Origin of the sequence: Frankia sp. CpI1-P, from assembly GCF_001421075.1 — a bacterium.
Taxonomy (GTDB): domain Bacteria; phylum Actinomycetota; class Actinomycetes; order Frankiales; family Frankiaceae; genus Frankia; species Frankia torreyi.
Map to the genome: position 1 here is coordinate 1 of NZ_LJJX01000014.1, position 57671 is coordinate 57671.

Below are 57671 nucleotides of genomic sequence, written 5' to 3' on the forward strand. Positions count from 1 at the left end.
GGCTTCTCCTTCACCTGACCGCGTCTCGGCACCCCTCGAACCTACACGATCAGAACCTAAGTTCCTGGTATTGGGGCGCGGGGCCGCCGAGTGCGGGGCCCCGGATCTTCTGACATCTGTACCTCGATTCTTGTGCGGGGGCTTGCTGCAGACTTGCGCTAACACCTTGCCTGGCCCCGAGGCGTGTGATCCCCGCGGCTCTGACCCGTCTCTGCCCAGAGGTTCTTAGTTCTTGCGGAGCCAGCCGGACGCGGNCCCTTCATTCCCGGTCTCGATGGGAACGTTGCAACAGGCGATCCGTACCGGCATGGGCCTACTGTACCGGTCCTTCGGAGACGTGTGTTTCATCCCGTCCGCGCCGGGGAAGTCTGGCTTTGCACTACGACGGTGGTCGGGTTTCGGTCCCGATGAATCGGATCGCAGGGTTCGGGTCGTACAGAAAAATCTGTACGCGCGAATTCAAAAAAACCAAGACGCTAGCAGAAGGTCGGATCGGATGCAAGAACCGCTGTCGGCGTGTCGTTGGGTCGAATCGTGCGGACGTCTAACGATGGGTTGCAGGAATTTGCGTCAACCTCATCGACTTCATGTGATAGGTGTGCGTGTTCCGGTGAGGGTTGGCCGGAAGTTTCGGTGAGATCTCGGTCTGCTGTTGCTATCGTGGCGAGCGGAAGATGCATCTCGATCATCTTCTGGGGCTTCTTGCGACCTCTGCCCAGAGGGTGAAGCCAATCGCTGCGGCCCTCAGTTGCAACCTGGGGGCCGCAGCTCCTGCCGGTGTCGATGCAGCCATCTTGCGCCGAGCCCGATGCGACACACTCTGCCGACTTCTGGCGGCGGGAGTCGCACCTCCTTGGTCGGATCCCTCGTGGCACCGACTGCTAATTTCCATAACCCATCGTAGTCGAGTGTTGGGCTCTTAGGTAACTAATTTTACGGGTCTACCTATTAATGCGGATCTTTGCCTTGCCTGTCCGCTCCGGTCTTTACTCGGTGTCGTAGGTGGTATGGGGTGGCCGGTCGGTGTTGCGTGCGGTGTTCTCGGGGCGTCCCCGTTCGGTGTGCCTGGTGGCCTGGATCACGCATCGTCATCGTCCTTCGCCGCCGCCTCTGCCGTCGACGGCGTAAGTCGAATCGGGAGGGGAGGTGCCTGAACGAGATCGGCCCGGCCATGGAGGTGTTTGTTCCGCGATCGGATCAACTGGTGGTGCTCTCGATCGTCATGGTGCTGTCTTCTTGTGCGGTAAATTCCGGCATTCGAGATCCCCGGTGTATTACCTGCAAAATTTCGGCATCCGCGCGGCATGCGTGCCGGTCCGGCCGGACCGGCGACTCTGAACGGCGGGATATGCCGGCCGCACGGATCATCCGATCCATGTGCGGCCCCGCGATCCTGATGGTCGTCGCCGATGTGCGCCACGGGAATATTTCTGATGCGGGCGGGCGGGCAGGTGTGCCGGGTACCTCGGCACGGTCCGGTGCCTGGTGACGGCCGGGCCGCCTGCGAGACTGGGGGCGATGGGTAGCGTCAGCCAGGTTCCCGGCGAGGCCGTGGACGCCGACAGTGACAGTGACAGCCCCGGTCTGCCGTCCGTCCACTCCGGACAGCTCGCCCCGCCGGCGCCAGTGCCAGCTCAGCCCTTGTCGACACGGCCGAGGTCGCGCCGCGCGCCCGGCGCGACCTTCGCGAAGCCCGGCTCTGGGATGCGGGCGGCTCTCGGTCGAGGCCGGCGGGGCGTGCGGAGACACGCGGTGTTCGCCGTACTGTTCGCCCTCGCGGTCGCCGCCCGGGTGCTGGTGCTGGTCGCCTACCCGCCGGCGCTGATGTATCTCGGGGACTCCGCCGCCTACCTGGACCAGNCCTGGCGCGATCTGTGGCCGGGGGACTGGCGGCCGTCCGGCTATCCGATCTTCCTGCGGATTCTCGACGGCCCCAGCCACGTGACCCGGATCGTGGTCGTGCAGCACCTGCTGACTCTGGTCGTCGCGATGGCGCTGTACGCGGTGGCGGTGCGGGCGGTCCGCCGGCCCTGGCTGGCCGCACTCGCCGCGGCCCCCGCGCTGCTCGCGCCGTGGGTGCTGGACCTGGGTCAGTTCGTGCTGGCGGACAGCCTGTTCGGGGTGCTCGTCTCGGCGGGCGTCGCGGTGCTGGCGGGCTGGCGGCGGCCGCGGGCCGCCGCCGCCGCGGGCGCAGGGCTGCTGCTGGGCGCGGCGCTGTGCGTGCGGACGGTGGGCTACGGGCCGCTGGCGGTCGCCGTTGTCGTGCTGGTGGCCGACGCGGTCGCCGTCGCGGTCGCCGGCCGCGGCCGGCGGGCGCCGGTGCGGGCGGTCGCCCCCGTCGTCGCGTTCGTGGTGGCGGCCGCCGTGCCGGTGGGCGCCTACGCGGGCTGGAGCGCGGCCGAGGGCAAGGGCTTCACGGTGTCCGCGCATTCCGGCTTCTTCCTGTACGGGCGGGTGGCCCCGTTCGCCGACTGTTCGACGATTTCCCGCGCCGACCTGCGTACTCTGTGTGACCCGCGGCCCACCGACCAGCGCGGCGCGCCGGTCCGCTACCTGTGGCCCGCCGACTCGCCGTTGCGCCAGGGCCACCGGCAGATCCCGCCGGGGCGGGAGGACCTCGCGGGGACGTTCGCGCACGTGGTGGTGCGCGAGCAGCCGTGGGCGCTCGTCACGTCCTCCGCCCGCTACCTCGCCGGCTACCTGGACCCGGTCCCGTACGAGACCCCGTTGACGTCCCGGGCGGACACCTGGGAGCTGCCGACCCGCGTCACCAACGTGCTGCCCCCGGACGACGCCCACGCCGACGACGGCTACTTCGTCGCCACGGCGGTGCGCTCGCCGCCGGCCAGCCTGCTCGCGGCCTGGTCCCGGATTTCCTACGCCCCGCTGCCGCTGGTCGGCCTGGGCCTGCTGGCGGGAATGGCAGCGTCGCTGCTCACGGCCGGCCGGACGATCCGGGCCCGGCGGGCGCTGCGGCGGGCCAAGCGGCCCCCGCAACGGTCAGCGGCTGCGCCGGCTCCCGATCGTGCCGCCCCTGCCGGGATCGGTCGGGTGTTCTGGCTGGCAGCCGGATCCGGGGTGTCGACCCTCGTGCTGTCCGCGGTCACCGCCGGCTTCGACTACCGCTACCTCGGCGCCGTCATCGGGCCGGTCGCCCTGGCCGCGGTCATCGGCGCGGGCGCGTTCGTCGCCGCGCTGCGGGGGCGAACCGCTGGATAGCCGGCGCGGCCCGGGCGTTACCGTCATATCGGCGGGGACGGACGGGGGCTCGCGCGCCGCCGGTTGATCGGCGGGGGGTGCGGGATGGGACGGCACCGCTCGACCGGCCCGGACGACGATGACTTCGCCGCCGGCCGCACGGCCGCCAAAGCAGCCGAGGTCCATGGTGGTGCCGCCCAGCAGGCGGCCGAGATCCACGGTGGTGCCTCACGGGAGGCCGCGGGTGGTCCTGCGGGCGATGCGCCGCCGGGGGCTGCCGGCCGCGGTCCGGCGATGCGACGGTGGTTCGTGACCGGGGTGGCTGCGGCCGGTCTGATCTTCAGCTCGCTGGGGCTGCTCGTCGCCGCGGTGGTCCCGCCGTTCACCGGGGCCGACGAGGCGCAGCACACGGCGTACGCCCTCGAGCTCGCCCACGGTTCGCTGCCGCAGCTCGACACCCCGGTGCGCGCGCGGGTGCCCGGCATGCCGGGACTGCCGGCGAGCTGCCGGGCCTCGCCCGCACAGGCCCGGGCCGCGGTCGACGCGCATGCCGACGGGCTGTGCGGGGTGCGCCTCGGCCGGGGGCTGTCCAACTTCGATCTGGTCTACACCGCCAACCATCCGCCGTTGTTCTACGCCGTGGAGGCGGTGCCGCTGCGGACCGGCGAGGCGTCGGGCCATCCGTTGGCCGGATTCCGCGCCGCGCGCGTCGTCAACGTGCTGCTCGGCGTGGGCGTCGTCGTCGCGACGGCGGCGTTGTGCCGCGGGCTGCTGCCGCGACGGCCGGGCGTCGCGGTCGGGGNGGCGGCGGTCATCGGGACCGTCGGGCTCGTCGTCGTCACCTCCGGGCAGATCTACAACGACACCCTGGCGATGGCGACCGTGACCGGGCTGCTCGCGGTGACCGTCGCCCTTGCCCGCCGCGGCCCGAGCCCGCGGATCCTCGCGGGACTCGCGGTGCTCGGGCCGGCCGCGGCGGCCAGCCGGGCGAGCGGCGCGGTGGCTCTCGCCGCCGTGGTGCCCGCCGTCGCCGCCGCCGTCGCGCTGCACACCAGGGGAAGCCGGGCCCGCCGGGCCGGCCGGGGCCTGGCCGCCGCCGGTGGGCTGCTTGCCCTCACCGTCGCCGCCGTCGGCTGGTTCTACCTGCGCAATCAGCGCCGCTACGGCGATCCCACGGCCTCCGAGCGGATCGCGGACATGTTCCCGCTCGGCGGGGCACACCCCTCGATCTGGCAGGTGCTGCGCAACGGTGATCTGTGGTGGTACGTCTACCGCGGGTTTTTCGGCCGGCCCACGCTCGTCACCGGTCACGCCGAGCAGGTCGCCGTCGGCATCGCGGTGGTCACCGGCGCCGGTCTGGCCGCAGCGGCCCTGCGCGCGTGTGCCCGACGCCGGTCCACAGGGGGTGCCCCCAGTCCGTCCGCGGCCGATCCGAGCGGTGGCAGTGGCGGTGGCGGCGGCAGCAGCAACAGCGGTGGCGGTGGTGGTGGCGCGGTCGTCGGCTGGCTCCTGGTGGCCGGGCACTGCCTGCTCGTCGTCGCCACCCTGGTGGGATACGTGGCCGCCGGTGGGGCGTCGTTCACCCGCTATCTGCTGCCGATGGCACCGGTGCTCGCGATCGGCGTCGCCGCGTCCTGCCGAGCCCTGCCGCTGGGCCGGCACGGGTTGCCGACCCTGGCCGTCGTCGCGGCGATGGCCGCCTGCACGCTGGTGCTCATCGGGCGGGAACTGGCCTGGAAGCGGCCCGCCCTCGCGCCGCTCGCCCTGCCCGACCGGCTGCGCGCCGCCTGGGCGCTGGGCGGGCCCGGCTCGCCGCGCGTCGGCCTGGCGGTCCTGGCGGCCGCCGCGATCGTCGCCGCGGCGCTGCTCGCCGCCGCCCTAGGAAAGCTCGGCGACCCGGCGGTAGACGGCCGCGGTCAGCTCCGCGGTGCGCCGCCAGGTGAAGGTGCGGGCGTGGGCGCGGCCCGCCTCGGCGTCGCCGGGGGAGGCGAGCAGGGCGAGGATCGCCTCGGCGAGGTCGTCGGCGAACGAGTCCCGGTCGGCCTGCCGGACCAGCCGCACCGGGCTGGCGACGGAGTCGACCAGGGCTCCGGTGACCTCCCGGACGGTCGGGATGTCNGCGGCGACGACCGGGGTGCCGGCGGCGAGCGCTTCCAGGGGCGGTAGGCCGAAACCCTCGTAGCGGGAGGGGAAGCACAGCACGCTGGCGCCCGCGACCGTGGCCCGCAACTGGTCGGCGTCGAGGTAGCCGGCGGTGATGACGCTGCCGGCGGGCAGCCCGGCGAGGTCGAGGGTCGGCCCCCACCCCGGCGGTCCGACGAGGACCAGCGGGGGGGCGCCGAGTTGCGCCGCCTGCAGCCGGCGCACCGCCTCCAGCAGGACCGGCAGGTTCTTGCGGGGTTCGACCGAGCCGACGAAGAGCAGGTACCGCTCGGGCAGGCCGTGCGCCTGCAGCCAGGCGGCCGTCGGCGCCGGGGTGGTGAACCAGGTGTCGTCGACGCCGAGCGGGGTGGGGGTGACCAGCGCNGGGTCGAGCCGGTAGGCGGTGATCACCTCCTCGGCGACGGCCCGGCTCGGGGTGAGCACGGCGCAGGCGCGCCGCAGCCCGCGGGGGACGAGATCGCTGTAGCGGGCGGAGGCGGCCGTGACCGTGTCCGGGGTCCGCAGGTAGGACAGGTCGTGGATGGTGAGCACGCCGCGGGCGTGGCGCAGCGGCGGGAGGACGAAGTTGGTCCCGTGCACGATGTCCGCAGCGCCGGTGAGCCATTCCACGGGCGGCTGCTCGCCGCGGATCCAGGCGTCCTGGAGCAGTCGCGCCGGGGCTCGGCGGGCGGCCGGGCGCACCCCCGCCGGCAGGCTCCCGGCGAGCTCGTCGAGCCCGCGCCACGTGAACGCCGTCGCCGCCAGCTCCCAGGAGGTGTCGAGCCGGGCGAGGCCGGCCAGCAGGTGCTCGGTGTAGCGGCCGACGCCGGTGCGCCGCCCGAGCAGCGGCGTGCCGTCGAGCACGATCCTCATCCGGTGCCTCNCGCCGCTGTCGTGTCGCTCCCGCGCTGCCCCGTCCCGGCCAGCCCACGTCCCGGTCAGTCCTGGTGCCGGTCAGTCCTGGTAGAGCCGGCGGCGGTCGGCGATGTCGCGCCACTGGTGGGCGAACGCGTCGTCCGAGAAGGTCTGGGCCCGTTCGACCGCCGCGGCCGCGAGCCGGCCGCGCAGGTCGTCCTCGGCGGCGAGCCGGCGGGTGAACGAGGCGACCTGCTCCGGTCCGGTCCACCGGTAGCCGTCGACGCCGTGCCGGACGATCTCCCGCTGCCCGGCGCGGTCGATGACGACCGGCACGCAGCCGCCGGCCATCGCCTCGACGGTGGTCATCCCGAAGTGCTCCGCCGTCCAGGGACGGCGTCGGTCGTCCTCGCCGTAACCGGTCGCCGACCAGAACACCGAGCTGGTCGACAGCAGGTGCTCGACCTGCGCCCGCGGGGCGTTCGGGTGAACCTGCACCGGCAGGCCGGCCCCGGCGGCGCGGACCTGCTCCAGGTAGGGCCGTTGGGAGTCCTCGCAGCCGCCGACGACGTGCATCGTCCAGCCCGGCAGGTCGCCGGCGCGGTACAGCTCGCCGAACCACTGCACCATCTCAAGCTGCCGCTTGGCGTGCCCGAGGCCCGGCATGAAGAACCGTCCGACGGTGACGACGGCCTTCTCCCGGACCGGTGCCGGGTGCAGCCGCTGCACCTGGATCGGGGGGAACAGCACGTCGGCGTCGCGCTTCCACAACCGCCGGATCCAGCCCCGGGTGAACTGCGAGTTGGCCATGACCACGTCGTAGCCGTCGAGGTAGGCCAGGTCCGCCGGGTCCCGCAGCAGCCAGGGGAAGCGCAGCGGCAGGCGGGCGATCGGTCCCTCGTCGCCGTCGGTGACCCGCGGCCGGCTCACCGCGACGCCGAGTTCGCGCACGTCCGCGGCGCCCGGCGAGAACGCGTCGCTGACCAGGGTGAGCTCGGTGCCGTCGGTGGTCGGCGGCAGCGGCACCTCGAACGGGGCGAAGTCGGCGCCGATCTCCAGCTTGGCCAGCACCCCGCCGCCCGCGTCGAGGACCCGCAGCGACGTGCCGGCCGGTGCGCCCGGACGGCCGATGTCGGCGCGCAGGGTGCGCCGCTCACCCGGGCTGACGGCGAGGATGCCCGACCCGTTCGTCCAGGTCCACTGCCGGCGGCGGCCGCCCTCCGGTGGGTACCAGCCCTGGCCGAAGCTGACCGCCGGGCGCACCCCGCGCAGCAGCGGGCCGGCGGTGCGCACCGCGGCCTTGCGCCAGGCCGCCATGTCGTGGTCGAAGGGCGTCGGGAAGAAGCACAGGTACGCCGAGCGGCGGGACTGCGGCGCGATGCGGCTCATGTACGAGCCGTTGACGAACAGGTCGTAACCCGCGGACACCGCCGCGATGGCCTCCTCACCGCGGTCCGGCAGCCGGACATAGCGGCAGCCGGCGAGATCCAGGCCGAGATGGCTGCCGAGCTGGTCGAGGTCGACCTCGGAATGCCCGAGGATGTCGACGCTCGCGCCCTCGGCCGCCAGCACCTGGGCGATCATGCCGTTGTGGCGTTCCCCGCCGCCCATCGAATGCCAGAACCGGTTGTAGACGGCGGCCCGCACCCCCCGCGCCGGCCGTTCGTCGGCGCTGGCGGCCGCGCTGGCCGTGGCGGCCGCGGTGGCCGTGGCGGCCGCGGTGGCCGCAGCGGTCGCGGTGGTCGGCGCGGCGGGATCCGTGGCGCCACTCGCGAGCTCGCTCATCGGGAGACCAGCCAGCTCTGCAGGCTCGAGCGCCGCTCGGCGGCGGTGCGGCCGATCTCGCGCCGGGCCCGCAGCATCGCGGGCAGCAGCCGCAGGTACGAGCCGTACACCCGCAGCCGCAGCAGCGTCGGGCGCAGCGCCGGCCGGCTGCGGCCGCGCCACGCCTGGCGCAGGGTGCGCACCGCGATGGAGGCGGTCGTCGCCGGGTAGCGCAGCACCGCGGACAGCGCCAGCGTCGCCGTCGCGTCCTTGGTGAGCATCAGCAGCCGGTTGCGGTCGGTGTGGAAGACGAACAGCGGCGACCACTCGACGCTCGACGCCGAGTGGATGTGCCGCAGCACCGCGCCTGGGACGTAGCGGATCGTGTACCCCCGCGCCCGGATCCGCCATGACAGGTCGGTGTCCTCGTAGTAGAGGAAGAACGCGTCGTCGAACCAGCCGAGCTCGTGACCCAGCGACGACCGGATGNCCATCCCGTTGCCGCAGGCGGTGAACACGTCCTCCGGCTGGTCGAACTGGCCGGCGTCGACCTGCTGGTAGCCGCGGTCCGCGCCATAGCCGTCGGTGAGCACGATCCCGCCGACGTTGTTGATCACATCGACGCGCGGGGCCTCCCCGACGACGGTGAGCGTCACCGTCGTCGACTCGCGGCCGACGGCCANTTCGGCCCGGCCGCCGTCGGCGGCACCGGTCGGGCCGTCCCAGCTCAGGACGACCTGCTTACCCGACTCCGCCGCCCAGGTGAATCCGAGGGTGACCGGCCCACCGTCCGGGATCGGGACGCACAGCTCGCCGTCGCCGCGGGTCCAGAAGTACGGNGCCTTCGCCGGCCCCTCGGCGCCATAGGTCAGCTTCTCCCAGAGCACCTCGCGCAGCGCCTCGCGCCCGTTCACCGTCACCGACGACACCCGGACGCCCAGCTCCCGGGAGTCGTGCGGGCCGGGCACGAAGGTGGGCGTGCTCAGCCGCATCCGCAGGAAGCGGGGCAGGAACACGACCTTGCCGGTGGCGGCGCCGAGGTGCTGGCCACCGGGCTCGCCGAACGGCCCCAGCAGGGCCGCGAGCCACGTCGGTTCGGGAACGGCGTCGTTGTTCACCAGCACCGCGTACGGCGTGGTGACCTGGCGCAGGGCGAGGTTGTTGCCGCCGGCGAAGCCGAGGTTGCGGTCCGAGGGCACGACCCGCACCCAGGGGTAACGCTCGGCGAGCAGCTCCCGGGAGCCGTCCGCGGAGGCGTTGTCGACGACCCAGGTCTGGAAGGCGAAGCCCGCGTCCTGCTTGGCGATGCCGTCGAGGCAGGCCGGCAGCAGGTGCGCCCCGTTCCAGTTGACGATCACGATGGTCGCCAGCGGCTCGGTCCCCGCGCCGCCGCCCGGCCCGGCGGTGGTTCCCGTCTGCTTCCGCTCCGTCATCCGCGCAGCCTCGCCTCGTAGTCGACCTTGAGAAGCCCGTCCGCCTGCGGGCCGCTGACGCCGAACANCTCCTCGAACCGGCGGGTCGTCACCGGGGCGCCGGTGGTGGCGTCCGAGACGTGCACCTTGACCGCGAACGCCCCGAGTAGTTCGGGTAGGTGCGGGATGGAGAAGTCCACGATGTGCCGCCCGGGGCCGACGGCGAGCCCACCGGGGGGCGTCTCCATCATCCAGATGGGCACCTCGCTCTGCCCGACGATGTAGGTGTGCAGATAGATCTGCTCCGGGGCGCCCTCGGTGACGTCGAGCTCGACGCTGACCGTGAGCCGCTCGCCCGGGTCGTACTGCACCATCGGCAGCCCGCCGGGATCCAGGCTGAAGGCCACCGACTGGGGGCGGACGGTGGCGTACTCCCACGACACCGGACCCTCGGCCGGCAGGCTGCCCAGCTTCTGCCGCAGCAGCTTCGTGCCCACNGCGGGGTTGCCGTCGTAGATCAGCGAGCCGGACTCCAGGACCAGGATCCGGTCACACATGCTCTCGATGAGGTCGAGGGAGTGGGTGACGAACAGGATCGTGCGCCCCTGCGCCCGGAACTCGGCGATCTTGGCCAGGCACTTGCGCTGGAACGCCTCGTCGCCGACGGCGAGCACCTCGTCGACGAGCAGCACGTCCGGATCGACGTGCACGGCCACGGCGAAGCCGAGGCGCACGTACTGGCCGGACGAGTAGTGCTTCACGTCGTCGTCGATCTTGTGCCGCAGCTCGGAGAAGTCGACGATCGAGTCGAACAGTCGGTCGATCTCCCGCTTGGACAGCCCGAGCAGCGAGGCGTTGAGGTAGACGTTGTCCCGCCCGGACAGCTCGCCGTTGAACCCGGCGCCGAGTTCCAGCAGCGACGCGATCCGGCCCTGCACCGAGACCTGTCCGCTGGTCGGGCGCAGGATGCCGGCGAGCACCTTGAGCAGGGTCGACTTCCCTGAACCGTTCGCCCCGGCGAGCCCGACCGTCTGGCCGCGCCCGATCGTCACGTCGACGTCGCGCAGCGCCCAGAAGTCGTCCCCGGCGGGGCCACCGCGGCGGACGAACCGTTCCTTCAGGCTCGTCGCGCGGTTGTGGTACGAGACGAACCGCTTGCTCACCCCGGTCCCCTGGATCACCACCGCCGAGTCGGGGACGGCCTCGCCGGGGCCGACCTGCTCGGGGGCACCGAGGGGATCGACCGCTGCGGGCCCGCCGGCCGGCGCCGCACCGTTCGCGCCGGGGACGCCCCAGGGATCCGACCGACCCGGCGGCGTCGCGGCGACCTCCGGGTAGGACGGCGGGGCGAGGTCGAGCGGTGTGGGGTCGAGCGCGGTGGGGTCGCGCGGTGCGGGGTCGAGCGCGGCGGGGCCGGCCGGCGCGGCGCCGTCGACCGGGCCACGCGGGGCCGCGGGACGCCGCCCCCACGGCGGGGAGGCCGCACCGCGCTGGTACGCGGACGAGTGTCGGGCCACTACAACTCCTTGCTGGCCGCCGGCGGACGTCTCACCATGATCGCACCGCGGTCGGCGTGCTGGCTCCAGGGCTCGCGGCGGCGGACGACGACGTCGCCGGGCCGCCGGGAGCCCACCTACAGATCCTCGGCGAAGTCCGCCTGCATGGTGCGGAACACGTGGAACCCCACCCAGAGCAGGACGACCGAGATCGCCCCTGCGACGGCGAGATGTTCCAGGTAGAACGTGTATCCCGGGTCCGCCTGGACGGGGGTCGAGCCGGTGGAGCCACCCCCAGGATCGTAGATCGCGCGTTGGAACGTGATGACCACCACTGCCATCGGGTTGAGCAGGTACACCCAGGTCCACTCGTGCAGCCGGTTCTGGATCAGGCCGAAGGCGTAGACCATCGGGTTCAGCCAGAACCAGGCGAGNAGGGCGACGTCGAGCAGGTGGGAGGTGTCGCGGTAGCGCACGTTGAGGGCGCTGACCAGCAGCGACAGTGCGACCGTGAACGTGATGGCGACGGCGCCCGCNGGCACGAGCAGCAGCAGGTCGGCGCCGATCAGGTTGTAGCCGAGGATCAGGATCACCACGAAAAGCACGAGCAACTGGAGCAGGAAGTGCACGGNGGCGAACCCGACCGCCGACAGCGGGAGTACGGCGAGCGGGAACCGCACCTTCTTGACCAGGTTCGCGTTCGCGACGACGCTGCCGCACGCCGAGGACACGCTGCCCGAGAAGGCGTTCCAGATCAGCAGCCCGGACATCAGGTAAATGCCGAACCGCGGAATTCCGGACTTGAGGACGATCTGGAAGACGAACGTGTACACCACGAGCAGGAGCATCGGGTTCGCCAGCGACCAGGCGAAGCCCAGCGTGGAACCCTTGTACTTGACCTTCAGATCCTTGCGGATGAGATTGCGTAGCAGTTCCCAACGCACCCTCGTCTGCGCCCGGCTGCGGCGGGCCAGCCGGCTCGGGTCCATCGCGTGCTGCCCCGGGCCGGGGCCCGCCGGATGCGGGGACGGGGCCGTCGGCGTACCCGCCGGCAGCGGAGCGTCAGCCAGATGTGACATGACCGGCCCTCCCCGTCCCCCGGAGGTCGGGCCGCCGGTCCCCGGCACGGCGTGGCTGGAGCTGCACCTGTCCGCTCCTCACTCGACACGACAGAGATCTGACAGTACCGAGAACCGTCTCCGGCCCGGCACGCCCCCGGCCGGGGCAGCGCCGGGACACGCCCGCCGGACGCTGCGCCCCCCGAAGGGTGATGCGCCCCACGGAGGGTGTTGTCCCGATCGCGGGTGAATGGCCGATGGAGCGCGATGGCGAACCGGCCCGCTTCTCGGCGGAATCGTGACGGTACCGTGCCCGGACCGAGCCGGCGCCNCCACCCGGTCCGCTACCCGGTCCGGTGACCGGTGCCCGGAACGGGGTTCATAGTATCGACCCGTCCATCTGGCTTCGGCCGGCCGATGCCGCGTGGGGGATTCCCGACGTTTGGCGGCCGTCGGGGCCGACCCGGCGGAGGCGGCCGTACCGGTCGCATGGAGCGGCCGTTCCGGTCGCATGGAGAGGACGGCCGTGTTCACCGACGTCCGACTACGCGAAGTGTGGTCGCATCTGGAGTCGGGCGGGGCACAGGCCCTGACTCTCGATGTCTTCGACACCTTGTTGTGGCGCATGGTGCCCGAACCCACCCACGCGTTTGTACTGCTGGGCCACCGGCTCGCCGACGCCGGCCACCTGCCGCCCAGCGTCTCGCCGGGAGAGTTCGCCCGGCTGCGCGTGCACGCCGAGCATGTGGCGCGGNTGCACGCCCATGACGCCCGCGGCACCCACGAGGTGCGCCTGGACGAGATCTGGCAGGTGCTGGCGCCCGCGCTGCCGGGGACCGCCGGGGTGCAGGACCTGATCGACGCCGAGGTCGCGGTCGAACGCGAACTGTGCCGGGCCGACCTCGCCGTGGTCGAGCTCGCCGAGCTCGCCATGACCAAACTCGGCCTGCCGGTGTACCTGCTGTCGGACACCTACTTCTCCGCCAGCCAGCTCGAACGGCTGCTGAACCGGCCGGAGCTCTCGGGGGTGCAGTTCACCCGGATCTTCACCTCCTCCGATGCCGGGACCTCGAAGAGTGACGGGCTGTTCCAGCACATGCTGGCCGCGTCCAGTCTCCAGCCGTCCCGGGTGGTTCACCTCGGCGACCATCCCGTCGCCGACGTCGAGGGCGCCCGTGAGCACGGGCTCGTCGCCATCCACTACCCCAAGTACGCCGGATCGCTGCGGCAGACCCTCGACCTGGAGGGACTTCGTAACCAGCCCAGCGACGACGTCCCCATCGACCCGGTCGACGGCGACTTCGGGATGACCGCCCTGCGCGCCCGGACGCTGCACCGCGCGGACGCCCTCGCCGTGCCCGCCGGACTGCGCCGCTACTGGGAGACCGGGGCCACCGTGTTCGGCCCGGTCTTCGCCGGTTTCGCCGAATGGGCGGTGGAGCGGGCACGGGACTTCGGCGCCGACCACATCCACTGCCTGATGCGGGAGGGGGACTTCCTGTCCCGCCTGCTCGTCGACCCGGGCGAGGACGTCGGCATCTCCGTGTCGACGATGTGGGCGTCCCGGCAGGTGTGTGCGCTGTCCAACGTGTTCGAGGGCAGCCCGGAGGAGCTGAAGAGCTTCCTGGTCCGCCGGCACGCGCCGAGCGTCGGCCAGCTGCTGCGCCAGCTCGGTGTCCGGCTGGAGCACGTCGCCGGCATCTCCGCGCTGGCCGACCGGCGCCTCGACGTGCCGGGCCTGCTCGACGACACCCTCGAAGAGCTCTGCTCGGACGAGCGGATCCGCAGCGAGATCGTGCTGACCGCCACCCGGCTGCGCGAGCGCTACGTGCGCTACCTCGACAGCCAGCTCCCGGAGACCGGCCGGGTCGTCTTCCTCGACCTGGGCTGGGGCGGCACCATTCAGGCGCTGCTCACCCGCCTGCTGGCCTCCACCGGCCGCAAGCTGGACATCCTCGGCCTGTACCTGGCGACGAACCAGGCGGNGATGAGCCACCGGCTCGCCGGTATGGAGCTGGAGGGCTACGTGGCCTCCGGTGGCCAGCCGGAGACGATGGCCAACCAGCTCATGCGCAGCCCCGAGGTGCTCGAGCAGCTCTGCATGCCCGACGTCGGGTCGCTGGTCTCGTTCGACGAGATGAGCAACCCGGTCCTCAGCATCGACCGGACCTCACGCACCCAGGTCGCCCAGCGTGCCGCGGTGCAGGACGGCATCCTCGCCTTCCAGCGGGAATGGCTGCGTTACCGGCGCTCGGAGACCCCGATGCCGTCGCTGGCCTCCGCCGGGGCGCGCCGCGCCGGGCTGCGCACGCTGACCCGGTTCGTCGCCCGCCCCACCGCCACCGAGGCCGCCGCGTTCGGCTCCTGGGCCCACGACGACAACTTCGGCTCCGACGCCACCGAGGGTCTGCTGCCGCCGGAGCTCGTGCGCCGGATGCCCTATCTCACCCCGGCCGACATCGACCGCATCTCCATGCGGGAGCTGTACTGGCCCGCGGGCGTCGCCGGCGTCGCGAACCGGCCGCTCGCCATCATCAGCGGGCTGGCCGCGGCTGCCGGCGTCCCGCCGGAGGAGGTCTCGCCGGAGGCCGCCGCCGGCCCCGTCGAGGTCTACGTCGACACCGGGGCCGACTTCGTCAACGGGGTGAAGGAGACGGCGCTGACCCGGTCGGCCCGCGACGGGCTGTCGCTCGTCCGGCTCAGCCTGGAGGCCGTCGGCGCCCGCCGCATCCGCATCGACCCGGCCGGCCGGCGCGGGCTGCTGCGGCTGGACTGGCTGACGCTGTCGTTCCACATCAACAACATCGCCGAGCCCTACAAGGTGACCATCACCTCGCTGGACGACCCCGCCCAGCAGCTCGCGCTCATCGGCCTGCGGCTGCTCCAGTCGAACCTGGTGGAGATCCTCGGCGACGACCCCCAGTTCGTCTACACGATCGACCTCGCCTCCCAGCCGCATCTCGCCGGGGTCTACGCCCTCGACGTCGAGATGGCCTTCGGCTGGATGGGCATCCGGGGCGACTCGCTGATCCTGCCCGCCGCCGGCCCGGCCCGGGACGGGCTCCCCGTCCGGGCGGCCCGCAAGATCCGGCGCGAGCTCGGAGGACTGCGGTGACCGACCAGCGGGACCCCGAACCCGCCGCCATCGGACCGCTCGACGGTGCCGACGCCCCGGGCGCCCCGGGCGAGGGCGCAGAGCCGGGCGAGCCCGCGGTCCGGGGCCCGTTCGAGGTTCGCGGCGGCCCGTCCCGCCAGCCCGGCCCATCCCCGTCCGCGGTGGCGGTCTCCTCGGTGGCGTCGGCGACCGACGTGGCGACGCACGCCGTCGCCGAGACCGGTCCCACGGCCGGGACCGGGTCGGTTGATCCGGAGGAGCACGGTGCCGTCCGGGACAGCTTCGCCGAGCTCGCGGCCATCGCCGCCGCCAGCGACCGCGCTGGCGGCGACCCCGTCGGGACCGATCTGGCCGGTAGCGGCCTCACCGGTAGCGGTCCCGCCGGGACCGACCTCACTGGGGCCGATCTCGGCGGGGCCGATCGTGGCGGGACGGGCCCCGGGTTCGGCCTCGCCCGCCAGGGCGACCACGCCCTCGACGTGGGCGACGCCGCCGAGCCGACGCTGGCGCCGTTGCTGCTGCACTCCCTGTCCGACCTGCGGGAGATCTGGGTGCCGCTGATCGAGGCGTCCGGCGCGCGCAGCGTGGCGGAGATCGGCTCGGAGAGCGGGGTCACCACCTCCCTGCTCGTCGACCTGCTGCGCCGCGGGGGCGGTGGTCGGCTCGTCGTCGTCGACCCGAACCCGGGGGTGGCGCCGGCTGCCGGCGGCGGGCTCGACGTGCAGGTCATCCGCGGTTACAGCCCGCAGGCCCTCGACGACCACGCGCCGACCGACGCCTACCTCATCGACGGGGATCACAACTACGCCACCGTGCGCGGCGAGCTCACGGCGATCGCCGACGCGGTCGCCCGGTTCAGCCGCTCGTACTTCCCGCTGGTGGTCCTGCACGACGTCGGCTGGCCGGCGGGGCGGCGCGACCAGTACTACAACCCGGACCGGGTGCCCGCGGACGCCCGCCAGCCACACTCGTGGGACGTCGGCGTCGAGATCGACGATCCCGGCGTGGTCCGCGGCGGCTTTCGCGGGATGGGGGCGTTTGCCTGGGCGCTGACCGAGGGGGGCCCGGGCAACGGGGTGCGCACNGCGATCGAGGACTTCGTCGCCGAACACGCCGACCTGCGGTTCTTCACAGTCGCGCCGATCTTCGGCCTGGGCGTGATCGTCGACCGTCGGGCGNCGTGGGCACGCCAGATCGCCGACCTGCTGACGCCCTGGGTNTCCAACCGCCTGCTGTCCCGGATGGAGCGCAATCGCGTNGACCTGTACCTGCACGTGCTGCGGTTGCAGGACGCGGCGGCGGCGGTGGCCCGTGCGCGGCAGCGGGAGTGGGCCCGGCTCGACGACGAGCGCAGTCGGCTTGCCGCGGTCGAACTGGAGCACCTGCACCGCATCGGCCAGTTGGAGCACGAGCTCGCCGAGCTGCGCCGGCGCGAGGCCGAGGACGCCGAGCGCGCCGTCCACGGCCACCGGGCGGCCGCCGACGCCGACGAACCGAAGCTCATGCAGGTCGCCCGGATCGCCGGCTCGGCGCTGCGGTCCCGGCTGAGCCCGACCGGGCAGGAACGGCTGGCGCGGGTGCAGACCCGGATCGCCGACACCGGCACCGGCCGCACCGCCCTGCCCGCCCTGCGTCGCCGGCCGAGTGCCTCGCCGCGGGGTGGCCCGAACGATCCGGACGGCCCCCCGCGCGGGTAGGCCCATGGCCTCCCCGATCCTGGACGGCCCCGATCCTGGACGGGTGATTGCAGGAGGTTGGTGACGATCCAGGTCGGGTCGACGGCCATCAACCTCCAGCAATGCGCCAGGAACGACCGGCGGATGGTTGAAAGTCGATGGACGCCGCCCGGCTGGCGCGGACCTGACGGTCTTCGCCAAAGCCGCGCCACGGTGCGGCTGCCATCATGAGGTCGCCCCTGTCGCTGTCCTCCCCCGAGGTGGATCATGGCTGTGCTCCGGATCGTCGCCGACCTGCCGTCCCGGTCCCTGCCGGCCTCCCGGCGCTTCTACGCGGCCGTCCTCGGGCTTGAGCCGGTTATGGACCATGGGTGGGTCGTGACGCTGAGCGATCCCGATCGACCGGGACCGCAGCTCAGCCTGCTGACTCACGATCTGACCGCGCCGGCCGTCCCGGCCGTCTCGGTCGAGGTCGACGACGTCGACGCCGCCCATGCCGCGGCTCTCGCCGCCGGTGCCGACATCATCTACCCGCTCACCGACGAGCCTTGGGGGGTGCGCCGGTTCTTCGTCCGGGATCCGGACGGCAACGTCGTGAACGTCCTCGGCCACTCCCGGCCCTGAGGATCGGGCCCGTCGTCAGCAGACCGGCTGTCAGCAGACCGGCTGGTAGGGGACGTCCGCGATGTGCCGCTGCCATTNGGCATCGTCGATCTGTTTCGACGGGTCGGCGCAGGCGGCGGCGATGAGGCTGGCATCGTCGATGCGGCTGATCCGCACGGTGTAGTCGTCGCTGGCGGTGGCGATGCCATTGCCATCCGGTGTCCACGCCAGGGCCTGGATCCAGTCGCCGTGCCCGCTGATCGTGCCGACCGACGCCGGGCGGCCGGTGCCGGAGACGTCCCACAGGTGCACGGTGGTGTCCCAGCCCGCGGTGGCCAGCGTCCTGCCGTCCGGGCTGAAGGCCAGGTCGAACACCCACTTCTCGTCGGCGGGGAAGGACGCGGTGGCCGCCGGGCGCGACGGGTCGGTGATGTCCCAGATGCGGGCCGTGCCGTCGTAGGCGCCGGTGGCCAACCGCCGCCCGTCTGGACTGAACGCCACCGCCCACACGTAGTCGGTGTGCGCGGTGATCGCCGCCAGCGGCCGCGGCCGGCGCGGATCGGTGATGTCCCACAGCCGGGCGGTCCGGTCGGCGCTCGCGGTGGCCAGCAGGTGGCCGTCGGGGCTGAAGGCGACTTCGTTGACCCAGCTCGTGTGCCGGTCGAGCACGGACAGCGCGGTGGGATGGCGCCGATCCGTCACGTCCCACAGCCGGGCGGTGTTGTCGTAGCCGGAGGTCGCCAGCGTCCGTCCGTCCGGGCTGAACGNGGCGTCGAGGACCCAGCCGTTGTGCCCGAGGATCACGGCGAGCTCGGCGGGATGGCGGGGGTCGCTGATGTCCCACAGGATCGCCGACCGGTCGTAGCTGACCGTGGCCAGCGTCCGCCCGTCCGGGCTGAACGCCGCGTCCAGGACCCAGGACGTGTGCCGGTTCAGGGTCGACAGCTTCACCGGATGCGTCCGGTCGGAGATGTCCCACAACTGGACGAGGTTGTCCGCGCCGGCCGAGGCGAGCAGCCGCCCGTTCGGGCTGATGCCGACGCCCAGCGCGGACGCCGTGTGCCCCGTGAGGACGCTGGCGGTCGCCGCGGCGAAGGATGTGCGCAGCGCGGCGCGGGCCTCGCGCACCGGGCTGATGCGGTAGGCGGCCAACGACAGCCGGGCGGCGAGGTCCGCATCGGAGTTGCGCACGGCTTCGGCGGCCAGCGCCACCCGGGCCGCCGTCTCCTCCCGGCTCGGCCGCTGGCCGCCGCCCGTGGTCAGCGCCAGCGGCATCAACGCCGTGATCAGCAGTACCGCGAGGATGGGTGCGGCGAGCAGCGCGATGCGCCGCCGGTCCCACCGGCCGCGGCGCCGGCTCGGCGCGGCGAGGTCGCCCGCCGCGCCCACGCCCGCCGGGCCGGCGTCGGGACCGCCCCGTTCCGGGTCGCCGACGGCCCGGGCATGGTGGCCGGGGCCGGCGGCGGGCGGCGTCTGGTCCCGATCGGCCGGCGGCGGCCACGCTCCTGCGGCGCCGAGGTCGGCGCGTGCGGCGGGGCCGCCACGCCCCCCCTGCGCCGCCTCGCCGGCGGCATGGTCAGCGGCATGGTCGGGGGAGGTCCCGGGCCGGGCCGGATCGGCAGGCCGGGGCCGCACCCCCGGCTCGGCACCCGGCGGCGATCCGTTGCCCTCCGCCCCGACACGCTGGGGTGGGGCCAGCATCGGCGCCCCGGACCGGATGACGCGGGTCACGTCCGGATCAGGATGGGTCGAAGGCCCCATCCCCACCAGACGCAGGAACAGCTCCTGCGCGGTCGGCCGGGCGGCCGGATCCTTGCGCATCGCCTCCTCGACGATCGGGCGAAGCGCCGGGTCGAGGCCGTCGAGCAGCGGCTCGCGGTGCACGACCCGATAGAGCTGGACCGGTGTCGGGCCGTCGCCGAAGGGAAACGACCCGGTCCCCGCGTAGGTGACCAGCCCGCCCCAGGCGAACACGTCCGCCGCGGCCGAGACGGGTTCGCCGTTGGCCTGCTCGGGTGNCATGAACGCCGGGGTGCCGACCCGCTGGATCTCCTGGCTCAGCATCGTCTGGGCGTCCAGCGCCCGCGCGATCCCGAAGTCGATCACCCGCGGGCCGAGGGAGGACAGCAGCACGTTGGACGGCTTGAGGTCGCGGTGCACGAGACCCGCGCCGTGGATGGACGTCAGCGCCGCCGCGACGCTCACCGCGAGGCGTTCCAGATCGGCCGAGCGCAGCGGGCCCTCCGCGGCCACGCTCTGGGCGAGGGTCAGCCCGTCGATGTACTCGGTGACGAGGTAGGGCAGCCCGCCCGGAGGGTCGACGACGTCGAGCACCTCCGCGGTGCAGAACCGGGCCACCCGGCGGGCGATGTCCGCCTCGCGCCGGAACCGGGCCCGGAACTCGGGCACCCGAGCCAGGTCCGGCCGGATCACCTTGACCGCGACGAGTCGGCCCGCGTACCCGGTCACTCCGGGGCGGCCCCGCCCGAGGTAGACGGTGCCCATCCCACCCTCGCCGAGCCGGCCCAGCAGCTCGACGTGGATGAGTTCCCGCGGGTCGTCGCGGTCGAGCGGCGCGACCGGGCCGCCCGGTCCCGACCCACCCGCCGCAGCCCCGCCGGCCGCAGACGGGTGGCTCACCGGGCCATGCGGCTCGGCCTGCGTGCCGCTCGGTGGCGGGGATGGCGCGCCGGGCGCGCCAGCGGATCCCGCGCTGGCGGCGCTCGCGAGCCCGGTCGCGGCGGCCAGGGCGGCGTGCCGCAGCGGGTCCTGAGGCAGCGACTGGTCCTGGGGCAGGAGCGGGTCCTGGGGCAGGAGCGAGTCGTGGGACAGCAGCGAGTCGTGGGGCAGCGAGTCGTGGGGCGCCGGCCTGGGGGCTGCCGGCGTGGCGGGCGCCGCGGACTGAGGCGATGTTCCCCCGGCGGGTGTGGGCGGGAACAGTACCGCGGCGGGTCCAGGCTCGACGGCCGGGCCCTGGTCGGGCGGCGGTGCGGGCTGGGGTGTCGTCCCCCGCGCCCTGCCCGTCTCCCGCTTGCGGCGCAAGGTCCCCCCCGAACTGAGATGGTCGACACCGCGGACCTCATGTGCACGATCATCATCTCATGGTCCGTTGAGCCCGGCCGGTGCCGTCTCGGTCGGTCCGGGCTCCGTGCCAGTGTGCCGCTGCGCGCGTGAGCGTGCACGCTGTGCAGTGCATAACGAAGCCTATGCCGGCATCGTCCCGGATTCGGCGGGTCAGCGTGGTTGCGGGNGGCGAGCGCCGTCGGCCTCGTTGGCCTCGTTGGCCTCGTTGGTCTCGTCGGCCTCGGTACTCGGCGCCGGTGGGCCGCCGGGTGCCGGTAGGGAAGTCGGCTTCGCGCCCTCGGGCCCGTCGGGCCGGGGCTGCCCGCTCGCCAGGGTGTCCCGGTGCAGCCGGGCCGCGCGGTTGCGGGCAGCCTCCCGCAGCCCCTGGGTCCGGGAGTCCGTCAGGACGACCCCGCGGCCGGGCCGGGACGGGCGGGCGTCGCGCTCGCCGATGACCAGCACCCACAGGCAGCCGACCAGGGTCGCCACCGCGAGCGCGCACACCGCGACGGCGATGAGGACCAGCGTCCCCTCCGACCACGGCGACCAGGCCGTCATGTCGTCCCACGCGTCGCCGAGATCGCCGTCCTCCGGCCGCCAGAAGTGCGGGAACACCATGCTGATCGACCAGACCTGCAGGGTGACCGCGCCCGCGAGGAACAGCAGCGGCATGACCCGCGACAGGTACCGGCCGGTGGCCGCCGCCCCCAGACCGATGCCGATCGCCAGCGACACCAGCCCGNCGTACAGGTATCGGCCGGAGATGCCGCTGACGTGGAACTGCTTGTCGAAGTTCTTGGCGGACTGCACCGCCATCAGCCCGAACAGGCCCCACGTGACCCACAGCAGGAGCAGCAGGTCGACCCGGATACGCCAGTTGCGGGCCCGGATCAGCGCGAGTGCGAAGAAGAAGATGACCAGGGCGGTGCCGGTGNGGACCGGGACGGTCGTGAGGTTGACCTCGAACCAACCGAACGATCCCCACCAGCGCAGGATCGTCCCGTTGATCAGGATCTCCCGGTAGGCGCCCCAGTCGTCGCCGAGGTACTGGCCCAGCGGGAAGCCGGGCGTCTCCGGCTGGAAGGCCCCCCAGCGCACGACGTTGACGATCCACCACCAGCCGCCCAGGGCAACCATGATCGCCCCGCCGAGCAGGATCTGCCGCCAGGGCGGTCGCTGCGCGGCGGCCGAGGGCCCGGCGGGTCCCGCGTCGGCGAGCCGGAACGGCCGGATGTCGGCCCGACCGCCGCCGGTGCTCGCCGCGCAGCCGCGGCCGGTGCTCGCCCTGGGTGGGGGCGTGCCGGCCGGGTCCGCCGCGGGCGCGCGCGCCCGCAGCGCGCGGGCGTCCCGCCGGGCCCGGGACCAGGCCAGCACGTAGGCCAGCGCGGCCATCGGGACCAGCACGATCGCCAGCGATTTCGTCATCAGGGCGAGGCCGACGAAGCCACCCGTCCAGGCCGCCGTGCGCAGTGAGGTGTCCCCGCGCAGCACGTAGACGATGCTCACGGTCGCCAGCCCGGCGGTCAGGACCAGCAGGTTGTCGTTGTTGACGCTGGAGCCGATGTGGGCCANCTCCGGGATGGCCAGCGGGACCAGTGCCGCGCAGGTCCCCGCCACCCGGCTGCCGTCGGACAGCCGGTGCGCCCCCGCCCAGGCCAGCAGCGGCAGCGGGGCCACCATCGCCGCGCTGACCAGGCGCAGGATGCCGATGATCTCGTCCCAGCGCAGGTTGTCGCCGCCGCCCGGGATCGCCTTGAGGATCACCGCGTTGACCCAGTAGTACAGCGGCGGGTGCTGGACGATCTGCTGGATGCCGCCCCTGGGCGCAGGCGTCCGCTCCAGTTCCTCCCAGCTCGGCCGCTCGTCGCGGGGCGTCGCCCGCGCGGCGGTGAAGGGCCCCGCGGAGAGGTCACGCGGCCGCTTGTCGGAGCCGTAGGGCGCCGCCATGATCGCGCCGACCCCGCCGCGAGTCACGATCACGTGCCCCGGATGGGGCCAGCCTTTGCCCTCCACCAGGCGCATCACGGCGTCGACGTGATTGGGCTCGTCGGGCGCGTGGTACTGCGGCATCATCACCGACCAGCCCGCCAGCACCGCCGTGAACAGCAGGGTGATCGCCCAGACGGTGGGGGGCGCGGTGCGCAGGATGCGCCACGGCCGAAAGCGGGTCCCGTCGGGGATCANGGCCGGGGCGGGCGCGGTGGCGGCGCGGGCCGCTGCGGTCGAATCCACGGAGTCACCCAAGCTCTGCACGGTCCCATCGGACGAAGGTGCTGTCATGCTACGGACACCCCCGCTCGGTTGACTGCCCGGGTATCCGCACATCGGCCCTGGTCGCGGACGGTGGCAAAGTGCCTTCTGGCGTGCCGCAGGTCACCGTCCGCAGTGTTCCCCCGAGACTCGAGTCACAGTCCGGCGGTGTCCGTGGTAGGCCCGCCTCAGGCCGCACGCCTCAGGCCGGGCGCCCACCGCTCGGCACCGCGAGCCCACGTCTCAGCCCGCGAGCCCACGTCCCAGCCCGCGAGTTCGTGCCTCGGCCCGCGAGCTCGTGCCTCAGCGCCAGGAGTCGATGTGGCCGACGACCTTTGCCGGTGACCCGGCGACGACGGCCTTCGGTGGGACGTCGCGGGTGACCACCGAGCCCGCCGCCACCACCGCGCTCTCGCCGACGGTGACACCCTTGAGGACGATCGCGCCGGTCCCGATCCAGGCCCGGTCCTCCAGCACGATCGGTCCGCTCACCGGCTGCTCGACACCGTCGACGACCATGGGATGGAAGTCGTTGTCGAGAAGCTGGGTGTTCCACGAGACGTTGCAGTAGGCCCCGATGGAGATCCGTTCCCGGACGAGGATCTTGGCGAACCCGTTGACGTTCGCGCCGGGGCCCAGTTCCAGCACGCCGGAGTCGACGACGACCCGCACGCCTCGCTGCAGCGAGACGACCCCCTCGCAGCGCAGCCGGCCCTCCGGATGCACCCGGATGATCGAGGTGTCGCGCTTGGTCGACAGGCCGAACCCGCCGAGGCCGACCCGCAGCGCCGCGCCCTCGGCGAACTCGATGCGCTCCCGACCCTCGATGACGGTCGGCGAGCCGAGCCAGATCGGCTGCTTGTGGGCGAGCGGGTACCGCAGTCCTGCGACGAACGAACGGGCCGAGGTCTCCCGGGCGGCCCGCAGCGTCCGCACGTGCCGCACGTATTCGCGTAGATCACTTCTGAACGCAGCCACGGCTCAAACAGTAGGCGCCGACGTGGCCCGGTCGTCGGCCCGGTCGTCGGACCTCGGGACGGGACGTGCCACTCTAGAACGGCGCGTCCGAATGGACGGACCGCGCATCACCGCCACGGACCGGCGATCGGAGTGGGGACGACGTCGGGCCGCGCCATGCACCGGCCCGCCGCCCCGCAGCGGCGATCACCGCCGGGAACGACGACCGGGAGCCACACCGACGTGAGTGTCAGCGCCATCCACAAGCCCGACCATCCGGAGGGCAGCACGCCGACGCAGCCTGCGGCCGGCGACGACCTCGTCGCGCTCGGACCCGACGTCCCTTACGTCACCATCGTTCTGCCCTGCTACAACGAGCAGGACCATGTGGTGCGCGAACTGGAGCGCATCACGGCGGCGATGGACGCCAGCGGGTACGCCTACGAGATCCTCGCGATCGACGACAAGTCGACCGACAACACCCTCGCCGTCCTGCGCGACGCGGCCCCCCGCTTCCCCCGGATGCGGATCATGCCGTTCCGCCGCAACGGTGGCTCGGGCACGGCCCGGCGCATCGNCACCCAGGAGGCCCGGGGGAAGATCGTCGTCTGGACCGACGCCGACATGACCTACCCGAACGAGCGCATCCCGGAGTTCGTCCGCTACCTGGACGACAACCTCGACGTCGACCAGGTCGTCGGGGCCCGGCTCACCGAGGAGGGGACCCACAAGTGGGCCCGGGTGCCGGCCAAGTGGCTCATCCGGATGATCGCCCAGCGGCTGTCCGGGATGAAGATCCCGGACCTGAACTCCGGCCTGCGCGCCTTCCGTCGCGAGGTCTCCCTGCCCTACCTGCGGCTGCTTCCGCCCGGCTTCAGCTGCGTCACCACGATCACGATGTCGTTCCTGTCCAACCAGCACCCGGTCGACTACATCCCGATCGACTACGCGAAGCGCGCCGGGACGTCGAAGTTCCACCCCTTCCGCGACGCGCGCCGCTACATCCTGCAGGTGCTGCGGATGGTCATGTACTTCGACCCGCTCAAGGTGCTGATGCCGATCGCCCTGTGGATCATGGGGCTGGGCTTCGTCAAGCTGATCGTGGACCTCGTCCGCTACGACTTCCACGTGGCGACCTCGACCCTGCTCGCGATCCTCGTCGGCTTCCAGATCGCCGTGCTCGCGCTGATCGGTGACCTGGTCGCCCGTTCCCGCAGCAACACCTGACCATGCGCGTCGCGGTCATCGGCCCGACCCACCCGTACAAGGGCGGGATCGCCCAGCACACGACCGAGCTCGCGCACCGGCTGGCCGCTCTGGGGCACCAGGTCGTGATCGAGTCCTGGTCGGACCAGTACCCGGCGCGNCTCTACCCGGGCGTGCAACGCGTCGCAGAGCCGGAGATGGAACCGTTCGGGTCGACCCGCTACCCGCTGTCCTGGCGCCGGCCCGAGGGCTGGGTCCGGCTCGGCCGGCGGCTGCGGCGCGAGGCCGACGCGGTCGTTCTGGTCGTCGTCACCCCGATCCAGGCGCCTGCCTACCTGGCCATCCTCACCGCGCTGCGCGGCCGGGCCGGGCGCCGGGGCGGCGGCCCGCGGGTGCTGGCACTGTGCCACAACGTCCTGCCGCACGAGCGGCGCGCGGTGGACGAGCCGCTGATCCGGGCGGTGCTGCGGCGGGTGTCCGCGGTGCTCGTGCACACCGCGGCACAGGCCGAGCTCGCCGCGACGCTCACCTCGGCGCCGGTGGTGGTGGCCGAGATGGCCCCGCACCTGTGGTCCTCGCCGACCCGGCGGCGCCCGGAGGTGACCGAGCCCGCCACCCAGGCCGAGCCCGGCGTCCGGGCCACGGCGGGTGGCCGGCCGCGGCGCAGCCTGCTGTTCTTCGGGCTGGTACGGCCCTACAAGGGGCTCGACGTGCTGTTGCGGGCGCTGGCCCGCGGCCCGGCAGACGTCCGCCTCACCGTCGCGGGGGAGTTCTGGGGCGACGCCGCGCAGACCACCCGCCTCATCGCCGACCTCGGCCTGACCGACCGGGTCGACGTGCGGGCCGGTTACGTCGACGCCGCCGAGGTGCCCGGCCTGTTCGCGGCCGCGGACGCCCTGGTGCTGCCGTACCGGGCGGGCACGGCGTCGCAGAACGTCGATCTCGCGCACCTGTACGGCCTGCCGGTGATTGCAACGACCGTGGGCACCCTCGCCACCGCGGTCCGTGACGGCGTCGACGGCCTGCTGGTCCCGCCGGACGACGTCGACGCGCTCGCCGCGGCCCTGCGCCGCCTCTACGAGCCGGGCGTGCTCGCCGACCTGCGGGCGAAGGTCTCCCCGCCCGACCCGCAGGCGGCCTGGGGAAACTACCTCGACGCGGCGCTCGGCGCGCTCGGTGACGGGTGAGGATGCTCAGCCAGGTCCGACCGTGGTCCGGCCTGCCGCCCGGCTCGTCGCGTCGCGTCCGGAGACGATCACCTGAGGTATATCTGACGGGTCCAGGCGCGAACGGGGCCCACATGGCGGGCAGACTGTCCGTCAACAACGGCCGGAACGGAAGGCGGACTGGTGAGCCCCGTACGTGACGACGCCCTCGCCTTCGTGGGTCACCAGGTCCACGTGATGCGCCGCCGTGAGGTCGGCACCCTGCTGGAGTGGGCGGGCGAGCTGACCGGGCGCACGCTGCTCGACGTGGCCGGCGGCGACGGCTACTGGGCCGGTCAGGCCGCCCGCCGCGGGGCTCGCGCCGTCTGCCTCGACCTGGCGCGGCACAAGCTGGAGTTCGGTCGGCGGCTGCGCGGCCATCCGGGGCTCGTCGAGGGGGACGCGCTGGCGCTGCCCTTCGCGGCGACCACCTTCGACGTCGTCATGTCGGTGTGCGCGATCGAGCACTTCGACGACGGGCCGGCCGCGCTCGCCGAGATGGCCCGGGTGCTGCGCCCCGGCGGCGACCTGGTGATGTCCGCGGACGCGCTGACCCGGGCGACCGCCTGGCCGGACCTGTTCGACCGCCACCGCGAGCGCTACCACGTCAAGCACACCTATCCGGGCGAGCACCTCGCGAAGCTGCTCGACGACGCCGGGCTGGACGTCGTCCGGCAGACATACATGTTCCGCAGCGAACGCGCCGAGCGGCTGTACCTGACGTTGTCCGCGAGGGGCGGCCGGGCCGGTTGGAACGCGGCGGCGGTGCTCTCCCCGGCCGTCGCGCTGGCCGACCGCCGGGCCCCGGACACGGCCGGCAGCGTGGTGCTCACGCACGCCCGCAAGCGGGGGAGCTGAGTCGATGGCCCGGCGCTCACGGCCCGGTGAGGGGCCGCGCCGCACCCCACCGCGCACCCCACCCCCACCGCGTACCCCNCCCCCGCCCCGCACCGGCCCGCCCCCGCCGCCGAGCTCCCGCTTCGCTCAGCGCGCGGTCGCCGCGCTCCTCACGGTGCTGCTGTTCGGCCTGATCATCTTCGGGGCGGGCGCCGCGGCCGACGCCGCGGACGGCGAACGGTGGTGGGGATATCTCATCGGCGGACTGTTCTGCGTGGTCATGGTCGCCGCCGCCCTGCGCAGTCGCCAGCGCTGAGCCGGGGCTACCGGCTCGGGGTATCCGGCTCGGGGCTTCCGCTACCTGCCCACTGAGCTGCGGCTACCCGGGCGGGTGCCGCCCCGGCGCCCCCCGGGCCCGCGCAGATCGGCACCTGGGTGGCGCTCGACGGGCCCCTGAATCGGGGCCGCTGAGGGGCCCGGGCAGACTGTGACCCGTGCGTGTGGGCTTCCTCGTCGAGCAGTTGCTCGCGCCGGTTCCGGGTGGGACCGGCCGCTATTCCGCCGAGCTCGCGACCGCCCTCGCCCGCCGTGCCGCGCCGGGGGACGGGGTGGTCGGCTGGTGTGCGGCGCGGCGCGGCGTCGATGCCGCGGGGCTGCCGGGCGTGCTCGGCCCGTTGCGCCTCGGGCTGCCCCGCCGGGCGTTGGCCGCGGCCTGGTCGCGCGGTGTCGGCCCCGCGCCGACCGGCGTGGACGTCATCCACGCGCCGACCCTCCTGCTGCCGCCCGCGGGCGGGACCGCCGGCCGCGTGACCGGCTCGGTGGTCGAGACCCTGCGTGGTTCTGGCCGGTCCGGCACATCGGACCGGTCCGAGTCCGTCCGGTCCGAGTCCGTCCGGTCCGGCGACCGGCCGGCGGGGGGTCCGGCGCGGCCGCCGCTGGCCGCGTGGGCCGCGCACAGCGTCGCGCCGGCGCTCGGGGACGCCCTCGACCGACGCCGGCCGCGACCGAAGCTGGTCGTGACGATCCACGACGCGGTGCCCTGGACCCATCCCGAGACGCTGACCCCGCACGGGGCGCGCTGGCACCGGCTGATGGGCGAGCGCGCCGCCCGGCACGCCGACGCGGTGATAGTCCCCACCCTGGCCGTCGCCGCCGAGGTGGCCCGGCACCTGCCGATCCCCCCCGAGCGGCTGCACGCCATCGGCGAGGGGGTGGCCGAGGCGGTCGTCCGCGTGCCGGCCGACGCCGATGCCCGTGCGGCCCGCCTGGGCCTGCCCCCGCCGGGTGGCTACCTGCTCACCCTGGCCACGCTGGAGCCGCGCAAGGGGCTGGACACCGCGCTCGCCGCGCTGCGCCGGCCGGATGATCCGGGCCTGCCGCTGGTGCACGTCGGCGCGGCCGGCTGGGGCGGACTCGACGTGCGCACCGAGGCGGCGCGGCACGGTCTGGACGGCTCCCGAGTCCGCACTCTTGGGCGGATCAGTGACGAGGATCTCGCGGTCGTGCTCTCACGCGCCGGGGTGCTGCTGGCGCCGAGTCGGTCGGAGGGCTTCGGCCTGCCTGTGGTGGAGGCGATGGCGCACGGGGTGCCGGTGGTGATCTCCGACGCCCCGGCGCTGGTCGAGGTCGCGGGGGACGCCGCGCTGGTGGCCGGCGTCGGCGACGCCGCCGCGCTGTCGTCCGCGGTAGCCCGGATTGTCGGCGATTCGGACCTGCGGGGGCGGCTGTCGGACGCCGGACGCACGCGTGCGCAGGCATTTACCTGGAATGCGGCGGCGGAGGCGACGTGGGCGCTCTACCGTCGAGTCGGCGGCTCCCCTGCCGTGTCAGTCGCCGCTGACGGGCGGGCGTAGTGTTGCCCCCGTTGGGAAGCAAGCGGTCACCGTGAAGCAAGCGGCCACCCCTGTCAGGGTGGCGCGTCAGGGAAGGAGCGCCGTGGGACCCCGGGTGCTCGTCGACGCGACTTCGGTCCCGGCCGACCGTGGTGGCGTAGGGCGTTATGTCGACGGGCTGGTCGCGGCGCTGGGCGCGGCCGGTGCGGATATGGCGTTGGTCTGCCAGCGGTCGGACGAGGAACGCTACAGCCGGATGGCTCCACATGCCACCGTTCTGTCCGGGCCGGCGGCCATCGCCCACCGGCCGGCGCGGCTGGCGTGGGAGCAGACCGGGCTGCCACTGGTCGCGGAGCAGGTGAATGCCGACGTCATCCATTCACCGCACTACACGATGCCGCTACGGGCCCAGCAGCCCGTCTGCGTGACCATCCACGACGTCACCTTCTTCACCGAGCCGGACATGCACACGGCGGTGAAGGGGACGTTCTTCCGCTCGGCGATGCGCACCGCGGTGCGCCGCGCCGCCCGGATCATCGTCCCGTCGAAGGCGACCCGGGACGAGCTCATCCGCGTGCTCGACGGGGAGTCGACCACCACCGACGTCGCCTACCACGGCGTCGACACGTCGACCTTCCACCCGCCGACCGAGGAGGACAAGCTGCGGGTGCGTCGCCGCCTCGGCCTGGGCGACGCGCGCTACGTGGCCTTCCTCGGGATGCTGGAGCCGCGCAAGAACGTCCCGAACCTGATCCGCGGCTGGGCCGAGGCGGTGCACTGGCGGGACGAGCCACCCGCCCTCGTGCTGGCCGGCGGTTCGGGCTGGGACGACGACGTCGACGCCGCCGTCGCCTCGGTGCCCAGCCACCTGCGGGTGATCCGGCCCGGCTATCTGCGGTTCTCCGACCTGCCGGGGTACCTGGGCGGGTCGTCGCTGGTGGCCTACCCCTCGCACGGCGAGGGGTTCGGGCTGCCTGTGCTGGAGGCGATGGCCTGCGGCGCGCCGGTGCTGACCACCCCGCGGCTGTCGTTGCCGGAGGTCGGCGGGGACGCCGTCGCCTACACCCAGCCGGACCCGGACTCCATCGCCCGCGAGATGGGCGCCCTGCTCGACGACGCCGAGCGACGCAACCAGCTCGGGCAGGCGGGCCTCGCCCGGGCCCGGGAGTTCACCTGGGCGGCGAGCGCCGAGGCCCACCTGGCGAGCTACGCGCGGGCCGTCGCCGAGCGCTGAGCGCCCGCGGGCGGCTCGCGTCCGGCCCACCGACCGCCGATCGACGGGGGGCGGTGGGCGGTGGGCGGTGGGCGGTGGGCGCGAGCCTGCCCGCCGACGCCGCGCCTCATGGCCGACTCCCCGCGGGCGGCCGGCCCCGGGGCGAAGACCGCCGCAAAGGGCGCGCTACGGTCTCCTCGGCACGGATGCCGCTCGCCGTCGCCATGGCGGCGCGGGCCGTGCCGGTCGGACGGATGGCGGGCCGGCGGGGTGGACGGGCCGGCGAGGTGGACGGGCCGGCGGAGACGGGTGGGCCGGTGAGACGGGTGGGCGAGGACATGGGTGTGGAGCCGGAGATACGGGTCGTCGTCGTGACCTTCCGGTCCGGGGAGATCATCGGTGCGTTCCTCGACTCCCTGGCGAAGGCGACGACTCGGGCGTACGAGGTCGTCATCGTCGACAACTCCCCGAAGCTCGACGCGGGCACCCGGGCGGCGGGGGAGCGCCCCGAGGCGCGGCTGCTGCGCCCGGGCCGCAACCTCGGCTACGGCAGCGCCGTCAACCGAGGTGCCGCCGGCGCCGACGCGCCCTGGCTGGTGATCTCCAATGCCGACATCTCGTTCCAGCCGGGGGCGCTGGACGAGCTGATCGCCGCGGCGCAGCGCTGGCCTGGCGGGGGTGCCTTCGGTCCCGGGATCACCAACCCGGACGGTGCCCTCTACCCCTCGGCCCGCGACCTGCCGTCGTTGGGGCGGGGAATCGGCCACGCGCTGTTCGGCTGGTGCTGGCCGACGAACCCGTGGACCGCCTCCTACCGCCGGGAGCGGGGCGCTCCGCGGGAGATGACCGCCGGCTGGCTGTCCGGCTCCTGCCAGCTCCTGCGCCGGGAGGCGTTCGAGGCGGTCGGCGGTTTCGACGAGTCGTACTTCATGTTCATGGAGGACGTCGACCTGGGCCGGCGGATCGGGGCGGCGTCCTGGCAGTCGGTGTACGTGCCGTCGGCGGTCGTCGAGCATCTCGGCGGGCACTCGACGAAGCGGTCGTCCCGGCGGATGGTGGTGGCCCACCACCGCAGCATGTTCCGCTACCTGTCCCGGCAGTACCCGGGGCCGGCGCGCGCGCCCCTGCGGTTGCTGCTCGGCGCCGGGCTCGGCGCCCGGCTGCTGCTCGCCCTCGCCTTCGCCAAGGACAGTGCCGGGGCCCGGGCGACCCGGTCCGCGGAGCTGCTCACGGATCGCGGGACCACCACCGGGGGATGAACCGCGGCGGCCGGGCGCGCGTGGTAACGGCGCGCTGAACAGAAAGTATCTGCCCCATGGCGGCACGTTCGGGGTAGTGGTCCCGCTGCCCATCCGTCTTTAAGGGCTACCGCATGTCCTGCGACACTAACTGTCCATGGACGCAGTGATGCTTGTCGGCGGTCAGGGGACCCGTCTACGACCACTCACGATGTCGGCCCCCAAGCCGATGTTGCCGGTCGCNGGGGTGCCGGTCACCGCGCACATGCTGGCCCGGGCGCGCGACGCCGGGATCGAGCGGGTGGTGCTCGCCACCTCCTACCGGGCGGAGGTCTTCGAGGAGTACTTCGGGGACGGGTCCGCCCACGGCCTCGAGCTGGAGTACGTGACCGAGACGGAACCGCTGGGCACGGGCGGCGCCATCCGCAACGTCGCGGGGCGGCTGCGCGGCGGCCCGGACGACCCGGTCGTGATCTTCAACGGTGACATCCTGTCCGGCCTGGACATCCAGGCCCTGATCCGCCGGCACACCGCGGCGGACGCGGCCGTCACCCTGCACCTGACCGAGGTGCCCGATCCGCGGGCGTTCGGCGTGGTGCCCGTGGACGCGGACGGCCGCGTCACCGAGTTCCTGGAGAAGACGCCCGACCCGCCCACCAATCTGATCAACGCCGGCTGCTACGTGTTTCGCCGTTCGGTGATCGACACCATTGCCGTGGGTCGGCCGGTATCGGTCGAGCGGGAGACCTTCCCCGCCCTGCTGGCCGCCANCACGCCGGTCATGGGCTACCCGGACAGCACCTACTGGCTCGACCTCGGCACGCCGGCGGCGTTCGTCCAGGGCAGCCGCGACCTGGTGACCGGCCGCATGGTCTCCTCGGCGCTGCCCGGACCGGTCGGGGACTGCCTGGTCCTGGCCGGCGCCGCCGTGGCCGCCGATGCCAAGATCGGCGGCGGCGCCACGGTGGGGGCGCGCGCCCGGGTGGGCGCGGGCGCCGCGGTCGACGGCGCCGTGCTCTTCGACGGCGCGGTCGTCGAGGCCGGCGCCACCGTGCGGGACAGCGTGATCGGCCGCGATGCTGTGATCGGTCCCGGCGTCCTGCTCGACGGTGTGGTCGTCGGCGACGGCGCCGTCATCGAGCGGGGTAACGAGCTGCGGGCCGGTGCGCGGGTGTTCCCGGGCGCGGTCCTCACCGCNGGCGCGGTCCGGTTCAGCTCCGACCGCACCTGATCCGGGCGATCCCGGCCGACTGTTGCGGCCGACTATTGCGGCCGATCGTCGGATGGGTCCTGATTGACGGGCCAGACTGATGTCCGTGCCGGTCAGTGCCGCACTCGGCGCCTCACTCAGCGCATCGGACGCGCTCACCGCCGTCATCGTGCGCACCTTCGCCGTGCTGCGGGTGCTGGGCCTGGTCACCACGGCGCTGTACCTGGCGGTCTGGTGGTCCTGGTACGGCCGGCACCCGCTGGGGCTCGCCGCCGCACTGCTGGAGCTCGCCTGGGGGCTCGGCTACGTGGCGCTGACCCTTCGTCGCGGGCTCGGCTCCGGGTTCGTCCTCGCCAACGTCGGCGCGGGTGCGGCCGGGGCGCTCGCCGCCGGTGCCGCCGTTCCGGCGGTGTCCGTCGGCGGTGCGGGGACCTGGGTCTACCTCGGCTGCGCCCACGCGGCCCTGGTCGCGGGCGCGATGACCAGCCGGCGGGTGTTCGCCGGCGTTCTGGTCACGCTGTGCGCCGCCCTGGTGGGCGGGGTGGGCGTGGCCGGGTGGCTCGCCGCGGCCGTGCCCACCGGCGTGGGCTGGACGGCGTCCGCGGCGGCGCGCGCGGCGTTGGATCCCGGCGGCGCCTATCGCCGGGTCGCCGTCTCCGTTCTGCTCGTCACCTGCCTGTCCCTGCTCACCCGGTTCGGGGTGGGGCGGCTGCGGGCGACCGCGGGCAGGGCCGACGGCCGGCTGCGGGCGGCGGCGGACCATGAGCGGGCCGAGACGATCGCTGCGGCCCGTGCCCGGGCGGAGCGGGAGCGGGAACGGGTCCTGCACGACACCGTGCTCAACACCCTCGCCGGCATCGCCTGGGGCGGTGGCGACGACGCACGGCTCGCCCGGACCCAGGCCGAGGATGCCATCGCCGCCGTGCAGGGGCTGCTCGACGGCCCGGCCGGCACGGCCACCCGCAGCCTCGACGCCCGGCTCGACGCCGTCGCCGACGCCGCCCGGCTGCGCGGGCTGCGGGTGCGGCTCGGCCGGACCGGCAGCGTCGGCATGCCCGGCTCGCCCCTGCCGGGCACCGCGAGCGGGCCGGACCTGCCGGCCGAGGTGGCGGCCGCGCTGGCCGCCGCGACCGCCGAGCTGCTGTCCAACGTCCGCCGGCACGCCGGCACCGGCCAGGCCTGGGTCACGGTGCACCGCACCCCGACCGCGGTCGGGGTGATGGTGCGGGACGAGGGGCGGGGTTTCGACCCGGCCGCCGTGCCCCCGGATCGGCTCGGGCTGAGCCGATCGGTGCAGGCCCGGCTCGCCGAGGTCGGCGGTCGCGTCCGGCTGGCCGCCGCCCCCGGCCGCGGCACCCGGGTCCTGCTGACCTGGGCGCGGACCGCGCCACCCGCCGACCCGGGCGCCGCGGACGGGCCGCCGGGATGGGCCGGTTCGGCCGCCGTCCGCCGGGCCTCGTCCGCCCGGCAGCCCCAGGCTCTGTCCGCCCGGCTGTCCCAGGCTCTGTCCGCCCGGCTGCCCGGTGGGCTGTCCGCCCGCCCTCCCGGTGAGTTGCCGGCCCGGACGTCCGCGGAAGCCGGCGAGGCGGGACCGAGGCTGGCGTCCGCCGAGGGGCTGCGCGACGTCTACACCGCGAGCCTGCGCCGCGCGGTGGCCTTCGCGGCCGTGATCTGGTACCCGTTTACCGGGCCGGTGCTGCTCGTGCTGCCCGGCGGGCTGCGCACGTCTCCGGCGGCCATCGGGCTGTGGCTCCTGCTCGGTGCCGCGGTCGTCGTGGTGACCCGGCGGGTGCGCCGCCGCCCGGCCACCCGGCTCGAGGCCCTCGGCCTGGTGGCGTGCGGGCTCGCGGTGATGGTCGCCACCGCCGCGCTGGTCGGCACCGCCGATCCAGGGGCGAGTCGGGTCGCGGCCTGGCCGGTGCTGGTGCTGCCGCTGCTGCTCATGCAGGTCACGGTGTCCCGGCCGGCGGTCGAGTGGATCGCCGCCCTGGGGTGCGCGGCCGCCACGCTCACCGGCGTCGCGGTGTTCGGCGCCGTGCCGGGGCCGTTGCCGTTCGCGCAGCTCCTCTCGGCGCTCAACGCCCTGGCGGCGTTGCAGATCATGGCCGCGATGGGCGGGCCGGTGCTGCGCCGTTCGGCGGACGCGGCGGCCCGGGCTCTCGGGNGGGAGGCCCGCCTCGCGGCCGGGCGGGAGGCCGAGGTCCGGATCCGGACGGATCGGGCGCGGACGCTCGGCATGATCGAGCGTGAGGTCCTGCCGCTGCTCGCGGCGGTGCGCGACGGTCTGCTCGACCCGCGTGACCCGGCGGTGCGCGAGCGGTGCCGGCGGTTCGCCGCCATGATCCGCCGCACCCTCGTCGCCAGCCACACCGCCGCGCTCGGCGACCTGGCGACGGCGCTGTTCGACGCGGAGTCCCGTGGCGTCCGTATCGACGCCCAGGTCGCCGGGGATCTGCGGGTGGCCCCGGCGCCCGTGCGCGCCCGGCTCGAGGCGCTGCTTCCGCGGGTGCTACAGGCGATCCCGGGCCCCCGGGCGCTGCTCACCCTGATCTGCGACGCCACCGGAGGCAGCCTCACGCTCACCGCGGCGGGCACGGCGATCCCGCCGGACTGGGCGCGTGCGATCACCGGCCCGGGCCCGGGGGCCCCCGGCGGCGCGCCCCGGCCGGGCGCCACGGCCGTGGCGGTCAGCGCGGACGGCGACGACGGCCAGCTCTGTCTGCAGATGAGCTGGGTGGTGGCCGCCGGTGGCGAGACCGACCCGGCGGCCGGCGTGCCCCACGGCGCCGGCCGGGCGACGGCGAACACCGATCGGTGAATGCGGCAATTTTCGGCCGTCGGCGGGGACAATCGGCCCCATGAGGTTCAGCGTGGAACGCGACGTGTTCGCCGACGCGACCGGCTGGGCCGCCCGGCATCTCCCGAGCCGGCCGGGTCTGACCCCGAACGTGCTGACGGGCCTGCTACTCGAGGCGGCGGCGCCGGCGGCCGGCCCGCAGCCGGGCGCCGGCCTGCTCGTCTGTGCCTTCGACACCGAGGTGGCCGTGCGGGCGCCGGTGGCGGCGGCGGTCGAGGAACCGGGCCGGGTCCTGGTGCCCGGCCGGCTGCTGGCGGACATCGTGCACAGCCTGCCCGCGACGACGGTCGAGGTCGCCGTCGACGGCGACCGGCTGGTGCTGCGCTGCGGCAGCGTGCGCTTCACCGTCCCGCTGATGGACCTCGCCGACTATCCCGAGCTGCCGCGCTTTCCCGCCCCCATCGGCGAGGTGAACACTCTCGGGTTCGCCGCGGCGGTCGGCCAGGTCGCCCCGGCGGCCGGGCGGGACGAGACGGTGCCGGTGCTGACCGCGATCCGGCTGGAGATCTCCGGGCGCGGCCTGGTCCTCGCGGCCACCGACCGGTACCGGCTGGCGGTGCGCGCCATCCCCTGGCAGCCGACCGTCGACGATCCCTGGGCCCTGGCCCACGTGCCGGCCAAGGTGCTCGCCGAGGTGNCCCGCACGCCCACCTCGGCCTCCCGGATCGTGATCGGGCTCGACCTTGCCGACCCGGCGGGCGCCCGGCTGGGCCTCGCCGCGGCCGGGCGGCAGACCATCGTCCGGCTCATCGACGGCACGTTCCCCAACTACCGCAAGCTCCTGCCCGAGACGGCCGCGTACACGGTCACCGCGCAGACCGCCGCGCTCGCCGCCGCGGTCCGCCGGGTGGCCGTGGTCGCCACCCGGACCGCGCCGCTGCGCTTCACCTTCACCCGGGACCAGGTCGTCGCGGAGGCGGGGGACGGCAGCGGGGCCCAGGCCAGCGAGACGATCCCCGTCGAGTACTCGGGGCCCGAGCTGTCCGTGCTGTTCAACCCCTCGTACCTGCTGGACGGGCTCGGGGCGGTGGAGGACGACGAGGCGACCATCGGGTTCGTGGCCGCCGACCCGGCCGAGGCCACCGCCCGGCCGGCCGTGCTCACCGGCAAGGACAGCGGCGGGGTCCGCGGCCCCGGCGGCGGTCCCGTGGACGAGGGCGCCTTCCGCTACCTGCTGATGCCGATTCGCACCGGCTCCGCCGCCTGACCCAGGCCCGGGTCACGGGCGCCGGCCAGCCGGTGGGGGTCTCGGCCAGCCGGCGGGGATCGGTCGGTCGGCGGGGGTCGGTCAGGGTGCGGGGTCGGTCAGGGTGCGGGGGTCGGGCTGGTGGGGGACAGCGACATGGTGCCCGCGCCCGGCGTGGGCGTGGCGGCGGTCGCGCCGGCCGGGGCCGTCAGCGGGCCGTCGGCCGACACGTCGAGGGTGCCGCCCTGCGCGCCCGACTCGGGGGCGGTCGGCGAGTCCCAGGTGGCCCCGGCCGGATCCGGGTTGGCGTGCTTGGCGACGAAGTCCTTGATGACGGCCGCGGAGACGGTGGTGCAGCGCTGGGTGCGGTCCCAGGCGGTCAGCACGAAGTGCTTGCCATCCGGGAACGCCGACCGGGTCCAGGGAACGCCGATGAACCGCGGACCGGCGTTGGCGGCCAGCGACCGCAGCTTCTCGACCTGGGCGGCCGGCAGGCTCTTGTCGTACCACCCGACGATGAAGCCGTGTTCGAGGTTGTGGACGGCGCGCTCGACCGGGATGCCCGACGCCGGGTTGTAGAACGCGATGCCGTCGGGCAGCGGGTCGGGGTTGTGGCTGCCCGAGGACGGCGGCGACGCCTTGTAGCTGACCGCCGTGCTGACGTGCGTCGAGCCCTGGGAGGCGTCGTTCACGGTCCCGGTGCAGCCGGCCGCGGCTGCGGCCGAGGAGGCCGCCGTCACGTAGCCGACCTCGCGAGTCTTGTTCTTCGAGTGGGTGTCGGCGACGCTGTAGATGATGATCCCGACCAGGAGCAGCACCACGACGAACCCGGACGTGCCGTAGATGAGCAGCGCGCGCCGACGTTCGGCGCGCTTCTGCTCGCGGCGCAGCTGTTCGAGCCGGACGTTGCGCTCGGCGCTCTTCTTCCCCACGAAGACAGATCCTACGAACTGTCGAACCAGTTCTGACAGGCAGGATGCGTTCGACCCGCCGGAGGGCACCCAGACCGCCCGGTTTCGGCGCCCTGCGTCACCTCCATACCGTCACGTTCCACCCGGTAACCGGGCGTAGCGGACGCCCGGTGCGGGGAGGTCACCGGCGCAGGAGGAACGGCTCCGGATCGCGGGGCGGGCGCGGGGTGGCGGGCGCGGCGGCGTGCCCGACGCCCACCGCGCCCATCGGCACCCAGCCGGCCGGCAGGTCGAGCACCGTGCCGACCACCTCGGCGCAGAACAGCGTCGAGGAGACCCAGCAGGAGCCGAGACCCTCGGTGGCCAGCGCCACCAGCAGGTTCTGCACCCCGGCACCGACGGCGACGGTGAACATCCGTTCCTCGGCCGCCGCCCGGCGGGCGTCGGGGTAGGGGTGTGCCCCGTCCAGAACCATGATCGGAACGATGAGCAGCGGGGCGCGGCGCAGCACGTCCCCGCGCCGCAGCCGCCGGTCCACCGCGGCCTCGTCGAACCCGTCGCGGCGCAGGTCCTCGGCCCAGGCGGTGGCCATCGCGGCGAGCAGCTCGGCGCGCCGCTCGGTGACCAGCACGAAACGCCACGGGGTGGTGTGATGCGGGGCCGGGGCGGTCAGTGCCGCCGCGACCGCCCGTTCGACCGCGGCCGGGTCGACCGGGTCGGCGGTGAACTCCCGCACGGTGCGCCGCTCGCTCAGCGCCGCCCGCCGCGCCTCCAGCGAGCCGAGGCGGAACATGTCCTCGCCGCTCGGCCGCAGCAGCGAGCGCGCCCCCGTCCCGTCGTCGGGCAGCCGGCCGTACCCGCGCACGACCGCCACCGGGGTGGCGCCGAGCTTGCCCTTGACCAGGTCGGCCGCAGCCGCCAACTCGTCGGCCTCGGCGACCTCGGTCATGCCCAGCTCGTTGCCGTAGCCGTCGATGTCGCCGATGTGGCTGCGCAGCGCGGCCATGCCCGCGACACCGATGGCCATGTCGGTCAGGCCGCGCCGCCACGGCCGCCCCGCGGTGTCGGTGATGACGACCGCCACGTCCACGCCGAGCAGCGCCGCGACGCCGGCCCGCAGCCGGGCGGCGCTGGCGTCCGGATCCACCGGGAGCAGGGCGAGGGAGTCCTTGGCGATGTTCGACGCGTCGACCCCGGCACTCGCCAGGACGAAGCCGTGATGCGTCTCGACGATCCGGGTCGGCCCGCGGCGGGCGACCTCGCGGACCGACTCGCCGTCGATCGCGGACTGGCGGGCGGCTTCCCGATCACCGGCAACGGTGATCAGCCGTCCCTCGGCCTTGGACACGATCTTCGAGGTGACGACGAGGACGTCGCCGTCGGCGAGCGGCCGGCCGGTCGCGGCCGCCGCCGTGGCCACGGCGGCGGCGAGATCGTCACCCGGCCGGATCTCCCCGATCCCGGTCAGCCCGAACACCGTCAGCGTCCCGCTCGGCGGCACCCCCGCGGGTCCCCCGGACCGCTGCTGCTCAGACACCGGCGACCTCCAGCGCCGCCCGGACGATGGCCACCGTCGCCGCCAGGTCGGTCATCAGCAGGGGCCGGGGGAGCACGGTCGCCCCGGGTACGACCGCGCCGGCGTCGACCGTGTCGACCAGCCAGCCGTCGAGCAGTCCCGCCGGCGACCCGGCGCCGGCCGCCTCGGGTGGCGCCGCCGCCCGCCCGCGACCCCCGTAGTGCACCCCCACGGCCTGCGCGGACGTCTCCACGCCAATGGCGGTCAGGCAGGCGTCGGCCATCCCGCGCACCGCCGCCCCGCCGATGATCGGCGAGACCCCGACGACCGGCGCCGCAGTCTCCCGCACGGCGTCCCGGATGCCCGGCACGGCGAGGATCGTGCCGATCGAGACGACCGGATTCGAGGGCGGGAGCAGCACGACATCGGCCTCACCGATGGCGTCGAGCACCCCCGGCGCCGGCTTCGCGGTCTCCGCCCGCAGCGGCACGATCGCCTGGGCCGGCACGGCGGCGCGCAGCCGCAGCCACCATTCCTGGAAGTGCACGGCACGCTGGCCGTCCTCGTCGGCGATGACCACGTGGGTCTCCACCCGGTCGTCTGTCATCGGCAGCAGTCGCACCCCGGGCTTCCAGCGTTCACACAGCGCCCGCACCACGTCCGACAGCGGGTAGCCGGCGTCGAGCATCTCGGTGCGCACCAGGTGGGTGGCGAGGTCGCGGTCGCCGAGCCCGAACCAGGCCGGTCCGACCCCGTAGGCGGCGAGCTCCTCGGCCACGACGAACGACTCGTCCTCGCGGCCCCACCCCCGTTCGGCGGAGATCCCGCCGCCAAGGGTGTACATCACCGTGTCGAGGTCGGGGCAGATGCGCAGGCCGTGCAGGGTGATGTCGTCGCCGGTGTTGCCGATCACCGTCACGTCGGCGTCGGGCAGCGCCGCGAGCACGCCGCGCAGGAAGCGGGCGCCGCCGATCCCGCCGGCCAGGGCTGTCACTCTCACATCAAGCGATCCTGGCACCGACGCCCGCCGGGTGGGTCACCGGCCGGTCGGGGCGCGTCAGCCGAGCCGGGGGCGGGCGAACAGCGGCGCGACCCAGCCGTTGAACTCCGGCCGGGCGGGTAGCGAGGTGTCCCGGCAGAACGAGGCCAGCAGGAAGTGCACGAGATGGCTGGTCGGCCGGCTGGGCGCCGGGTTGGCCAGGCCGCCCTCGATCGTGGCGACGACCGCGTCCGCGGCCAACGCCCGGTCGNCCTCGGGCACGTAGTCGTGCACCGCGGCCAAGGCGAGGCCGTGCAGCCAGGCGTGCAGCCGCTCGTGGTACTCCATCACCGGCTCGGCGTGCGGGGCACGCTCGGCGACGCACGGATGCAGCGTGCGCCGGCGTTCCACCGAGTCGAGGGCGAGGAAGAGCTTGTCCGCCGGGTCTCCGGGCAGGCCCGCGATCCGTTCCACCTCGACGTCGAGCAGGCGGTTGAGCACCGCTGCGAACGCGTGGTCCTTCGACCGGAAGTACCAGTAGACGGACCCGGGCTCGATCCCGGCGGAACGGGCGATCTCCGCGATGGACGTCCCGGCGAAACCGCGGGCCAGGAACTGTTCCTCGGCGACGGCGAGCAGCGCGTCGATCCGTTCTTCGNGGGGAACCTCCTGGCGGTTTCGTGGCACCTGATCAGCGTAACGACTCCGGCGCCTGGGGAGGAGTGATTCGTATGGAAGCACACGGCGCCCGGNTGCGATACCCAGACGTCGCCCGGAGCAAACGTCGACATCTGATGAGTGACGCACCTCACATGAATGTGGGTGCCAGTAACCCGCCCTTGCGAATCCGGTGGCATCCGGGCAGGTCAGGGGCCTGCCGTGGAGGGGTTCGCGGATAACCGGGCGGTCGTCCGGGGATGACCGGATCGTCATCCCGCCGTCTTCGCCAGGGTGCCGGCCGGGATGTGTCGTCGCTCACCCGGTTTCTCTTGATTCCGGTTAGAGAGAGCTGTGAGAGTGAACGTGAGCTCTCCACGTCGCTGGAAGGACCGTCATGTCCGACATCAGGACCACCAAGAGCCTCGAAGCCCTGTCCGCCTCCCTCAACCGCGCGCTTGCGGGGGCGCGGGCCCCCCAGGTCGTCGCCGCCCGCCGGGCGCAGATGCGGCGGTCCGCGGCGATGGCCGCCGCGTCCCCCGCCCACGGCGAGGCCGACCAGCCGCACCGCCGCGCCCAGGCCGAGACGGACGTCCTCGCCGCCCGCAGCCGGACCAACATGCTGATCGGCACGCTCGACCGGTTGCGCCGGCCCGGCACCGGATGGCGCGCCGCCGGCCGCGCCACTCCCTGATCCAGACGGGCGCTGATCCGTCCGGGCGCCCCGGGCCGCCGGCGTCCCCCGCTGCCGGCGTCCCGGGGTTCGTCCCCGGCCCGCACCCGACCCCCGGCGACGCCCTCCCCGGGATGCCCCAGGTTCCGGCTCCGCTGTGGTGTCGTCGCTTCTGCTTCTGTCCGCAACCCCGTGTCCCTTCGACACCGGTGGCGACGGGCCGGGCCCGTCGACCCGCCGGGCGGCGGCCGACCCGGCGCCACTGGAGAACCTGAGGTACTCATGACCAGTACGGCGGCGACTCCCGACGGCGTGGGCGGCCAGGCGGCCGAGCCCGGCCACGACCCGGGCCTGCCCCAGCCGTCGCCGAGCGCCGACGCCGTGCCGTCCGCGTCGGCGATGCGCCGAGCGCTGCGCCGGGCCCGTGACGGCGCCACCCTCGACGCCGTCGAGGCGGCGGTGCTGCTGGCCGCCCGCGGCGAGGATCTCGCCGATCTGTGCGCGTCGGCGGGCCGGGTGCGCGACGCGGGCCTGGCCTCCCTCGGCCGCCCGGGCGTCGTCACGTACTCGCCGAAGGTGTTCATCCCGCTGACCCGGCTGTGCCGGGACCGCTGCCACTACTGCACGTTCGCCACCGTNCCGCACCGGCTGCCCGCGCCCTACCTCACCGTCGACGAGGTGCTCGACATCGCCCGGGCGGGCGCGGCGGCCGGCTGCGCCGAGGCGCTGTTCACCCTGGGCGACCGGCCGGAGGACCGCTGGCCCGCGGCCCGGGAGTGGCTCGACGCCCACGGCTACGACTCGACGCTGGGCTACCTGCGCGCCGTCGCGATCGCTGTGCTGGAGGAGACCGGCCTGCTGCCGCACCTGAACCCGGGCGTGCTGAGCTGGGCCGAGCTCGCCCGCCTCAAGCCCGTCGCCCCGTCGATGGGGATGATGCTGGAGACGACGGCGACGCGGCTGTGGTCGGAGCCGGGCGGCGCGCACTTCGGCTCGCCCGACAAGGAGCCGGCGGTCCGGCTGCGGGTGCTCACCGACGCCGGCCGGCTGTCGATCCCCTTCACCACCGGCCTGCTGCTCGGCATCGGCGAGACCCGGGCCGAGCGCGCCGAGACGATCTTCGAACTGCGCGGGCTGGCCCGCCGGTACGGCTCCATCCAGGAGGTGATCGTCCAGAACTTCCGGGCCAAGGACGACACCGCGATGCGCTCCGCGCCCGACGTCGGCGCCGAGGAGCTGGCCGCGGCCGTCGCCGTGACCCGGATCGTGCTCGGCCCGACGATGCGGGTGCAGGCCCCGCCGAACCTCGTCGACACGGCCGAGTGCGCCCTGCTGCTGGCCGCCGGCATCGACGACTGGGGCGGCGTCTCGCCCGTCACCCCGGATCATGTCAACCCCGAGCGTCCCTGGCCGGACCTGGACGTGCTGCGCGAGGTGACGGCCCGGGCCGGCTTCTCGCTGCGCCCCCGACTCACGGTGTACCCGTCGCACCTGGACGAGCCGTGGATCGACCCGCGTGTCGCCGGGCATGTGCGCGCGCTGGCCGGCCCGGACGGGCTGCTCGCCGGGGGCGCCCGACCCGTCGGGCGGCCCTGGCAGGAGCCCGACGGCGGTCTCGGTGACACCGGCCGCGTCGACCTGCACACCGCGGTCGACACCGTCGGACGCCACAGCGCCACCCGGGCTGACTTCGACACCGTCTACGGCGACTGGGAGTCGCTGCGGGCGGAGGTCAGCGCGGCCGGCACGGGGGTCGACGGCGTCGTGGGCACCGGCAGCCGCGCCGTCGCGGCCCGGGCCGCCGCCGGTCTCGGTGCCGCCGGTGCCGCCGGTGCCGGCGCGCCGGAGCGGATCGACCCGGAGGTGCGGGCCGCGTTGCGCCGTGCCGGCACCGACCCGGCCGGGATCACCGACGCCGAGGCCCTGACCCTGTTCGGGGCCGAGGGGGCGGCGCTGGAGGAACTCTGCTCGCTTGCGGACGGGCTGCGCCGCGACGCGGTGGGCGACGACATCACCTACATCGTCAACCGCAACATCAACTTCACGAACGTCTGCTACACCGGCTGCCGGTTCTGCGCGTTCGCGCAGCGCCGCGGGGACGCCGACGCGTACACGCTGTCGCTGTCGGAGGTGGGCAGCCGGGCCGCAGAGGCGTGGTCGGTCGGCGCCACCGAGGTCTGCGTGCAGGGCGGCATCCACCCGGACCTGCCCGGCACGGCCTACTTCGAGCTCGCCCGCGAGATCAAGCGGGCGGCCCCGGGGCTGCACCTGCACGCGTACTCCCCGATGGAGGTCCTCAACGGGGTCACCCGGACGGGGATGTCCGTCGAGGACTGGCTGGTGGCGGCGCGGGANGCCGGCGTCGACTCGATCCCGGGCACGGCGGCGGAGATCCTCGACGACGAGGTCCGCTGGGTGCTGACCAAGGGCAAGCTGCCCACGGCGAGCTGGGTCGAGGTGGTCAGCACCGCGCACCGGGTGGGTCTGCGCTCGACGGCCACGATGATGTACGGCCACGTGGACACCCCGGCGCACTGGGTCGCGCATCTGCGGCTGCTGCGCCNCATCCAGGACTCCACCGGGGGCTTCACCGAGTTCGTCGCGCTGCCGTTCGTTCACCACAGCTCGCCGATCTACCTGGCCGGCGTGGCCCGGCCGGGCCCCACGGTGCAGGAGAACCGGGCGGTGCACGCGATGGCGCGCATCCTGCTGAACGGCTCGATCGACAACATCCAGTGCTCCTGGGTGAAGCTCGGCGTCGACGGCTGCCGCTCGGTGCTCGTCGGCGGGGTGAACGACATCGGCGGGACGTTGATGGAGGAGACGATCAGCCGGATGGCCGGCTCCCAACACGGCTCGCGGCGATCCGTGGCTGAGCTGGAGGAGGTGGCCGCCGGGGCGGGTCGTCCCGCTCGGCAACGGACCACGACGTATGGGCGGGTGCCGGACGAGCGCTTTCACGCTGCCCGGGGCGGCCCCGTCCGGACCATGCTGCCGGTGGTGTCCTGACACCCGCCAAGTCGGCGCCATCAGAAACTACTCTAAGTAGTCGCGAGGGTCGGCTTGGCCGGAGGTGATGCCTGGCCGTTATAGGTTTAAGACGCTTGTCTGATTGCGTCACTGCCCGTTTAGGCCCTTTATGTCCGTTAGCTTCGGGCGGCATAATGCGGTCATCGCCGTCGGACCGATTGCACACAGTTACTGATCGGAAGGCCGCCTGGACCCTCGGCGATGGTGTGCAGTGACTGTGAGCTATGTTCTCATCGCTGGTTGTAGAAGATGTTGCGCCGGTGGGGTTGACGCGACCGACTCGGAAGCNTGTAATTACCGGCGTGTCATTCCCCTCGCTGGCGGGGTTCGTGCGGTAGTGCGTCGCCTGACCGGTGTGGAACCAGTCACCTGCGCGCCGGCGCCCAGGGGGTGGCCGACCGCACCGCGACGGGTCTGGAGGAGTCCCCATGGAGCACACCGACGCGGGCGTCCACACCGTCCTCGCGGACGTCGAGCGTCCCGCTGAGCATGACCCGTTCGGTGACCACTCCGAGCGGGTGCTTGCCGAACGGCCCACCCAGGCCACACCTGAGCCGTGCCTGCGGCCGGCGCTGGCCGCGGCCGGCGTCCCACCGGCCCGGTCGGGCTCGCCCGACCTCGGCACCGGTGCCACCCCGTTCGCCCTCGGNCCGGGGGCCGGGGCGGACGTCGACGTCATCGTGCGCGCGGGCGATGAGGTCGACGCCGACGACGACCCGGCCGTCGACGATCCCGACGTCGACGAGCTGGCCGTCGACGAGCTGGCCGTCGAGGCCGCCGACGACCCCACCGGCGACCTGCCGGACACCCTCGCCCCAGTGATCGATCTGGGGCTGGGTGACCTGCTCGGCGAGGCGATGGAGTGGCAGGAGCGCGCTCTGTGCGCGCAAACCGATCCCGAGGCGTTCTTCCCCGAGAAGGGTGGCTCGACCCGGGAGGCCAAGCGCATCTGTTCGGGCTGCGAGGTCCGGGCCGAGTGCCTCGAGTACGCCCTGGAGAACGACGAACGGTTCGGGATCTGGGGCGGCATGTCCGAACGGGAGCGACGCAAACAACGGCGCCGAGCGGTCTGAACCCGGGCGGTGGGTGGCGTCCGGCGGGGTGCAGGCGGCCCGGCCGCGCCGCGCGCCCTCGCGGCTCCGCCCGGACCGCGCCCGTCGACGGTGACGTCGCGGGTCGTGGTCGTCTGCGTGCACGGCCGGCGGCCGGGCACCGCGCAGGCCCTGCGGTCGGCGGTGTCCACGCAGGCGCCGCCGCCCGATCAGGCCCTCGACCTGCAGGTCGTCGAGGTCCGCATCGGCGGCGGTGCCGACGTCCCCCGCTCGGTCGCTCCTGCCGCCGCGGCCCCTTCGGCCGCGGCTGCCCCTCCGGTCGACGCCGCTCGCCCGGCCGACGCCGCTCGCCCGGTTGACGCCACCCCGTGGGCCGCCGTCCGTCTCCCCCGGCCGCGCGGCGCATCCCCGGCCGAGACGGACGCGGATCCCGCGCTCATCTCTGGTGACGGGACCGGCGCGCCGTCGACGGCCGGGGCAGCCGACCGACCGGAGCAACCCCGCCCCGGTCGGTCGACGGTGGTCCACCTGGCCGCCGGCACCCGCTTCGGAGTGGCGGTGGCTGCGGGCCTGGCCCGCCTCGGCGGGCCGCCGCGGGACGGCTACGTCTGGCTGCTCGACGACGGCGCCCTACCCGCCCCCGACGCCCTGCGCACCCTGCTGGCCTGCGCGCGCCTCGACCCCGGTGCCGCCGTGCTCGGTCCCAAACTCCGTGCCGGCCGCTCGGCGCCGTCGCCGACCGGGTCGCCATCGGCGCCGCTCCTGCTGGAGGCGGGAGTGAGCGTCGACCGCGCGGGCCGCCGGCACACCGGTGTGCGGCCGGGCGAGATCGACCGGGGCCAGCACGACGGGGTGCGCGACGTGCTCACCGTGGCCTGCTCCGGCATGCTCGTCCGGGCGGCCGCCTGGCGGCTGCTCGACGGCTTCGACCCCGAGCTCGACGGCGGTCACGACATCGACCTCGGCTGGCGGGCCGCCCGCGCCGGGCTGCGGGTCGTCGTCGTGCCCATGGCGACGATGACCGTCCCCGCCGAGGTCGTCGTCCCCGCCGAGGTCCCTGGCCCGGCTGCCATCGCGTCGGCCGGGCCCGGGAGTCGGTCGGGGCGGGGCCGGCGGGACAGGCAGGCCTGGGCGCCGGCGGACCGCGTCGGCGCGCTTCGGGTCCGCCTGGCGAACACGGCGCGACCGCTGCTGCCGGGGGCCGCCGCAGCCATCCTGGTCGGGGCACTCCCGCGGGCGCTGGGCCTGCTGGCGCGAGGGCGCCTTCGGGCGGCGGCCACCGAGATCGCCCTGCCCTTCGCCGTGCTGGGCCGGCCGCGCCTGCTGGCACGGATGCGCCGGCGCGCCGCGTGTACCCGCGCCGTGTCGCATCACGCCATCCGCACCCTGTTTCCCGCCCGGCTGCGCCGCCGGGCGGATGCCCGGTTGGCCCCGGGTGTCGGGGCCGGCGAGATCGGGGCCGGCGAGATCGGGGCCGGCGAGGTCGAGGTGCGCCGCAGCGGCCCGGCCGGGGGCGGCGTCCTGGCGGCTGCCCCATCCGGCCGGCGATCTACCCGGGCGGCGGTCCTGCTCACGGCCCTGCTCGGCGTCGTCGGTCTCGTCGCGATGCGCGGGATGCCGGCGGATGTGCTCGGCGCGGGCCTGCCGCTGCCCGCCGGGGCCCACGACCTGTGGACGGCGGTCTGGTCCGGTCGGGTCGGCACCGCCGGCGCCCCGCTCGACGGCGCGGGGCCGCCCCCGCCCTGGACCGCGCTGCTCGCCGCCGTCGCGAGCCTGCTCGGTGGCCGGCCCGGGGCGGCGGGCTGGCTCCTGCTCGCCGCCGGGCCGGCGCTTGCCGGGCTGACGGCTCACCGGGCGCTTGCCCGTCTCGGTCCCCGCCCGGCCGCCCGCTTCGGGCTCGCCGCGGCCTACGGGGCGAGCCCGGCGATGACCGGCGCGGTCGCCGCCGGCCGCGGCGACACCGTCGGCGCGCTGATCCTGCTGCCGGTCGTGCTTGCCGCCACCGACTCGGCGCTGCGCGGCCGGGCGGGTCCGGCCGGCGGGCGCCTGCGCGCCGTCTGGATGCTGGCCGTCTGCCTGGTCGGCTTCGTCGCCTGCGCCCCGTCGACGGCGCCGCTGGTATGGATCGCCCTGCCGACCGCGGCGCTGCTCACGGCCAGGCGGCGGCTGCTCGACGTCGCCGCCGGGCTCCCGGCGACGATCATCCCGTTGATCCCGACGCTGCACGCGGGGGGCGCGGGGATCCGTGCCGAGCCGGCGGCGGCGCTGGCCCGGTTCCCCCAGGCCTCCGTGGCGCTGGTGGCGGGTGCGGGGGAGCGCCCGAAGGCCGCTGTGGTCGGATTCCTGGTCGCTTGCCTGGCCTGCTGGCTGCTGGGCCGGTGGTCCGGCGGGGGCGGGGCGGGGCGGCCTGGCCGGGTCGGCTGGTCGCTGGCAGCGCTGGGCCTGCTCGCCGTGCTGCTCACCCCGCGCCTGGCCGGGGACGCCGACCAGCGAGTCGCCGGCGGCGAGGGCTGGTGGGTCGGCCCGCAGTACGGTCTCGTCCTCGCCGGCGCACTGATCGCGGCGGCGGGCGCGTGCCGCCCGGTCCGCGGCGCGCGGCGCGGCCGGAGAACTCCCAGGTCCGGAGCGGCACCGGGCACCGGCCGGCTGGCCCGGATCGTCGCACTCCCGGTGACGGCGCTGGTCCTCGCCGGGGCCGCCGCGCTCGCCGCCGGTCATCTCGTCGCCGGCCAGGGATGGCACGCCAGCCCGACCGCCTGGGGCCGGGACTCCGCCACTCCCGCGGACCAGGCCGATCCCCTGGACCAGGTCGGGGGCGTCGGTGACGCCGGGGGGGCGGTCGCGGGTGTCACCGGCGCCGCAGCCCCCTGGTCGGGCACCGGCGCGTCGGCGGTGGCGCGGGCGGTCCAGGCCGAGACCCGGACCGCGCCCGCCGGTTCCCGCCTTCTCGTCCTGTACCGGTCCGACCGGTCCGGCCTGATCCGGTACACCCTCGCCGCGGCCGGCGGGCCCCGCTTCCCGGCCGGTCAGGCCCGCCCGCCCCGGCGGGCCGCCGCCTTCCTCGGCGACGTCGTCGCCGATCTCGCGGTCGGCGGTGACCAGTCGGCCGGCTGGTTGCCGCTGCTCGGCGTCACCGCGATCGCCGTCCCCGCCGTGGCCGCGCCGGCGGACCTCGTCACCCGCCTCGACGCGACCCCGTCGCTGATGCGGGGCCGGGGCCGACCGGGAGTGCTGCTCTGGCGCCCCGTGGTCCCCGACCAGACGGGGCCGGCACGGGCGTCCCACCTGGCCGCTACCGCCGGCCCGCCGGCCTTCGTCATGGACTCGGACCTGCAGCCGGAGACTGCTCCTCGCGATCCCGCTCCCTCGGGCCCCTCCCGCCGGGACGGCGCGTCGTCCGAGCCCGCGTCGTCCGAGCCCGCGTCGTCCGAGCCCGCGTCGTCCGAGCCCGCGTCGTCCGATCCCGCGTCGCCTGATCCCGCGCCCCCGGACGCGAGGACTGCTCGCGGTCCCGCCTCCGCCGGGGGCGCCACGTCGCCGGGGATGGCGATACCCCTGGCGATCGAATCCCCGGCGATCGAGCCCCTGCCCGCGGCGCCGACCAGTGCCCGCCGGCTGCCGTCCGACGGGCACGTCGCGGCCCTGCCCGGCGCCACCCGGTCCCCGCGACGGGACCTGGTCCTCGCGGTCCCGGCCGGGACCGGGTGGCGCGCGTGGCTGAACGGCCGGCCGCTGCGGCCGTTCGCCGCCTGGGGCTGGGCGGCCGGCTTCCGACTGCCCGCCGAGGGCGGCACGGTTCGGCTGCACCGCGACGACGGCCGCGGACCCGAGCTGGCGCTCGTGCAGGCCGCGGCGCTCGGCGCACTGCTGCTGCTGGGTATCCCGGTACTGCTGGGTATCCCGGTACGGCTGGGTATCCCGGCCGCACGCCGGCCGCGCCGCACCCCGGATGACACCGATGCGTCACCCACCGATGGCCCGTCCGGGCGTGAGATCGGCCCCCAGCGCGGACCCCGGGACGGGTCGGCCTGGGCCCGTTCCTCGGCCGCCGGAGCTGATCCCGGCGGCCCCGGCGGGCTCCCACCGCCAGCCGATGGCTCCTGCGGGCGTGATGTCGGACGTGCCGCCCGGGCCGGCAGCGGGTCGGCGGGCGGCTCGGGATCGGTGGGGGAGGCGCCGTGACGACCGCATCCGGACGGCCCGCGGCGACGAGGTCGCCGCTGCGCCGCCGCGCCGCCGCGCGGGTGCTCGTGTCGGTCGCCGTCGTCGGCCTCGGCGGAGCCTTCCTCGCCGACGAGGGCGCCAGTCCCGCGCCGGCCGAGAGCTGGCCCGTGTCGGCCGCGCTGCTGGCCTGCCCGGATCTGACGACGACGCCGTCGGGTGCCCGTGATCCCGTGCTGGCCGGCCCCCTCGACCTCGCCGTACGCACCGCGGGGACGGCCGGCGGCCGGGTACGGGTCGCCACTCGGGCCGCCGAGCTGCGCACCCGCTTCGGTGGCGCGGCGCTGACCCAGCCACCCTCCGCGGCGAGGGGCGGCCGCGGCTCGGTGCTCGTGTCCGCCCAGGGCGCTTCGGCGGCCGGGTTGTCCGCGATCGTCACGGGAGTCGGCGACGGCGCGGGCCCGGCGCGGGCGCGCTGCCTCCCGCCGCGGGTCCGGAGCTGGTTCGCCGGGCCGTCGACGACCGCCGGCCGCGACCCGATCGTGATCCTGTCGAATCTGGCCGACCAGCCCGCCCAGGTCGGCGTACGGGTGTTCACCGATGGCACGGCCAGCCCACCGCAGGACATCTCCGTGCCGCCCGGGCAGGCGGTGACCCGCCGGCTCGCCGCGCTTGCCCCGGAGGCCGCCGTGACGGCGCTCGACGTCGAGGTGCGTTCCGGCCGGGTGCTCGCCTGGATGGTGGACCGGTCGAGCCTCGGTGGCCCCTTCACCGCACCCCGGCTGGTGCCGGTGACCGCCCCGCCCGCCCGCCGGCTGCTGCTCGGCGGGGTGCTCGTCCCGGCGGGACCGCCGGGCCCGGCGGCGCGCCTGGTGCTTGCCGCGCCCGACAGGGAGGCCACCGTGTGCGTCAGCGTGCTGACCGCGGCCGGCCGGCACACCCCGGTCGGCCTGGAGGCGGTGCGGGTGCCGGCTACCGGCGCGATCACCCTGCCGGTGCCGTTGCCGCCGGGCGGGGCGTCGGCGGTCCTCGTCGAGTCGACCGCCGGCGCGGCCGCGGTGGTTGCCGAGCTGGGCGTGGCCTCGGGTTGGCCGGGGGTGTCGACCTGGGCCGGCGCCGTCCGGCTCGGCGCCTCGTCGGGACGCCGCGGCCTGGACGCGTTCGGCCAGGGCGTCGGGCTGTCCGACCCGACCGGACCCACCGCCGGCGCCGGCACCGCGCCCGACGCGGCGGTCGACGTGCCAGCGCCGCCGGTGGGAGCCGCCGGAGCCGTCGTGCTCGCCGCGCCGGCGGGGCCCGTGACGGCCTGGCTCGACGGTGATCCCGTGCGGCTGGGGGCCGGCACGGTGGCCCTGGTCCGCGGACCGTCGGGCCCGGCCGGGGGGCGCCTCGTCGCGATCGGCGGCCCGCTGGTCGCGACGGCGGTCGTCGGCGCCGCGCAGGCGCCGGACCCGTCCGGGCTCGGTACCGCGCAGCCGCCTGTCCCGCCCGCGGTGCCGCCGTGGGACACGCCCCCCACCGGTCCCCCCGTCGCCAGGCCGGCCGCGTCCCCGCTGGTGCTGCCGAAGATCCTGTCCGCGGTCGTCCCGCTGGGGGGCGCGCCACGCCTGCTCGATGCCCTGCCGGCGGTGGCGGATCCCGCGGTGCCGTACCGCTGAGCGGGGTCCGCCACCGGTGGGCCGGACCTCGGCGGGCGAAAGCCGCCGATCAGCCCCGATCCGCCAGGTGTCCGGTCAGGCGGGGTGGGCGCCCGGCGCGGCGAGGAAGACCCGGCCGGTGCCGGTCAGGGTGACCGCCGCTCGGCCCGCCACCAGCACCGATCCGCCGCGGCGCAGCTCCAGCGGGGCGAGGGCGGTCCCGTCGTCGGCCGAAGCGGTGACCTCGACCCGGCCCTCGACCGCGAGCAGCACCGTCGGGCGCCCCACCGGCACGCTGCCGCCGGTGCAGACGGCCTCGGTGAGGGCGAAGTCGGCGACGGGGACGTCCCAGCCGCGCAGCAGCCCGCCAGGAGAATCCGCGACGGTGCGGGGATTGTGGATCGGCGCGTCGCTCGGAGTGGGATCGAAGATCCGCAGCAGCTCGTCGACGTCGATGTGCTTGGGGGTCAGGCCGCCGCGCAGCACGTTGTCGGAGGTGGCCATGATCTCGATGCCGAGCCCGGCGACGTAGGCGTGCAGCATCCGGGCCGGCTGGAACAGGCCCTCCCCGGGGCGCAGCGTCACGTCGTTGAGCAGCAGCGCCGCCGCGATGCCCACGTCGCCCGGGTGCGCCGCCGCGAGCCGCCCGATGAGGTCCGCGGCCCGCGCGACGTCCTCGCCGCCGCCGTCCACCGGGTCCCGGGAAGCCGGTCCGCCGTCGCGGTCGCCGAGGGCAGCCTCGTCACCGGCCGGGCCCCGGCCGCGCGCGCGGCGTAGCCGGTCGGCCGCCGCGACGAGAGCGCCGACCAGCTCCCCGGCGGGGCCGGCGGGCATGGTCAGCAGGGTCCGCAGCACCGTGGCCGCCCCGGCGGCCGGATCGTCGGCCAGGGGGCGGAAGGCGGCCAGGAGGGCCGGTGCCCCCAGCCCCTGCGCGACCGTGAGGGTGCGCGCCGGGTCACGGACGCCCGCGAGCGCCCGGAACGGGGAGAGGGCGACGATGAGCTCGGGCTTGTGGTTGCGGTCGCGGTAGCGCCGGCGGGAATCGTCGACGGCGAGGCCGGCGGCGTCGTCCGCGTCGAAGCCGGCGGCGGCCTGGGCCAGGTCGGGATGCACCTGCAACGACAGCGCCTTGTCCGCCGCCAGCACCTTGAGCAGGAACGGCAGCGGGCCGACGAGGTCGGCGGCCGGGCGGCGGGCGCCGTCCGCCTCGACGAGCGCCGGCGCCACGGGATGGGTCCCGAGCCACAGCTCCGCGACCGGACCGCCGGCGGCGGGGGTGCCGAGCAGCTCGGGGATGGCGGTCGCCGACCCCCATGCATAGGGCTGCTCGGCCCCGTGCAGCGCGAGTAGGCGGGGGAACCCCGCCGGCACCTGTGGGCCCGCGCCGGAGAATTTGCCGGCGGGCGGGGACGGGGCACCGGCAGGCGGCGTGGGCGCGGAATTGCTGGTCACGGTCTCCTCGGACGGGCGTGCTCCGTGGGGGCGGGGGTTGGCCGCCGCCCCGGTGCGGGCGGTGGACGGTCGGGCTACTCCTCCTCGCCCCAGCCGTGGCCTTCCGGGTCGATCACGGCTGGATCGACGCCCATCATCTCGGCCACCTCGTGGATGATCGCGTCCAGCACGAGTTCGGCCAGGTCCTCGCTGTCCACTGCCCTGGCCTCTATGGGCCGGCGATATACCACGATGCGGCGGGGGGTGCCCGAGCGGCCCTTTCCGGTGGCCGGCTGGAATCGGGCGAGCGGGATCTCCTCGTCGGTCACCGCCACCGGCGGCACGTCCTCGACGGCGAACTCGACGTCGGACAGCTCCGCCGACCACCGGTGGTCGAGATGCTCGACGGCGTCCAGCACGAAGTCGTCGAAGCGATCCCCGCGGGTGGCGTAGGCCGGCACGTCGGGCGGCAACAGCGCCCCGCGGATGCCCCGGCCCCGCCGGTCACGGCGCCGACGGGGGGGAATCGGCCGGGCCGCCGCCGGGAACCGCTCGAGCTCGGTCACCCTGTGAGCGTAGCGTTCGTGGCAGGGGCCCGTGTCGGTCCCGGCGGCCGTCGTGATCCGGTCGCTGCGCCAACCCCGCCATCCGGCGACTGACCCCGAATCCCCCTCCCAGCCCGAGGAGGTTCCACGATCTTGATGATCTCGATGCCGTGCCGGATGCTCTTGCCGCGCGCGAGTTCGGACGCGCGGTGNAACGATATGGTCGACAACGCGTGACGATTCAGCCTCGCGCCACGCGACACGACGATAGGTGGTGGCCGTCGCCCGTTCCGGGGGCTACCGTCCGGAACGTGAAGCCTCGGCGCTGCTCCCGCTCGGCCTGTTCCGCAGCCGCGGTCGCCACGCTCACGTATGCCTACGCCGAGTCGACAGCCGTACTGGGCCCGCTGTCCCCGTACGTCGAGCCGCACTCGTACGACCTGTGCGGCCCGCACGCCGACCGGCTCACCGTGCCGCTCGGCTGGGCGGTCGTCCGGCTCGAGGCCGAAGCGTCACGTGAGGGTGGCCGTGAGGTGGCCGGGGATGACCTGGAGGCGCTGGCGGACGCCGTGCGCGAGGCCTCCCGGCGCGGCCCCGAGGCCCCCCGGCGTGGTCCCGAGCCGCCCCAGGGTCCCCAGGGTGGGCCTCAGGCGCCTCCAGGGGGTCGCCGCGGTCACCTGCGGGCGGTGCCCAGCCCTTCCTGAGGTGACCCGGCGCCGGTGACCTCCGACGACCGGGGACCGGGAGGTAGCGGCGGGCCTGGCCGCCCGCCGCTCCCGTAACCGACCGGGGCCGCGCGGCTGTCGGGGGCCGGCCGCGGAGGTGCGTGGTCGGCGGCGTGTGGCACGCGTGGGCTTCCCCGGACGCGGTCCCGGGTCTGTCGGACCCGGCGGATATGGTCAACCGAGTGCGGCCGCAGTGGCGCCGTGCAGGCCCGGGGGACCATTCACCCGGTGCGGGGGACACCAGGGAGAAGGGTGGGGACCGGATGCGCGACCTGTCGCGGATCTTCAAGGCGTACGACGTCCGGGGTGTCGTGCCGGCAGAGTTCGACGCCGAGATCGCCCGGNTGACCGGCGCCGCGTTCGTCCGGTTGCTCGACGCGGAGCGGATCGTCACCGCCCACGACATGCGGGAGTCGTCCATCCCGCTCGCCGCAGCCTTCGCCGAGGGCGCGGCCGGCCAGGGCGCCGATGTGGTCCTCGCCGGCCTCGGCTCGACGGACCTGCTCTACTTCGCCGCGGGCTCGCTCGACATCCCCGGCGCGATGTTCACCGCCTCCCACAACCCGGCGAAGTACAACGGCATCAAGCTGTGCCGGGCGGGCGCGGCGCCGATCGGCCAGGAGACCGGGCTCGCCGAGATCCGGGCGATGGTCGAGCGGGGCGTGCCCGCCGGCCCCGGTCGCGTCGGTACGGTCACCACGAGTGATCTCCTCGCCGACTACGTGCGCCACCTGCACACGCTGGTCGACCTGTCCGACATCCGGCCGCTCACCGTCGCGGTCGACGCCGGCAACGGCATGGGCGGGCTGACCGTCCCGGCGACCTTCGCCGGCCTGCCACTGACGGTGGTCCCGCTCTACTTCGAGCTGGANGGCTCCTTCCCCAACCACGAGGCCAACCCGATCGAGCCGGCGAACCTGCGCGACCTGCAGGCCGCGGTCCGCGCCTCCGGGGCCGACCTCGGGCTTGCCTTCGACGGCGACGCCGACCGCTGCTTCGTCGTCGACGAGCGCGGAGAGATCGTTTCTCCGTCGGTCATCACGGCGCTGGTGGCGGACCGTGAGCTTGCCCGCGAGCCGGGCGGGACGATCATCCACAACGTCATCGTCAGCAAGGGGGTGCCCGAGCTCGTCACCGAGCGTGGCGGCATCCCGGTCCGCACCCGCGTCGGCCACTCGTTTATCAAGGCCGAGATGGCCCGAACGGGCGCGATCTTCGGCGGCGAGCACTCCGGCCACTTCTACTTCCGGGACTTCTGGCGGGCGGACTCCGGCATGCTCGCCGCGCTGCACGTGCTCGCCGCGCTGGGCGGCCAACCGCGGCCGCTGTCCGAGCTGCTCGCCGGCTACGTCCGCTACAGCGCCTCCGGCGAGATCAACTCGGAGGTGGCGGATGTCGTCGCCGCGACGCAGGCGGTCGAGAAGGCCTACGCCCCGCACGCCACCGACATCGATCATCTCGACGGTCTGACCGTCTCGTTCGCGGACGGATCCTGGTTCAACCTGCGCCCGTCCAACACCGAGCCGCTGCTGCGGCTCAACGTCGAGGGCCCCGATGAGGCCACGATGCGCCGGCTGCGCGACGAGGTCCTCGCGCGCGTCCGGGGCGGAAGGGAATCCTGATGAGTCTCGACCCGCTGCTGCTGGAGATCCTCGCCTGCCCGTGCAGCAAGCACGGGGAGCTGCGGCCCGATGAGCTGGACGGCGCGCCTGTGCTGGTCTGCCTCGCCTGCGACCTGGCCTTTCCGGTCCGCGATGACATTCCCGTGATGCTGCTCGACGAGGCCGTGCCGTTCTCCGGCCGGGCCGCGTCGGCATCGAGCTGACCCCCCGCGGCGTCGGCGTGTACCTCGACGAGGCAATCCTCGACGACACGGCCAGGATCGACTCCGGCAACGCCGCGGCCCTCCTGCCGCACGTCGCCTCGGCGGCCCTGCAGGTGCGCCAGAGCGTCATCCTCGCCGAGGAGGCGGGGGTGGCGCGGCTGGGCGCCGACGGGCGGCCGCGCGCGGTCCTCGTCGCCGGGGTCGGCGGCTCCTCGCTGGCCGCCGGCGTCCTGGCCGCCGTCGCCGGGCCGGCGAGCCCCGTCCCGGTCATCGGCCACCATGCCCACGGCCTGCCGGGTTGGGTCGGCGTGTCCGACGTCGTCCTCGCCGTGTCGGCCTCCGGCACCTCGGCGGAGACGTGCTCCGTGGTGGAGGAGGCCGACCGGCGCGGTGCGCGGATCGGCGTCGTCGCGCCGCCGGACACCCCGCTGGCCCACCTCGCCGCCCTCGCCGGGGCGCCGTTCGTCCCGCTCGTCGGGCAGCGGCCGGCCCGGGCCATGCTCTGGTCGCTGGCGGTGCCGCTGCTCGTCGCCGTTCGGGAGCTGGGCATCGTCCGGCTCGGCGCCGACGCCGTCGAGGCGGCCGCCGCCCGGCTGGAGGAGGTGGCGACCCGCTGCCGGTCGTCGAGCGAGTCCTTCGTCAACCCGGCGAAGACCCTGGCTCTGGAGCTGGCCGGCTCCCTGCCGCTCGTCTGGGGCACCTCGGCGGTGACCTCGGTCGCGGCCGAGCATGCCGCCGCCCAGCTCGCGACGAGCGCGAAGTACCCGGCGATCGTCGGGGCCCTGCCGCATCCCGGCCACCATCAGGTGGCGTTGTTCGACGGTCCGTTCGGGGCCGGTCTGACCGCCGGCGGGACGGGCGCCCGCGACGACCTGGAGGACTTCTTCCGCGACCGGATCGAGGACGAGGAGGAGTCGATCCGGCTGCGACTGATCCTGCTGCGCGACCCCGGTGCGGAACGGTCCGAGGTCGGCCGCCAGGCGGAGGCCGCCATCGCCGTCGCCGCCGAGCGCGGGGTCGGCGTCACCGAGCTGCGGGCCGAGGGGGCCGGCCCGCTGGAGCGGCTCGCCTCCCTGATCGGCNTGTTCGACTTCACCGCCGTGTATGCGGCGCTGGCGCTCGGGATCGACCCGACCCAGGCGCCCACCGTCCGCGATCTGGGGCGGTAGTCCCGCCAGGTCGGCGGAGAATGACCGTTTCGTACCCATTGATCCGTCCTGTGTAGGCGGACTATCCGGCCCAATGTCACGGGCCCGATGCTCGGATCGGTGACCGGCGCGCCGGCCGAGCGTCGCCAGCCACGACCCGCTGCTCTGCGCAGCGTCAGCCACGAGCTGCGGGCGCCGGTCAACTCGGTGCTCGGCCTCGCGCGCCTGCTGCTCGACGTGGAGGCCACCGGCCCCCGCTGAGCCGTCCGGCTTACCTGCCTTCTCGTACCGCGACGTGCGCCGCCAGGACATTCCCGTACCTCACCGATCACAAGTGGATACGCGCTCTAACGGCCGCCCCGGTTCTGGCCGTTCTGGCCGCCGCCGTTCTGGGGCCCCCCGTTCTGGGCCCCGCCGTCTGGCTGGCCGCCGCCGTTGTCCTGGCCGTTCGGGACCGCCTGCTGGGTGCCGTTCTGGCCGCCGAGCGGGGCGCTGCGGGCCTGCGGCTGGCCGAACACGCCGGGCAGGACCTGCTGGCCGAGGTTCTGGAGCATGTCGCCGAGGCCCTGGCCCGGCGTCGGCGCGGGCGGGGGCGGCGGGGTGTTCTGCAGGCCGCCCTTGGTGCCGTGGGCCACCGTCGGGTCGGCGCCCGGCAGCGCGACCACCGGCTGGTTGGCCAGCGCCGCCCGCATCGACTTGCCCCAGATGATCGCCGGCAGGTCACCGCCGAAGACCCGCGACCAGGTCCGGCCGTCCGCGACGACGTTGCGCAGCGGGTGGGACTCGGCGCCGGTGGGGTCGCCGACGGACACCGCCGCGGTCATCTGCGGGGTGAAGCCGACGTACCAGGCGGCGGAGAACTCGTCGGTGGTGCCGGTCTTGCCGGCCGACGGGCGGCCGATCGCGGCGTTGGTCCCGGTGCCGTTGATCGGAACGCCGGCCAGCACGCTGGTCACCGTGTCGGCGACTCCCTTCGCCAGCACCTGCTCGCACTGCGGCGGGCGGGCG

Annotated in this window: 28 protein-coding genes and 42 pseudogenes (1 of these 70 running past the window's edge); 40 read left to right on the forward strand and 30 right to left on the reverse strand. The window is 74.7% G+C overall.

What is annotated here, in order from left to right:
* Nucleotides 1–1171 precede the first annotated feature (1171 nt).
* The 4 genes and pseudogenes from FF86_RS34715 to FF86_RS46385 all read left to right on the forward strand — a co-directional run.
* Complete coding sequence (locus tag FF86_RS34715) at nt 1172–1489, forward strand: hypothetical protein (protein ID WP_128423515.1); 318 nt, start codon at nt 1172–1174, stop codon at nt 1487–1489.
* Between the two features lie 372 nt (nt 1490–1861).
* Nucleotides 1862–3341 (forward strand): annotated as a pseudogene (locus FF86_RS65845) (hypothetical protein); the annotation flags it as partial.
* Nucleotides 3342–3492: 151 nt separating this feature from the next.
* Nucleotides 3493–4000, forward strand: a pseudogene (locus FF86_RS46380) (hypothetical protein); the annotation flags it as partial.
* A gap of 1 nt (nt 4001) precedes the next feature.
* Nucleotides 4002–4314 (forward strand): annotated as a pseudogene (locus FF86_RS46385) (hypothetical protein); the annotation flags it as partial.
* A 762-nt stretch (nt 4315–5076) separates the two neighbouring features.
* Here the strand turns inward: FF86_RS46385 and FF86_RS46390 are convergent.
* From FF86_RS46390 to FF86_RS46445, 14 genes and pseudogenes are all read right to left on the reverse strand, one after another.
* A pseudogene (locus tag FF86_RS46390) lies at nt 5077–5316 on the reverse strand (glycosyltransferase family 1 protein); the annotation flags it as partial.
* Nucleotide 5317: 1 nt separating this feature from the next.
* A pseudogene (locus FF86_RS46395) lies at nt 5318–5724 on the reverse strand (glycosyltransferase); the annotation flags it as partial.
* A gap of 1 nt (nt 5725) precedes the next feature.
* Nucleotides 5726–6213, reverse strand: a pseudogene (locus FF86_RS46400) (glycosyltransferase); the annotation flags it as partial.
* 81 nt (nt 6214–6294) lie between these two features.
* Nucleotides 6295–7980 (reverse strand): glycosyltransferase, encoded by a 1686-nt coding sequence (locus FF86_RS11570; RefSeq protein ID WP_044884646.1) that lies wholly within the window; start codon nt 7978–7980, stop codon nt 6295–6297.
* Nucleotides 7977–8448 (reverse strand): glycosyltransferase family 2 protein (locus FF86_RS46405; RefSeq protein WP_396229836.1); only part of this gene is annotated, 472 nt, incomplete at its 5' end. The genes FF86_RS11570 and FF86_RS46405, both read right to left, overlap by 4 nt.
* A gap of 1 nt (nt 8449) precedes the next feature.
* Nucleotides 8450–8641: pseudogene (locus tag FF86_RS46410) on the reverse strand (glycosyltransferase family 2 protein); the annotation flags it as partial.
* A 1-nt stretch (nt 8642) separates the two neighbouring features.
* Nucleotides 8643–8798 (reverse strand): annotated as a pseudogene (locus FF86_RS46415) (glycosyltransferase family 2 protein); the annotation flags it as partial.
* A 1-nt stretch (nt 8799) separates the two neighbouring features.
* Nucleotides 8800–9392: pseudogene (locus FF86_RS46420) on the reverse strand (glycosyltransferase); the annotation flags it as partial.
* Between the two features lie 68 nt (nt 9393–9460).
* Nucleotides 9461–9868 (reverse strand): annotated as a pseudogene (locus tag FF86_RS46425) (ABC transporter ATP-binding protein); the annotation flags it as partial.
* Nucleotide 9869: 1 nt separating this feature from the next.
* Nucleotides 9870–10888 (reverse strand): annotated as a pseudogene (locus FF86_RS11580) (ABC transporter ATP-binding protein); the annotation flags it as partial.
* Nucleotides 10889–11004: 116 nt separating this feature from the next.
* Nucleotides 11005–11301 (reverse strand): annotated as a pseudogene (locus FF86_RS46430) (ABC transporter permease); the annotation flags it as partial.
* A gap of 1 nt (nt 11302) precedes the next feature.
* Nucleotides 11303–11403, reverse strand: a pseudogene (locus FF86_RS46435) (ABC transporter permease); the annotation flags it as partial.
* A gap of 1 nt (nt 11404) precedes the next feature.
* Nucleotides 11405–11498: pseudogene (locus tag FF86_RS46440) on the reverse strand (ABC transporter permease); the annotation flags it as partial.
* A 1-nt stretch (nt 11499) separates the two neighbouring features.
* A pseudogene (locus FF86_RS46445) lies at nt 11500–11946 on the reverse strand (ABC transporter permease); the annotation flags it as partial.
* Nucleotides 11947–12451: 505 nt separating this feature from the next.
* On the opposite strand from FF86_RS46445, the gene FF86_RS46450 reads away from it, so the two are divergent.
* From FF86_RS46450 to FF86_RS11600, 5 genes and pseudogenes are all read left to right on the forward strand, one after another.
* Nucleotides 12452–12679, forward strand: a 228-nt coding sequence (locus FF86_RS46450) for a hypothetical protein (protein ID WP_242418606.1), incomplete at its 3' end; no start/stop codon positions are given.
* 1 nt (nt 12680) lies between these two features.
* Nucleotides 12681–13910, forward strand: a pseudogene (locus tag FF86_RS46455) (HAD-IA family hydrolase); the annotation flags it as partial.
* Between the two features lies 1 nt (nt 13911).
* Nucleotides 13912–15040: pseudogene (locus FF86_RS46460) on the forward strand (haloacid dehalogenase); the annotation flags it as partial.
* Between the two features lie 584 nt (nt 15041–15624).
* On the forward strand, nt 15625–16124 hold a 500-nt coding region (locus FF86_RS46465), incomplete at its 3' end, for a class I SAM-dependent methyltransferase (protein WP_242418620.1).
* Nucleotides 16125–16983: 859 nt separating this feature from the next.
* Nucleotides 16984–17340, forward strand: a complete 357-nt coding sequence (locus FF86_RS11600; protein ID WP_044884642.1) for a VOC family protein — start codon at nt 16984–16986, stop codon at nt 17338–17340.
* Between the two features lie 78 nt (nt 17341–17418).
* Here the strand turns inward: FF86_RS11600 and FF86_RS46470 are convergent.
* The 7 genes and pseudogenes from FF86_RS46470 to FF86_RS11615 all read right to left on the reverse strand — a co-directional run.
* Nucleotides 17419–18086, reverse strand: a pseudogene (locus FF86_RS46470) (WD40 repeat domain-containing protein); the annotation flags it as partial.
* 1 nt (nt 18087) lies between these two features.
* Nucleotides 18088–19337 (reverse strand): annotated as a pseudogene (locus FF86_RS46475) (serine/threonine protein kinase); the annotation flags it as partial.
* A 1-nt stretch (nt 19338) separates the two neighbouring features.
* Nucleotides 19339–19863, reverse strand: a pseudogene (locus FF86_RS46480) (serine/threonine-protein kinase); the annotation flags it as partial.
* 1262 nt (nt 19864–21125) lie between these two features.
* Nucleotides 21126–21316, reverse strand: a pseudogene (locus FF86_RS46485) (hypothetical protein); the annotation flags it as partial.
* Nucleotide 21317: 1 nt separating this feature from the next.
* Nucleotides 21318–21953: pseudogene (locus FF86_RS46490) on the reverse strand (glycosyltransferase family 39 protein); the annotation flags it as partial.
* 1 nt (nt 21954) lies between these two features.
* Nucleotides 21955–22455: pseudogene (locus FF86_RS46495) on the reverse strand (hypothetical protein); the annotation flags it as partial.
* A 480-nt stretch (nt 22456–22935) separates the two neighbouring features.
* Nucleotides 22936–23610: a DapH/DapD/GlmU-related protein gene (locus FF86_RS11615; protein WP_236705601.1), complete on the reverse strand. Its 675-nt coding sequence runs from the start codon at nt 23608–23610 to the stop codon at nt 22936–22938.
* A gap of 222 nt (nt 23611–23832) precedes the next feature.
* On the opposite strand from FF86_RS11615, the gene FF86_RS46500 reads away from it, so the two are divergent.
* From FF86_RS46500 to FF86_RS46530, 14 genes and pseudogenes are all read left to right on the forward strand, one after another.
* Nucleotides 23833–24166 (forward strand): glycosyltransferase (locus FF86_RS46500; protein ID WP_242418607.1); only part of this gene is annotated, 334 nt, incomplete at its 3' end.
* Between the two features lies 1 nt (nt 24167).
* Nucleotides 24168–24816 (forward strand): annotated as a pseudogene (locus FF86_RS11620) (glycosyltransferase); the annotation flags it as partial.
* A gap of 2 nt (nt 24817–24818) precedes the next feature.
* Nucleotides 24819–24955, forward strand: a pseudogene (locus tag FF86_RS46505) (glycosyl transferase); the annotation flags it as partial.
* A gap of 1 nt (nt 24956) precedes the next feature.
* Nucleotides 24957–25982, forward strand: a pseudogene (locus FF86_RS11625) (glycosyltransferase); the annotation flags it as partial.
* Between the two features lie 162 nt (nt 25983–26144).
* On the forward strand, nt 26145–26858 hold the full coding sequence (locus FF86_RS11630) for a class I SAM-dependent methyltransferase (protein ID WP_044884640.1): 714 nt from the start codon (nt 26145–26147) through the stop codon (nt 26856–26858).
* A 473-nt stretch (nt 26859–27331) separates the two neighbouring features.
* Nucleotides 27332–28690, forward strand: coding sequence for a glycosyltransferase family 1 protein (locus FF86_RS11640; protein WP_055866188.1), 1359 nt, complete (start codon nt 27332–27334; stop codon nt 28688–28690).
* A gap of 82 nt (nt 28691–28772) precedes the next feature.
* Nucleotides 28773–29903, forward strand: coding sequence for a glycosyltransferase family 1 protein (locus FF86_RS11645; protein WP_044884637.1), 1131 nt, complete (start codon nt 28773–28775; stop codon nt 29901–29903).
* Between the two features lie 317 nt (nt 29904–30220).
* The gene (locus tag FF86_RS11650) at nt 30221–31141 is read left to right on the forward strand and encodes a glycosyltransferase family 2 protein (protein ID WP_044884668.1); all 921 of its coding nucleotides are present in this window, start codon (nt 30221–30223) and stop codon (nt 31139–31141) included.
* A gap of 136 nt (nt 31142–31277) precedes the next feature.
* Nucleotides 31278–31363: sugar phosphate nucleotidyltransferase (locus tag FF86_RS46510; protein WP_255355765.1), on the forward strand; the 86-nt coding region annotated here is incomplete at its 3' end.
* Between the two features lies 1 nt (nt 31364).
* Nucleotides 31365–31890: pseudogene (locus FF86_RS46515) on the forward strand (NDP-sugar synthase); the annotation flags it as partial.
* 1 nt (nt 31891) lies between these two features.
* Nucleotides 31892–32317 (forward strand): annotated as a pseudogene (locus FF86_RS46520) (NDP-sugar synthase); the annotation flags it as partial.
* Between the two features lie 113 nt (nt 32318–32430).
* The coding region (locus FF86_RS11660; protein WP_242418608.1) for a sensor histidine kinase at nt 32431–34494 on the forward strand (2064 nt) is incomplete at its 3' end.
* 694 nt (nt 34495–35188) lie between these two features.
* Nucleotides 35189–35824 (forward strand): annotated as a pseudogene (locus FF86_RS46525) (DNA polymerase III subunit beta); the annotation flags it as partial.
* A gap of 1 nt (nt 35825) precedes the next feature.
* Nucleotides 35826–36394: pseudogene (locus FF86_RS46530) on the forward strand (DNA polymerase III subunit beta); the annotation flags it as partial.
* 98 nt (nt 36395–36492) lie between these two features.
* On the opposite strand, the gene FF86_RS11670 reads toward FF86_RS46530, so the two are convergent.
* The 6 genes and pseudogenes from FF86_RS11670 to FF86_RS46545 all read right to left on the reverse strand — a co-directional run.
* Nucleotides 36493–37305, reverse strand: a complete 813-nt coding sequence (locus FF86_RS11670) for a DUF3105 domain-containing protein (protein ID WP_044884633.1) — start codon at nt 37303–37305, stop codon at nt 36493–36495.
* Nucleotides 37306–37465: 160 nt separating this feature from the next.
* The gene (locus FF86_RS11675; protein ID WP_082121789.1) at nt 37466–38821 is read right to left on the reverse strand and encodes a coenzyme F420-0:L-glutamate ligase; all 1356 of its coding nucleotides are present in this window, start codon (nt 38819–38821) and stop codon (nt 37466–37468) included.
* Entirely contained in the window at nt 38814–39800 is a 987-nt protein-coding gene (cofD, locus tag FF86_RS11680) for a 2-phospho-L-lactate transferase (protein WP_044884632.1), read from the reverse strand. Before cofD ends, FF86_RS11675 begins: the two co-directional genes overlap by 8 nt.
* A 57-nt stretch (nt 39801–39857) precedes the next feature.
* Nucleotides 39858–40050, reverse strand: a pseudogene (locus FF86_RS46535) (TetR/AcrR family transcriptional regulator); the annotation flags it as partial.
* A gap of 1 nt (nt 40051) precedes the next feature.
* A pseudogene (locus tag FF86_RS46540) lies at nt 40052–40437 on the reverse strand (TetR/AcrR family transcriptional regulator); the annotation flags it as partial.
* 1 nt (nt 40438) lies between these two features.
* Nucleotides 40439–40520: pseudogene (locus FF86_RS46545) on the reverse strand (TetR/AcrR family transcriptional regulator); the annotation flags it as partial.
* 313 nt (nt 40521–40833) lie between these two features.
* Between FF86_RS46545 and FF86_RS11690 the strand changes: the two are divergent.
* From FF86_RS11690 to FF86_RS11710, 9 genes and pseudogenes are all read left to right on the forward strand, one after another.
* A complete protein-coding gene (locus FF86_RS11690) occupies nt 40834–41130 on the forward strand; it encodes a hypothetical protein (RefSeq protein ID WP_044884630.1) in 297 nt (98 codons plus the stop codon).
* A gap of 261 nt (nt 41131–41391) precedes the next feature.
* Nucleotides 41392–41747 (forward strand): annotated as a pseudogene (locus tag FF86_RS46550) (7,8-didemethyl-8-hydroxy-5-deazariboflavin synthase); the annotation flags it as partial.
* Between the two features lies 1 nt (nt 41748).
* Nucleotides 41749–43463 (forward strand): annotated as a pseudogene (gene cofG / locus FF86_RS46555) (7,8-didemethyl-8-hydroxy-5-deazariboflavin synthase CofG); the annotation flags it as partial.
* Between the two features lies 1 nt (nt 43464).
* Nucleotides 43465–43672: pseudogene (locus tag FF86_RS46560) on the forward strand (hypothetical protein); the annotation flags it as partial.
* A 1-nt stretch (nt 43673) separates the two neighbouring features.
* A pseudogene (locus FF86_RS46565) lies at nt 43674–44118 on the forward strand (7,8-didemethyl-8-hydroxy-5-deazariboflavin synthase); the annotation flags it as partial.
* A 449-nt stretch (nt 44119–44567) separates the two neighbouring features.
* A pseudogene (locus tag FF86_RS65850) lies at nt 44568–44788 on the forward strand (WhiB family transcriptional regulator); the annotation flags it as partial.
* A 1-nt stretch (nt 44789) separates the two neighbouring features.
* A pseudogene (locus FF86_RS65855) lies at nt 44790–45212 on the forward strand (WhiB family transcriptional regulator); the annotation flags it as partial.
* Between the two features lie 90 nt (nt 45213–45302).
* On the forward strand, nt 45303–49373 hold the full coding sequence (locus FF86_RS63665; RefSeq protein WP_277912841.1) for a glycosyltransferase: 4071 nt from the start codon (nt 45303–45305) through the stop codon (nt 49371–49373).
* A complete protein-coding gene (locus FF86_RS11710; protein ID WP_044884628.1) occupies nt 49370–51010 on the forward strand; it encodes a DUF5719 family protein in 1641 nt (546 codons plus the stop codon). The genes FF86_RS63665 and FF86_RS11710 overlap by 4 nt, the downstream gene beginning before the upstream one ends.
* Nucleotides 51011–51085: 75 nt before the next feature.
* On the opposite strand, the gene FF86_RS11715 is transcribed toward FF86_RS11710, so the two are convergent.
* Together FF86_RS11715 and FF86_RS11720 are read right to left on the reverse strand one after the other, a co-directional pair.
* Nucleotides 51086–52441 carry a type I phosphomannose isomerase catalytic subunit gene (locus tag FF86_RS11715; RefSeq protein ID WP_044884627.1) on the reverse strand — a complete coding sequence of 452 codons (1356 nt, stop codon included), beginning with the start codon at nt 52439–52441 and terminating at the stop codon, nt 51086–51088.
* 74 nt (nt 52442–52515) lie between these two features.
* A complete protein-coding gene (locus FF86_RS11720; RefSeq protein ID WP_044884664.1) occupies nt 52516–52908 on the reverse strand; it encodes a metallopeptidase family protein in 393 nt (130 codons plus the stop codon).
* Nucleotides 52909–53276: 368 nt separating this feature from the next.
* Between FF86_RS11720 and FF86_RS31830 the strand changes: the two genes are divergently transcribed.
* The 8 genes and pseudogenes from FF86_RS31830 (at nt 53277) to FF86_RS34205 (ending at nt 56924) form a co-directional block, all read left to right on the forward strand.
* Nucleotides 53277–53669 (forward strand): DUF3499 domain-containing protein, encoded by a 393-nt coding sequence (locus tag FF86_RS31830; RefSeq protein ID WP_082121788.1) that lies wholly within the window; start codon nt 53277–53279, stop codon nt 53667–53669.
* 284 nt (nt 53670–53953) lie between these two features.
* On the forward strand, nt 53954–54034 hold an 81-nt coding region (locus FF86_RS46580; RefSeq protein ID WP_242418621.1), incomplete at its 3' end, for a hypothetical protein.
* Nucleotide 54035: 1 nt separating this feature from the next.
* Nucleotides 54036–54561: pseudogene (manB, locus tag FF86_RS46585) on the forward strand (phosphomannomutase/phosphoglucomutase); the annotation flags it as partial.
* A 1-nt stretch (nt 54562) separates the two neighbouring features.
* A pseudogene (gene manB / locus FF86_RS46590) lies at nt 54563–55312 on the forward strand (phosphomannomutase/phosphoglucomutase); the annotation flags it as partial.
* Nucleotides 55312–55515, forward strand: coding sequence for a Trm112 family protein (locus tag FF86_RS11730; protein ID WP_044884625.1), 204 nt, complete (start codon nt 55312–55314; stop codon nt 55513–55515). The pseudogene manB (FF86_RS46590) and the gene FF86_RS11730, both read left to right, overlap by 1 nt.
* A gap of 17 nt (nt 55516–55532) precedes the next feature.
* Nucleotides 55533–56597: SIS domain-containing protein (locus tag FF86_RS11735; protein WP_242418609.1), on the forward strand; the 1065-nt coding region annotated here is incomplete at its 3' end.
* A 1-nt stretch (nt 56598) separates the two neighbouring features.
* Nucleotides 56599–56684, forward strand: a pseudogene (locus tag FF86_RS46595) (hypothetical protein); the annotation flags it as partial.
* Between the two features lie 87 nt (nt 56685–56771).
* Nucleotides 56772–56924 carry a hypothetical protein gene (locus FF86_RS34205; protein WP_199865709.1) on the forward strand — a complete coding sequence of 51 codons (153 nt, stop codon included), beginning with the start codon at nt 56772–56774 and terminating at the stop codon, nt 56922–56924.
* An 86-nt stretch (nt 56925–57010) separates the two neighbouring features.
* Here FF86_RS34205 and FF86_RS46600 read toward each other — a convergent pair.
* Nucleotides 57011–57671, reverse strand: part of the annotated coding region (locus tag FF86_RS46600; RefSeq protein ID WP_242418610.1) for a transglycosylase domain-containing protein (this coding region is incomplete at its 5' end). 1261 nt of the annotated region lie beyond the right edge of the window; 661 of its 1922 annotated nt are in view.

What these genes read in the sequence shown, in the direction of transcription:
- FF86_RS34715 (WP_128423515.1), top strand. Translation starts at nt 1,172, where the DNA reads ATGGAGGTGTTTGTTCCGCGATCGGATCAACTGGTGGTGCTCTCGATC.
- FF86_RS11570 (WP_044884646.1), bottom strand. Translation starts at nt 7,980, where the DNA reads ATGAGCGAGCTCGCGAGTGGCGCCACGGATCCCGCCGCGCCGACCACC.
- FF86_RS11600 (WP_044884642.1), top strand. Translation starts at nt 16,984, where the DNA reads ATGGCTGTGCTCCGGATCGTCGCCGACCTGCCGTCCCGGTCCCTGCCG.
- FF86_RS11650 (WP_044884668.1), top strand. Translation starts at nt 30,221, where the DNA reads ATGGGTGTGGAGCCGGAGATACGGGTCGTCGTCGTGACCTTCCGGTCC.
- FF86_RS11690 (WP_044884630.1), top strand. Translation starts at nt 40,834, where the DNA reads ATGTCCGACATCAGGACCACCAAGAGCCTCGAAGCCCTGTCCGCCTCC.
- FF86_RS11730 (WP_044884625.1), top strand. Translation starts at nt 55,312, where the DNA reads ATGAGTCTCGACCCGCTGCTGCTGGAGATCCTCGCCTGCCCGTGCAGC.
- FF86_RS34205 (WP_199865709.1), top strand. Translation starts at nt 56,772, where the DNA reads ATGCTCGGATCGGTGACCGGCGCGCCGGCCGAGCGTCGCCAGCCACGA.